A 46,259-nucleotide genomic window follows, 5' to 3' on the forward strand; every position below is an offset into this window, starting at 1 on the left:
CGTAAAGGCGATCATGCCGATAATGGCACCGACCGTGCCCAGAATGGTCTCCATCAGGGTCCAGGTTTTTAACGTTTCGCCTTCGGTGGCGCCGGTAAATCGGCCAAACAGCCAAAAACCGGCGTCGTTAACGTGGCTTAATACAATGGAACCGCCGCCAATGCAGATCGACAGCGCCGCCATCTGCGCGCCGTTGTAGTGCAAAGGCTCAATCACCGGCATCACTAAACCCACTGCGGTCAGACAGGCGACCGTGGCCGATCCCTGAATGACCCTGACCGCCGCCGACAGAATAAAGCAGGCCAGCGCGATGGGTAAGCCCGCACCGGTCAGCGCATGGCCGAGCACCGGACCGACGCCCGAATCCACCAGCACCTGCTTGAACACACCGCCCGCACCGATCACCAGCAAAATAATGCCTGCCGGTTGCAGCGCGCTGCCGCAGATTTCCATCACCTTCTCTTTTTCCATGCCCTGACGCCCGGCCAGGCCATAAATCGCCACCAGACAGGCGAGCAGAATGGCAATAAACGGATGCCCAATAAACTCCAGCCACTGATAGAGCTGCGAGCCTTCTGGGGTAAAGCGCGCGCCGATGGTTTTCAGGCCCACCAGCACCAGCGGGAAAAGGATCAGCGCGATGCTGAAGCCAAACGACGGCAGCTTGCTTTCATGCACATCGGGCTGATGATCTTCCGGCGGTGAGCTGAAGGTCACGTGCCGCGCAATCAGGTTGCCGAACAGCGGACCGGCGATCAGCATGCCGGGAATAGCCGCGCAGAGGCCGAGCAAAATCATCCAGCCAAAATCAGCGTGCATCTGTGATGCCAGCAGCATCGGCGCCGGACCCGGCAGCAGAAAGGCCGCTGAGGCCGCCACACCAGCAAACAGCGGAATCACCAGCTTTACCAGATTATCATGGGTGCGGCGCGCCACGGCGAAGGCGATGCTGATCAACAGTACCACCGCGACCTCAAAAAACAGCGGCAGTGCGCAGATCAGCCCGGCGATACCCATGGCGTAATGCGCGCGATTCTCGCCAAAGGCTTTCAGCATGCGAATCGCAATCTGATCCACGGCACCGGTTTCGTGCAGGATTTTGCCAAACATCGCGCCCAGCGCGACCACAATCGCCAGAAAGCCGAGCGTACCACCCATGCCTTTTTGCATGGTTTCCGCTATCTGATCCAGCGGCATACCCGAGAACAGGCCTGCGCCCACTGAGACGATCATCAGCGCCACGAAGGCGTGCAGGCGGGCTTTCATTACCAGAAACAGCAACAGCAGTACCGAACCGGCAGCGGTTAAAATTAACGTTGCCGTGCTCATGCCTGACCTTTGGCGATGGCATCCTTGATCGCGGTCACCGTATCGATCACCACGTTTCCCACGGTCTGATTGATATCGATAATCACCACGTCTGGCTCATCCGCACCCGGCTCTTCCAGCGTGGCGAACTGCGTTACCAGCATCTGTGGCTTGAAGAAGTGGCCTTTACGCGCGCGCAGACGCGATTCGATGGTGTCGAAATCGCCTTTCATATACAGAAAGGTCAGGTTTTGGTTGCCGTGGCGCAGGATATCGCGATACCGCTTTTTCAACGCCGAGCAGACAATAATCGAAATCGGCTGAGTACGCTGCATGGCAAACGCCGCATCGTTTAACGCCTGTAGCCATGGCTGGCGATCTTCATCGTTCAGCGGATGGCCATCGGCCATTTTCATGATGTTGGCGCGCGGATGCAGGAAATCACCGTCAAGAAAGGCGGTGCTGAGTTGATGCGACACGTCACTGGCCACGACGGATTTGCCGCTGCCTGAAACGCCCATCAGGATAAAGACGTGATGCGGCGGTAGATATGTAGACATAGAGGTTTTCTCCGACGAAGGTTTTATGCAATGTTACCGATAACAATATGAACAGCATTGTCAGGAGGTGCGCAAAGCGTAGCAACCGTTCAGCGGTGAAAAGTACGAAAGTGTGAGCCAGCTCGTAAAACTGGCAAATTCAGATGCTGCCACCTTCAAGGATAGAAAAACCGATATCGCAGGGCGGCGATTGACTGACATCGCCCGCAATGCGCGCCAGCAACATGCTGGCCGCCTGCTCGCCCATCTGCTCACGCGGCGTGAGTACCGTGGCCAGACGCGGATTGACCACCTGACAAATATCGTGGCCATGGAAACCGGCAATCGCCATATCCTGCGGCACCTGTAATCCCAGCCGCTGACATTCAAACATGGCGCCGACCGCCAGATCGTCGTTGGTGCAGAACAGGCTGTCGGTTTCAGGATGGCGAGAGCGCGCTTCATGCAGCAACATTGCGCCAGCTGAGAATGATGAGGCCTCCTCCATCATCACGCTGTGCGGCGTCAACCCCGCTTCCCGCATCGCCTGCTCATAGCCCTGCTGCTTTTGCAGCGTGCGTTCATCCAGACGGGCGCCGAGATAAACCGTGTGCCGGTAGCCTTTGCGCAGAATCGCCTGCGTCATTTGTCGCGCCGCCTCAATATTGTTGAAGCCTACGGCCATATCCAGACATGGCGACAGGCTGTCCATCATCTCAATCACCGGAATACCGGCGGTCTCCAGCATGCGCAGGCTGCCTGGCGTATGGCTACGTTCGGTGAGAATCACGCCGTCAATATTCCAGCCCAGCAAGGAGCGCAGCTGCCGCTCCTCTTTTTCCGCGTTATAGCCAAAATGCGCCACCAGTGTCTGATAGCCCGCCGCATCGGTTACCGTTTCAATGCCGCGCAGCACGTCAGCAAACACCTGGTTGGTCAGCGACGGCAGCAGCACGCCGATAGCGCGGCTGGTGGCATTGGAGAGCATATCGGGCGCGCGATTGGGAATGTATCCCAGCTCGTCCAGTGCCGCAGCGATCTTATCGCGCAGCGCAACAGAGACCTGCTCAGGATTACGCAGATAGCGACTAACCGTCATTTTGGTGATGCCAACGCGATCGGCGACATCCTGCAATACAGGTCTTTTTTTCTTCATCGGAATCAGGCAGCTAAAGAAGTGATGCGCTGAGTCTATCAAAAAAGCGCGAGAACGCCTGTAAGAGAAGGTGGTTATCGACGGCAAATGTAGGGCAAAAAAAAGCCAGCGCAAGGCTGGCAAGAAATACTGGAAGCAATGTGAGCAATGTCGTGCTTTCACAGACGGCCAGCAGACCGGCTGAGAACGCAGAGCAATAATAATCATTATCATTCGCGTCTGTAAAGTTCTTTATGCGAATAGTTTTCATTTCGCGTTTACCATCACACGCGAATGTAATGAAGTGTCGTTTTATGCCGCTTCGGGACGCTTCTTAGCGCAACGTGTCAGCGTTATGAACAAGGATGTACACCAGACATATCATCACCTGATGTGCACCATAAGGAACATACCATGCAAAGAAACACATTTAATCGCCCGGGTAATCGCTTTGAGCAGATGGCCGTTGCGGCGCCGGTCATCAGTACCATTTATGAAAGCTCTGGCGCTCCGTTAAACCCGGTCGGCGACGGTCTGACCTCCACCGATTCCACGCCCATTTTCGAAGGCACCGCAGCACCGGGCAGCCTGGTTTCTATCTGGGCCAACGGCGTTAAAGTCGGTGAAGGTTATGCTAACCAGTTCGGTATCTTTAATTTTGAAATCACCACGCCGCTGCTTGCCGGGCCGCAGCTGATCTCCGCCCGCGCCGAACTAAACAATGAATTCAGCCCATCTTCACCACTACAAACGGTGATTTTCTGGGACAATAACGTTGATCCTGTGCCGCCGGTTGACCCGGTTGACCCGGTTGACCTGGTTGACCCGGTTGACCCAGTCGATCCGGTTAATCCCGTTGACCCCGCTCTGCCGCCCGCGCCTTTTATGGCGCCTGGCATTTCCAGCGTCACGGATAACGACGGCCCGCGCCGTGGTGATTTGCGCAACGGCCAAACCACTGATGACGCCACACCGCTGCTGCGCGGATATGCCGACAGCAATGCAATAGTCTACCTGTTCGATCAGGGCAAAGAGATCGGCTCCGTACAGGCAAATATTTTTGGCAACTGGAGCTATGAGCTCACCACGGCACTGAGTAATGGACAGCATACGCTGACCGTTGGCGTGATTGACAGCACCGGCACCCTGCGTATCAGCGACGCCAGCTTTACGCTATCTGTGGCGGCACCGGTTCCCGCTGCCATCACTGGCGCACTGAACGATGCGGGCGAAAACGTCGGCTCACAGACTGACGACAACCGTCCAACGCTGATCGGCACGGGCGCAGCAAACGGCACCGTGTTTATCCTGGATAATGGCCGTATGCTCGGCTCCGCTACCATCAATGAAAAAGGCGAATGGGCCTTTACACCCGATGCCGCGCTGACCACTGGCAATCATATCTTCTATATCGAGGTTGCCGGTCCGGATGGCAGCTTTAGCGGTGCACAAGCGCCGCTGGAACTGGATATTGTGAATACCGCCCCGCCGGTTGACCCTGTTGACCCAATCGACCCTGTTGACCCTGTTGACCCTGTTGACCCAATCGACCCAATCGACCCGGTTGACCCAATCGATCCGGCGCCTGCACTTTCCACGCCGGTGATTGAAGGCGTTTATGACAACCGCAATGGTGATGAAGTTCGCATTGAAAACGGCCTGACTAAAGATGTGACGCCACTGCTTAAAGGCAGCGCCGATCCTTTTGCAGTAGTCGGTATTTTCGATGCGGTTAATAATTTGGTTGCCCGCGCAGAAGCCAATGCGCAGGGTGAATGGTCAACGGAGCTACCGGGCCTGGGCGGCAATGTTTTTTATGCCCTTGCCATGGATCCTGAAAATTACAGCAATGTTAGCGAGCGCAGTGAGCCGGTCGAAATCGCCTTTGATTTCTCACGCGCTTTTACTCCGTACTCTACTGAAACGCTGCTGCAGGAAGGTAACGAGCTGCTGTTCCCGCAGGAAGAGCAGGCTGTTGCTGCTACCCAGCCAGCCGAGCCGGTGGCCTGGGCCAATACGGATTCTGTTCAGCAGGATCTGAATGAAACGGTAACCTGGTAATTCTCTACTTAATCCCTGTCGATGGGGTCATCCGCCAGCACCAATAACGGCTTCCCTGGCGGTTCTTCAGGGCCATGTTAAACATGGCCCTTTTTTATGCCGGCTGATTAATATCCCCTGTGCCCGTTGCATTGACCACAACATAACCCTCTGATTATCTATCTTATTTATTAAAACCGGCATTCACTGGCGCTGTAAACATTCGTCAGCGTTATGCCTTCAAGACGCTTCTCAGTTTTTTTTAAAACGCACAGGTTGACTATGTCTCCTTGCTTTAACACCAAAAAACTTTAATAGGGAAGCTTATGAACGACGTAAACAACATCACTCGCCGTGCAGGCACGATACGCAGCGCCGATATCGGTGCCGTATTGCCTGCCAGCCATACAGCAGCAGATGCCACTATCACAACGGTGCTTTCGGTCAGCATCAACCATGCGGCAGATGATCTTGGCCCGGAGACCGCTGATTTGCTGTCGGGTCAATACACTGACGATAGCCAGCCAACGCTGCACGGCTCAGGCACACCAAACGGCATCGTCAAAATCTATACGGAAAATGGCCTGTTGGGTTCCGTTCAGGTAAATGAAAAAGGCGAATGGAGCTTTACGCCGGAACGCGCGCTGTCACCTGGTGTGCATCGTTTTCGCCCAGAAATCAGCCATCAGGATGTAGAACAGCCGCTTAGCGGCCAATGGTTTGAACTGGGAATCACTGAGCCGGTGTTACTGACGCCGGAAATCATGGATGTGCGCGATAATGAAGGCGCCAGCAGTTGGCTCAAAAGCGGCGCAACCACTGATGATGCGACGCCAACCTTTACCGGCTATGTTGATGCGCCGGGCATGACCATTGTGGTACGTGACAACAACAACATCATCGGTTATATCGAGGTGGAAGAGTATGGTGACTGGATATATACGCCAGAGCCTGCGCTGGCAACCGGCAGCCATAGCCTGACCTTTGAAATTATCGACAGCCAGGGCAACGTGCACGCCAGCGAGCCTTTTGTCCTGCACATTGCGCCATCAGCTATCGCTAAAATTCTCTACGCCGATGACAATGTAGGCAGCGTCACCGACAGCTTATTTTCCGGCGCACGTACCGATGACACCACGCCAACGTTGCATGGCACCGGCACGCCAGACACCATCATTCATATTTATTACCGCGGCACGAATTACCTTGGCTCGGCGAAAACCAACGCCAATGGCGAGTGGAGCTTCACGACCCCTGAGTTTTCAGAAGGAAGATATAGCTTTACCGCGCGCGAAGTCGGTGCCAATGGTCAGTTGCAGCCAGCAGGCCCAGGATTCACTCTGGATATTACGCCGCCGGTTCCCTACACCGCACCCACCATCAGCAACATTTACGATGACGTCGGCGTTCCTAAATCTCTGAGCAACAACAGTATCACCGATGACGCCACGCCGCGCTTTACCGGTCGTGGTATGCCGAACAGCATCATCGAAGTGCGCGACAACGATCAGAAAATCGCCGACGTACAGGTCGATCGCTTTGGTAACTGGAGCTGGACGCCGAACCCGGCGCTGCAGCCAGGCAACCACAGCTTCAACTTTGTCACCCTTGGTGAAAACGGCGACGAATATGCCAGCCAGGATACCAACCTGCAGATCATTACCCAGATTCCAGGCCGCATTATTTCTGCCGACGACAACGTGGGCGCGGTGACCGGTTCGCTGAGCCATGGCGCGCGCACCGATGACACTACGCCGACGTTAAAAGGCGTGGGTACACCGGGTGGCACGGTGATGATTTACACTGGCCGCTATACGCTGGGCTCAGTGAAGATCAATGAAAACGGCGAGTGGAGCTTCACGCCGCCGGGTGCGTTAGGCGCCGGTACGCACAGCTTCCAGGCGGTGGTTACCGGCCCGGATGGCACTACATTGCCTGCCAGCCCGCCATTTGTACTGGTGATTGCGCCGCCGTTAAGCTACACCGCGCCGACGGTTTCAACCATTTATGATGATGTTGGCGCTCACAAATATCTGAACAATAACAGTATCACCGATGACGCCACGCCGCGCTTTACCGGCCGTGGTATGCCAAACAGCATCATCGAAGTGCGCGACAACGGTCAGAAGATCGCCGATGTACAGGTCGATCGCAATGGCAACTGGACGTGGACGCCGAACCCGGCGCTGCAGCCAGGCAACCACAGCTTCAACTTTGTCACCCTTGGTGAAAACGGCGACGAATATGCCAGCCAGGATACCAACCTGCAGATCATTACCCAGATTCCAGGCCGCATTATTTCTGCCGACGACAACGTGGGCGCGGTGACCGGTTCGCTGAGCCATGGCGCGCGCACCGATGACACCACGCCAGCGTTAAAAGGCGTAGGTACACCGGGCGGTACGGTGATGATTTACACTGGCCGCTACACGCTGGGTTCAGTGAAGATCAATGAGAACGGCGAGTGGAGCTTCACGCCGTCGGGTGCGTTAGGCGCCGGTACGCACAGCTTCCAGGCGGTGGTAACCGGCCCGGATGGCACCACGTTACCTGCCAGCCCGCCATTCGTGCTGACCATTGTGCCGCCAATGACCTACACAGCCCCTACGCTGACCAACGTTTATGATGACGCTGGCATACAGGGTTATCTGAGTAATGGCAGCATTACTGACGACATGACGCCACGTTTCTCTGGTCGCGGTATGCCAAACAGCATCATCGAAGTGCGCGACAACGATCAGAAAATCGCCGACGTTCAGGTTGACCGTAATGGCAACTGGAGCTGGACGCCGAACGCGGCGCTACAGCCTGGTAACCATAGCTTCAACTTTGTCACGATTGGTGATAATGGCCAGGCGTTCAGCAGCCCGGACTTCAACCTACAGATAAGCAACCAGCTTCCGGGCCGCATTATTTCTGCCGACGATAACGTTGGCGCGGTGACCGACACATTGAGCAGCGGTGCCCGCACCGATGATTCAACCCCAACGCTGCAGGGTCTCGGCACGCCAGGCGGCATCGTTATGATTTATGATGCGCGCCAGCTTTTAGGCTCGACAACCATTAACGCAAACGGCGAGTGGAGTTTCACGCCGCACGCCCCATTATCCACCGGCTTTCATAGCTTTACCGCCCAGGTCACCAACCCGGATGGTTATAAACATCAGCCAGGCGCACCTTTTGACCTGACTATTGCTGCGCCAGTGCCGTTCCAGGCGCCGGTTATTGACAGCATTTATGATGGTGAAGGCCGTCGGGGCTTGGTTGCACCAGGCGGAACCAGCGACGATACCACGCCGACGGTGAGTGGACAGGGTGCACCAGGCAGCATGGTCATCATCCGCGATCTCGCTACCGGCACAGAGGTTACCGTACAGGTAGATGCTGAAGGCGCCTGGTCATGGACGCCGGTTGCTTCACTGAGTGAAGGTCAGCATACCTTTATCGCGATCGGCGTCGATGAAAATGGTCAGGAGCACGGCAATCAAGGGGCCGCGTACGCGGTCAATATTGTCTATCCTACTGATAATGTTATCACCGCGGCGACTGATGATGTGGGCATCAATGAAACCCTGCAGGCCGGTGCGCAAACCGACGATAACCGACCAACGCTGCATGGCTTTGGCTTACCGTATGGCGATATCTGGATCTACGATAATGGGCGCCTGCTGGGCACCGCCATCATCAGCCGCGACGGCAAATGGAGCTTTACGCCGGAGCAGCCGCTGGCAGAAGGCGTCCATCATTTCAGCGCGATGTCCACTGATGTCTCTTCCGGCGCCAGAACACCATCCAGCCCAACGTTTGAGCTGGAGATCGTGCCGGTGGTGGCTCCTGAGAATACAGGTAATCTGCGTTCACTGCTGCAGCATGCGGATGCTCCGCTGTTTGCAGAGCAGGAGCCTGAAATCAGCCTGACGCAGCCAGCGCAGCCAACCGCCTTTGTGCCTGCTTCGACGTCGCAGATCGAAGAGTGGGAGACGGTGCTTAACCACGGCTGATTTACGCCGTGACCGCAGTTTTCGGCACATCAGGTGCCGAATGATCTACCAGGAGCCATGACAATCATGGCTCCTTTTTATTGCCTGTTGTTGATAACCTTTCAACCACCAAATTGTTTACTCATTGTTTTTAAATATATTTAGTTATACTTATTTATAATTACTTTACGTAAGTAAATGTCAGCTACCTGCCTTCAAGACGCTTCTCAACGCATTTAAAAACCCCTTCCATCAGCATGGCGTTCAGTTCTACCCATCTAAAAAAATAATCCTAATAAGGAATTTTTATGCAAGATTCAAAAATTCATGCCAATACCGATGAGCGCAATGCGCGCTCGCTGTTAACCAACACCATTCCGGCTCCGGTAATCACGGAAGTCATTAGTGATTCCGGTTCCAAACGGGGTCCGATTGCTGAAAACACTTATACTGACGACCCAATGCCACTGATCAAAGGCACCGCGCTGCCGGGTAGCCTGATCACCTTTTATTCAATGGGCTTCAAAATAGGCGAAGGTTATGCAAACGAGAAGGGTGAATTCAGTATCGTCGCTTCTACGCCACTTCCGGCCGGCCATCAAATGCTCGTTGCCGTTGCCAGCGTGGGCGAGAACAGTAGCCCCGGATCAAATGTCTTCACTTTTGGCTATTCACCGATCGAGCATCCGGTAGATGGTAACCAGCCGGTCAATCCGCAGCCGGTGTTGACTACGCCAGTGATTGAAGGCGTGTATGACAACCGCGACGGTGAAAAATTAATTGAAGATGGCATCAGCGCAGATACTACGCCCGTGCTCAAGGGCAGCTCCGACCCCTTCACCCTTATCTATATTATGAATCGGGCAAATCTGCCGATTGCCAGCGTGATGACCAACAGTGAGGGCAAGTGGGAAGTTGAGCTGCCACCAATCCGTTATGGAGATTTCTATGCCGTTGCTGTCGATCCACAGGATCCTACCAGCATAAGCTATAAGAGCGAGTTCATAACATTCCAGGTAGAGGCCGATCCAATTACGCCTGAGCCACCGGAAGAGACCTTTGTTGCCCCTTACGCCGAGCGCGCTATCGCCGATGAATATGGCAACGTTTCGCTCTCTGATGGCGACGCCACGAAAGATTATACGCCGCGCCTGCAGGGCGTAGCGGGCAAAAATGCCACGGTGATTATTCGCCTTAACGGTGAAGTGATTGCGGAAGTTCAGGCTAATGCGCAGGGCAAATGGGAATACCCTTCTGCTCCCCTGTCGAAGCCGGGCGAAAATGTGTTTACCTTTGCCAGCACCGACAGCAACGGTCAGGAACAGATCAGCGCACAGAGCTTTACCTTACAGCTGACACTGTCATCACGTATTGATTATATGTTCGACGACGCAGGCTTCGAGACCGGTGCTCTGGCATCAGGTACCTACACTGACGACGACCGACCAACACTGCATGGCACCGGCACGCCTCTCGCTATCGTGACCATTTACTCTGAGCGCGGCCCAGTGGGTTCAGTGCAGATTAATGAGAACGGCGAATGGCAATTCACACCAGAGTCGGCGCTTCAGCCAGGCGTGCACCGTTTCCGTCCGGTGGTCAGCCATCCGGATGTAGAAGTTCCGGTCGGCGGTGCTTTCTTTGAGGTAGGCATTCTTACGCCTGCGTCGCTGATGCCTGAAATTAATTATGTTCGCGATGACGAAGGCTATAACAGCTGGCTGGATAATGGCGCCACCACCGACGACGCTACGCCAACCTTTACCGGTTTTGCTGATGCGCCTGGCATGCAGATGGTAGTTCGTGATAACGGCAACGTTGTTGGCTATGTCACGGTTGGCAGATATGGCGACTGGGAGTACACGCCACAACCTGCGCTGCAAACCGGCAGTCACAGCTTTACCTTTGAGATCGTCGACAGCGCGGGCAAAGTGCATGCGACCGCACCTTATGTCCTGCACGTCGTACCGCCGGTCAGCACCACCATTCTGTTTGCGGATGACGATGTCGGTGACGTTACCGATCGCCTGCAGTCCGGCGCACGCACCGATGATGCTCAGCCAACGTTCCACGGCACCGGCACGCCAAACGCTACCGTTAACATCTATTACAAAAATTACTATTACCTGGGATCGGCGAAGATTAATGCCGACGGCGAGTGGACCTTCACACCTCGCGAGCCGCTGCCAGCAGGCTCATACGATTTTTACGTGCGTGAACTGGATGCCTATGGATCGCTGCAGCCACCAAGTGCCAATTTCACGCTGGATATCGCGCCACCGGTGAACTACTTTGCGCCGACCGTTGGCAGCGTTATTGACAATGCTAACAACTTTACGTATCTGAACAGTGGTCAAATGACCGACGATGCAACGCCAGCCTTTAGCGGGCGCGGCATGCCAAACAGCAAAATTTTGGTACGCGATAATAATCAGCAGATCGCTGAAATTGAAGTTAATCAGGATGGCCGCTGGAGCTTTACGCCATCTTCCGATCTGCAGACCGGCCAGCACAGCTTCACGTTCGTGACGGTGGCTGAAAATGGACAGGAACACAGCAGCCAGCCCTTTACGCTGAACGTGATTACCCAGATTCATGGCCGTATTGAGTCCGCTGAAGATAATGTCGGCGACATCACCGGTTCGCTGACCAGCGGTGCGCGCACCGATGACGCGACGCCAACATTGAAAGGTGTCGGCTCGCCAAACGGCGTGGTAAATATCTATGATGGCAACCGCTATTTAGGTTCAGTAGAAATCAATGCCAACGGCGAGTGGAGCTTTACGCCGGATACGCCACTGTCGGCAGGAACTCATCGTTTTGTTGCTCAGGTGACCGGCCCGGATGGCTCCTATTTGCCTGCCAGCCCTGCTTTTGAACTGATTATTGCACCACCGGTTAACTACTTTGCACCGACCATCACCAGCGTTTACGATAATGAGTACCGTCAGGGCTATCTGATCAATGATGCCATCACCGATGATGCCACGCCACGCTTCAGCGGTCGCGGCATGCCGAACACCAAAATTGAGGTACGCCTCGACGGTGAGAAGATTGGCGAAGCGAACGTAAACGCATACGGCCAGTGGAACTTTACGCCGTCCAGCGCACTGTCGTCGGGCAAGCACAACTTCTCGTTCGTGACGGTTGGTGAAAAAGGCCAGGAGTTCGCCAGCGATGACTTTGCGCTGGAGATCATTACGCAAGTTAATGGCCGTATCGAAATGGCAGTGGACAACGTCGGCGACGAAACCGGTGCACTGGCCAGCGGCGCGCGCACCGACGACACCACGCCAACCCTGCATGGTGTCGGCACCCCGAACGGCACCGTGACGATCTACGATCGCTGGGTACCGGTTGGCAGCGCGAAAATCGGCGCCGATGGCAAATGGAGCTTTACGCCGGGATCGGCGTTATCCACCGGCTCTCACAGCTTCCATGCCACGGTTACCGGCCCGGATGGCACCAGCCTGGCAAACAGCCCTGCTTTCAACTTAACCATTGCACCACCGGTTAACTACTACGCGCCCACCATCACCAGCGTTTACGACGATCAGGGCCGTCAGGGTTCCCTGAACAGCGGTGCCATCACCGATGACGCCACGCCACGCTTCAGCGGTCGCGGCATGCCGAACACCAAAATTGAGGTGCGCGTCGACGGTGAGAAGATTGGCGAAGCGAACGTAAACATCCTGGGCCAGTGGAACTTTACACCGTCCAGCGCACTGCCGTCGGGCAACCACACCTTCACCTTCGTGACGGTGGATACTAAAGGTCAGGAGTTTGCCAGCGATGACTTTGCGCTGGAGATCATTACGCAAATTCCCGGCCGTATCGAAATGGCAGTGGACAACGTCGGCGACGAAACCGGTGCACTGGCCAGCGGCGCGCGCACCGACGACACCACGCCAACCCTGCATGGTGTCGGCACCCCGAACGGCACCGTGACGATCTACGATCGCTGGGTACCGGTTGGCAGCGCGAAAATCGGCGCCGATGGCAAATGGAGCTTTACGCCGGGATCGGCGTTATCCACCGGCTCTCACAGCTTCCATGCCACGGTTACCGGCCCGGATGGCACCAGCCTGGCAAACAGCCCTGCTTTCAACTTAACCATTGCACCACCGGTTAACTACTATGCGCCAACTATCACCAGCGTTTACGACGACCAGGGCAAGCACAGCTATCTGAACAGCGGTGCCCTCACCGATGACACCACGCCACGCTTCAGCGGCCGCGGCATGCCGAACACCAAAATTGAGGTGCGCGTCGACGGTGAGAAAGTGGGCGAAGTGAACGTAAACGCATACGGCCAGTGGAACTTTACGCCGTCCAGCGCACTGCCGTCAGGCAACCATACCTTCACCTTTGTGACGGTGGGCGCGAAAGGTCAGGAGTTCGCCAGCGATGACTTTGCGCTGGAGATCATTACGCAAGTTAATGGCCGTATCGAAATGGCAGTGGACAACGTCGGCGACGAAACCGGTGCACTGGCCAGCGGCGCGCGCACCGATGACACCACGCCAACGCTGCATGGCGTCGGCACCCCGAACGGCACCGTGACCATTTACGATCGCTGGATGCCGCTGGGCAGCGCGAAAATCGGCGCCGACGGCAAATGGAGCTTCACGCCGGGATCGGCACTGTCCCAGGGTTCTCACAGCTTCCATGTCATCGCTGTTGGTCCGGATGGCACCAGCCTGCCGAACAGCCCGAGCTTCAACTTAACCATTACACCACCGGTTAACTACTTCGCACCAACCGTCGCCAGCGTTGAAGATAATCAGGGCAACCAGGGTTACCTGGGTAACGGGGCTATTACCGATGACACCACGCCAGGCTTCAGCGGTCGTGGCATGCCGAACACCACGATTGAGGTGCGCCTCAACGGGGAAAAAATTGGCAACGCAAACGTCAACAGCATGGGACAGTGGAGCTTCACGCCATCCAGTGCGCTGCCGTCGGGCAACCACAGCTTCACGTTCGTGACGGTGGGCGCTAAAGGCCAGGAGTTCGTCAGTGAAGCATTCAACCTGCAGATTATTACCCACGTTGAAGGCGTTATTCAGTTTGCTGAAGATGACGTTGGTTCATCTACCGCTCCGCTGTTTAATGGTGACCTCACCGATGACACCATGCCAACGCTGCGCGGCGTCGGTACGCCAGGCGGCTCGGTAGAGATCTTCCTCGACGGCCTGACAATGATTACGTTGAATATCAACGACAAGGGCGAGTGGAGCTATCCGCTGACCTCGGCGCTGAGCAACGGCACCCATGAATTTTATGCGGTGGTCACCAGCCCGGATGGCACTAAATTGCCAGCTGGCCCAACCTTCAGCCTGAGCGTTGATACACCGGTTGAGTATTTTGCCCCGGTGATTGAAGGCGTGGTGGATAACGTCAAGGATACGGCACTTCTCGTTGACGGCGATACCACCGATGATGCTACGCCGGGTTTTGTTGGCAAGGCGATGGCAGACAGCTTGATTGCGGTCTACATCAATGATGAATTCGTCGAGTATGTGAAGGCCGACCCGTGGGGTGTATGGTCCTATACCCCGCTTGTGCCACTGGCTAAAGGTGAGTACACCTTCAGCTTTGGTATCACCGATAATAAAGGCGACGAGCTTCGCTCAGAGGCATTGACACTGCATATCGATCCGCCAATGGCGCAGACGATTCTGTTTGCAGAGGATGATGTTGGCCCGGAAACCGGTCTGGTGATGCATGGTGGTAACACAGATGACACGCAACCGACCTTTAGCGGAACCGGCACGCCGGGCAGCTTGCTGTTTCTGTTTAACCAGCATGCCATGGTAGGTTCAGTGGAAATTGGTCAGGACGGCAAATGGAGCCTTACGCCGGATTGGCCACTGGCACCCGGCCAGCACATCCTCACCGCGCTGGTTATGGATCAAGATGGCTATCAGCATCCGATTACCTCGCCATTCCATCTGACTATCCTCGGTGAAAATGCCTTCCAGACGCCGGTCATTGAGGGTATGTATAATGATGATACCAATGAAATGATCGCGCATGGCGGCAACAGTTCCGATACCACGCCACTGATGTTGGGCACTGGAGAAACCGGTTCAACGGTGCGGATTCACGACTCTGGCACCGGTGAGACCGTTGAAACCACGGTCAACCTGTCAGGCTACTGGACCTGGACGCCAGAGGCTCCACTCAACCCTGGCGAACATACCTTTACCGTAACCGGCATTGATGAAGAGGGTAACGAACACGCGGGAACCGAGCACGACGGCAGCAGCTATACGGTGAACATTCTGCGTTCAACCGACAACAGCATGCTGAGCTATGTCAGCGATGAACTGGATGCGTCTCAACTCGTCGCGGTTGACGAACTGCTGCAAGATGGCAACAGCCTGCTGTTCGCGGAACCTGAATCTGCGGTACGTGCATCGCAGCCGGAGGAGCCAACCGCGTTTGTGTCGGCGTCCGAGCCGCTGGTGAAAGAGTGGGAGACTACAACCAACCACTATTAATCGATCGGTAATACGCAGCGGCGCACAACGCGCCAGCTAATCCACAGGGCCATGTTAATCATGGCCCTTTTTTTACGTTTTTTTCGCCGGAAGTGAGTAAGTAAATGTCAACGTTAGCCGCTTCGGGACGCTTCTCAGGGACGATAAAAGCCAAATGAAATCACAATAAAAAAATCATAACAATGAGGAATCATCATGAACTCAACACCAGCCGCGCCTGTACAGCCTGAAGCCGATAATGCTCGCCGCACGGCACCCCGCCGTCCTGCCGCACCGGGAATGCCTGACTCTCCCTCTCTGCCGCCACAGATCATTTCACCACCGGAAACACGTCCGGTTGAGCGTGAAACCGTTGCGTTACCTGCAGGGCCTTCACGCCCGTCGCTGCCTGGCCTGCCAGACGAGCCGCCTGCGCCGGTTGAACCGATTAACCCGGTTGACCCAATTAATCCAGTTAACCCGATTGACCCAATTAATCGAGTTGACCCGGTTGACCCAGGAACCCCACCGGAGCCGCTGAAGCCAGTAATCAGCGGACTCTATGATCGTAACAGTGGCGAGCGGCCGATTGATAATCATGACGTATCTTTTGACAGCGAGGCAAAGCTCAAAGGCACCGGCGAGCCGTTCTCCTTTGTGGCTATTCTGGATGCGCGCCAGCAGCTGCTGGGCTATGCACGCGTTAATGCCGAAGGCAACTGGAGCCATACGCTGCGACAGGGACTCACCGGCGAGCAGAGCCTGTCAGTCAGTGCGGTGGATCCGAATACCATGCAGCCGATTGGCGAGCCGAGCAATGCCGTTGATTTCACGCTCTATCACATGAACATTGAGTTAATTTTCGCCAACGGCGTAGCGGATAGCGGCATGCTTCAGGATGGCGATCGCACCGAAGACAGCACGCCGCTGATCGCCGGTACCAGCACGCCAGGCGCGATTATAGTGATTCGTGACAACGGCAACCTGCTGCACTCTTTCCAGGTGAATGAGAACGGTCACTGGTCATTCACCCCGTCTACGCCGCTGGAGAATGGCGAACGTGAACTCACCTTCTCGGTGCTGGATAAACACGGCAATGAACACCAGAGCGACAGCACCTTTACGCTGATCATTGATGCCCCGGTGGAAGAAACGCCGGAGCCGGTGCTGCCAGAACCAGGCCCAACCATTGATGGTATCTATGACAACCGTGACGGCCTGAAGCCGATCGAAAAAGAGGGCGTGAGCTTTGATACCACGCCAGTGTTGAAAGGCACCGGCGAGCCGTCAAGCCTGGTGGCCATTTTTTATGGCGATCACCGTATGTCTGGCGTTGCCTGGGTCGATGCACAGGGCAACTGGAGTTACACACCGCAAGAGCCATTAACCGGCGAGCAACGTTTTTATGCTCAGGCGCTGGATATGCGCACCGGTGAGACGGTGGGCGCACCGGGTAATCCCGTTGACATCACCTTTTACGAAGTGAAAATTAATTTGGCTTACGATAATGTCGGCGCGGAGCGCGGCTTCCTTGAGAACGGCGCGCATACCGATGACACCACGCCGCAGATTTTTGGCTACGCGACGCCAGATACGGTGATTGTTGTCCGTGACAATGGCAACCTGCTGCACTCATTTAAGGTCAATGATTCCGGGAATTGGTCATTTACGCCAACATTGCCGCTGTCTGGCGGACAGCACGAGCTGACGTTTAACCTGAAAGAGAGCAACGGCGTTGAGCACAGCAGCGACGTACAGTTCACCCTGCACATCGATGCGCCATCCACGCGCGCGTTTGATGCCCTGCTGACCGAGGGCGAAACGCTGCTGTTTACCGAACCGCAGCCCGCGTTCGACGAGCGTCAACCGGATGCGCCAATGGCTTACGCACCGGCGCCTTCATCAGCGATCGACGACTGGCACAATCAGCCGCCTGGCTTTTAACAGCCGATAAAACGCTAAATAAAAGGGACGCCGAGGCGTCCCTTTTTGTTGATGTCTCGCGTTTACCACCAGGCGTTAATAACCTGCGGTGAGATCGTCAACGGTACGCGGATCGGAAGCACCATACAGCATGCCATCTGGCCCGATCATAATGCTCTGCGTGCTGCCCATCGCCGCTTGCACCTTCACATGCTGGCCTTTGGTTTCCAGCAGGCGCAGCGTATCCGGGCTAAAACCCTTCTCTACCCGCAGCTGATCCGGCAACCACTGATGATGGAAACGCGGCGCACTGGTGGCTTCCGCGACGTTCATCCCGAAGTCGATGCTGTTAACCACCATTTGCAGCACGGTGGTAATGATACGGCTGCCGCCGGGGCTGCCGGTCACCAGCCAGGTTTTGCCATCTTTCGCCACAATGGTTGGCGACATCGAAGAGAGCGGCCGTTTGGCAGGCTGCACCGCATTGGCTTCGCCGCCCACTAACCCGTAGACGTTGGGCGTGCCGGGCTTGGCAGAAAAATCATCCATTTCATTGTTCATCAGGATGCCGCTGTTGCCCGCCACTATGCCGCTGCCAAAGTTGGTGTTCAGCGTATAGGTCACCGCTACCGCATTGCCCTTGCTGTCTACCACCGAGAAATGGGTAGTTTGATTGCTTTCATACGGCGCCAGTTTACCCGGTTTGATCTCGCTGGAGGGCCGTGCTTTCGCCAGGTCGATCTGCTGCGCCAGCGACTTCGCATAGGCTTTGCTGGTCAGCGCCTGCACCGGCACCTTCACAAAATCGGGATCGCCAAGGTATTCAGAGCGATCGGCATAGGCATATTTCTCCGCCTCGGCGACCACCTGCATGGCATCGGCACTGCCGAAGCCCATTTTCGCCAGATCGAAATTTTCAAGGATATTCAGAATCTGCACGATATGAATGCCACCCGATGACGGTGGCGGCATGGAGAAGACTTCGTAGCCGCGATAGCTGCCGCTCACCGGCTTACGCTCCACTGCGCGATAGGCCGCCAGATCGGCTTTGCCAATCAGGCCGCCATTGGCTGCCATTTCGCTGGCGATCTGATCGGCAATCGCGCCTTTATAAAAGGCGTCCGGGCCCTGTTTGGCAATCAGCGACAGGCTGTGCGCGAGATTCTTCTGCACCAGCTTTTCACCTTTTTGCCAGGGTGCGCCGTCCGCCTTAAAGAAGATCGCTTTGCTGTTGGGATGGGCAAGCAGCACCTCTTTGCCGTAGGTGTTGAGATCGTCAGCCAGCGCATCGTTGACCACAAAGCCATCGCGCGCCAGTGCGATCGCCGGTGCCAGCAGGCTACTCAGCGGCAGCGTGCCATATTTCTGCGCCGCCAGCGCAAAGCCCGCTACCGAGCCGGGCGTGCCGGTGGCGAGATGTGAAGTCAGAGAACGTTTGCTGTCGGCATTGCCGTTGGCATCAAGAAACATGTCGCGGCTGGCGCGCGCAGGTGCCATCTCACGAAAGTCGATGGCGGTGGTGCGGCCTGACGCGGTACGCAGCATCATAAAGCCGCCGCCGCCAAGATTACCTGCCTGCGGATGCGTCACCGCCAGGGCAAATCCCACCGCTACCGCAGCATCTACCGCATTACCGCCCTGCTTCAAAATATCGACGCCGACCTGCGTAGCCAGCGCATCCACGCTCGCCACCATGCCGTGCTGCTCTTTTACCGGGTGAAAGGTGTCCGTTTCCACGCCGTATGAGACCGGCGCAGGCGCCGCACTTGCACCCTGCACCAGGCTAAAGCAAAGCATGACTGACCAGCTCAGCTGGCAAAACCGTGTTGTTATCATCCGCGACCATCCCTTTTATTTACATTTTGTTTACTGTTTTTATACGCCTACAAATACAGCAACAAATTGCACGCTAAGTCAAATTCGGTTAAGTCCTGGGGGCGCAGGCTGTGAGCTACACTAAGATAAACCAGACAGTCGCTGGCCTTTGTCAGGCCAGACGCACTGTCGCAGCAATGGAGGAAAGAGAATGAAGAAATGGCTAACGATGTGTGTTGCCCTGCTGCCGCTGGCGGCGTCGGCCAACATGCTGAACAACAATAATGATGCAAATCAACCGGGCTACAATCCGAGCCAACAGCGCATGCAGAATCAGATGCGCAATCAGTCGCAGCAGCAGAAACAGCAGCTCCAGCAGAGTCAGCAGCGCCAGAGCCAGGATATGCAGCGTAAATTACAGGAACAGCGCAACAGTACGCAGCAGCGCGTGTTGCAGTCGCAGCCGGGACAGAACCGCGTGCCGTCGGTGAATCAGAACAGCACGCAGTAACTCAGGCGAAGTCAGGCCCGATAGTGTCGATGCGGTCGGTACAGATCGCATCGACACCCCAACTTAGTAACTCTCTGGCCCGCTCAGGATCATTCACGGTATAGACCAACACGCGTAAGCCTGCGGCTTTCAGCTGTGCCGTGCGCTGCGCATCCAGCAGACGATGGTTGAGATGCAACGACACACAATCCAGCGACGCGGTGAGCGCCTGCCACTCATCATGCCATTCATCCAGCAGCAGACCGCGTGGTAAGGCGGGCACCGCCGCCATTGCGGCTTCCAGTGCTTCATATGAAAAAGAGGAGAGCAGCGGCGCGGCTTGCCCCTGCCACAGCTGTTCGGCGGCCAGCGCCACGGCGCGTCCGGTTTCGCGATCGGTGCCTGGTGAGGGTTTGATCTCAATGTTGGCAAACAGCGCATGCTGGCGACATTTCTCCGCTACGTCGCTGAGCAGCGCCAGCTTTTCACTGGCAAACTCACCGCTGAACCAGCCGCCAGCATCAAAGGTTTTAAGCGTTTGCCACGGCAGTTCGCCCGCCACGCCGTAACCGCTACTGGTGCGATCCAGCGTGTCGTCGTGCAGCAGAAACGGCAGGCCGTCCTGGCTGAGCTTCACGTCAAATTCGATCATCGTGTGGCCGAAGCGCACACCGGCGTCAATCGCCGCCAGGGTGTTTTCCGGTGCCAGTTTGCCGCCGCCGCGATGGGCCACCACCGCAGGATAAGGCCAGGGCTTGTTCATAATTATTCCATCCGCATACCGTTGTTAGCGTCGAAGAAGTGTAGCGTTTCTGGCGGCAGCTGTAGCCAGATTGGTGAACCGGCAACGGGCCTGATGGCGTGCGGCAGCCGCGCCACCACGCGATTGCTGCCCCATTTGCCGTGCGCCAGATTATCTGCGCCCAGCAGTTCCAGCGTCTCCAGCACCAGCGGCACGCCGCCGCTGTCGCGCGTTGCCAGCTGAATATGCTCTGGCCGGACGCCCAGCGTCAAGGCGCAATTGGCCCAGCGGGTGCGCGGCTTGCCCAGCGGAATAGCAATGTCCGGCGCGACGATAAAACTGCTGCCGTCGGCGCTGACCTGGCCTGCCAGCAGGTTCATCGCCGGTGAGCCGATAAAGCTGGCAACAAACCGCGTCGCCGGACGTTCGTACACCTCGACCGGCGTGCCCATCTGCTCGACCACGCCTTTGTTCATCACCATCACGCGCTGCGCCAGCGTCATCGCCTCAACCTGATCGTGCGTAACGTACAGGCTGGTGGTGTTCAGACGGCGATGGAGCTGCTGTAACTCCAGCCGCATCTGCACGCGCAGACGCGCATCCAGGTTAGAGAGCGGCTCATCAAACAGGAACACCGCCGGTTCGCGCACGATGGCACGGCCCATCGCCACCCGCTGACGCTGGCCGCCCGACAGCTCGCGCGGCTGGCGATCCAGCAGCTTATCCAGCTCCAGGCTGCGGGCGGTCTCCAGCACCCGCTGGCGCACCTGCGCTTTGCCCATACCGCGAATTTTCAGGCCGTACGCCATGTTCTGCTCCACCGTCATGTGCGGATAGAGCGCGTAATTCTGGAACACCATGGCGATGCCGCGATCTTTCGGCTCCAGCTCGGTAACGCGCTGGCGATCGATCCAGATATCGCCGGAAGAGACGCGCTCCAGCCCGGCCACCATGCGCAGCAGGGTCGATTTTCCGCAGCCCGACGGGCCGACCATCACCATAAATTCGCCATCGTTGACCGTGACGTTCAGCGGCTGGATGATCTGATTTTTACCGTCATAAGATTTGGTTACTGCCTGAAGTCGAACGCCTGCCATTATTTTTCACTCTCCACCAGCCCGCGCACAAAGGCGCGCTGCATTACCATCACCACCACCACCGGTGGAATTAACGTCAACAGCATCGCTGCCATCACCAGATTCCACTGCGTGGAACCGTCACCGGACGAAATCATGCTGCGAATGCCCGCCACCGCCGTGCCCATATGCGCATCGCTGGTGATCAGAATCGGCCAGAGATACTGGTTCCAGCCGTAGATAAAGATGATCACAAACAGCGCCGCCAGATTGGTGCGCGACAGCGGCAGCACAATATCCCAGAAGAAGCGCATCGGGCTGGCACCATCGATGCGTGCCGCCTCCATCAGCTCATCGGGCAACGACATAAAGAACTGGCGAAACAGGAAAGTGGCGGTGGCCGACGCCATCAGCGGCAGCGTTAAACCGCTGTAGCTGTCGAGCATATTCAGCCGCGCAATCACCTCGACGGTAGGAAAAATACGCACTTCCACCGGCAGCATCAGGGTGATAAAAATCATCCAGAAAAAGAGGTTACGCAGCGGAAAGCGGAACCACACCAGCGCAAAGGCCGAGAGCATAGAGACGCTGATTTTGCCGATGGTGATCGCCAGCGCCATCAGCGTGCTGTTGAGCAGCAGCACCGCCAGCGGCGGACTGTTGCTGTTCACGCCGTCGCGCCAGATAGTTTGCAGGTTCTGCCATAAATGGCCGCCGGGAATCAGCGTCATCGGCACCTGATAAATCTGCTGGTTATCCAGCGTCGCTGCAACAAAGGCGACATAAAGTGGAAACAGCACCGTCAACACGCCGAGCCAGAGCACGGCGTGGCTAAAAAAGGTCAATCCGGGACGGTTTTCAATCATTGGTAGCGCACCTTACGTTCGACATAGCGAAACTGAACGATAGTCAGCACGATCACCAGCAGCATCAGCACCACCGACTGCGCGGCCGACGAGGAGAGATCGAGCCCGGCAAAGCCTTCGCGGTAGATTTTATAAATCAGCGTGGTGGTCGCCTGCACCGGCCCGCCCTGCGTCGCCGCATCAATAACCGGGAAGGTATCGAAGAAGGCGTACACCAGATTGACCACCAGCAGAAAGAAGCTCACTGGCGTGATCAGCGGCAGCGACAGCTGAAAGAAACGCCGCACCGGTCCGGCGCCATCAATCGCCGCCGCTTCCACCAGCGAACGGGGAATGGATTGCAGCGCGGCGAAGAAAAACAGGAAGTTATAGCTGATCTGCTGCCATACCGAGGCCAGCACCACCAGAAACATCGCCTGGCCGCTGTTCTGCGCCACGCTCCATTGATAGCCAACCTGCTGCAAAACGTGAGTAATCAGGCCGAGACCGGGATTGAACAGAAACATCCACAGTACCGCGGCGATGGCGGGTGCCACCGCATAGGGCAGCAGCAGCAGCGTTTGATAAAAACGGCGCAGGCGCAAAACGTAGTCAACCAGCGCGGCAAACAGCAGCGAAATGCTCAGGCCAAAAAAGGTCACCAGCGCGCTGAATTTCAGCGTGGTCCAGAACGAGGCGAGATAGTAGTCATCGGCAAACAGGCGGCTAAAGTTCTCCATGCCCACAAAGGTGCTGGAGATGCCAAAAGGATCGACGTTTTGCAGCGAATACCAGAGCGCTTCGCCCGCTGGCCAGATAAAAAAGATGACGGTGATGCAGAGTTGCGGCAGCACCAGCAGATAAGGCAGCCAGCGGCTACGGAATACGGGGCGGGCTGAAGACATAGCAAACCTTACGCAGAACAGAAAACAGGGGCGGCGAATACCGCCCCGAAGGAGGATTACTTCGTTTGTTGTTCGAAGCGGCGCAGTAACAGGTTGCCACGTTCAACTGCGGCATCTAGCGCGGCCTGTGGTGTTTTCTTGCCGGTCCAGACGCTTTCCAGCTCTTCATCCACTGCGGTGCGGATCTGCTGCATGTTGCCAAGGCGCAGACCTTTGGTGAACGGCAGCGGCGCCTTGTTCAGCATCTGGCGAGTGGCGATATCCGCCCCGGGATTTTTGTCATAAAAGCCCTGCTTGCGCGTCAGCTCATAGGCAGCGGTGGTGATTGGCAGATAACCGGTTTTCTGGTGCCATTCGGCGGCGATCTCTGGCTGAGCAAGGAACTGCATAAACTGCGCGATGCCTTTGTAGGTCGCGTCATCTTTGCCTTTCATCGCCCACAGGCTGGCACCGCCGATGATGGCGTTTTGCGGCGCTTCTTTCACCGTATCGTCGTACGGCATCATGCCCACACCATAGTTAAATTTGGCGTAATGGCGGATGTCGGCCAGTGAACCGGATGATGCAGTGGTGATGGCGCAATCGCCGTTATAAAATTTTTCGGTGGATTCGTCTTTACGGCCAAAGTAGGTGAAGGTGCCCTTGTTATTCATCGCTTCCAGCAGTTGAATATGGCGCACCTGCACCGGGCCATTAAACACCAGCTTCGCATCAGCGCCGTCAAAACCGTTGTTTTCCGTGGCCACCGGCAGCGCATGCCAGGCGCTGAAGTTTTCGATCTGAATCCATCCCTGCCAGCCGCTGGCGTAACCGCAGCTCACGCCCGCTTTGCGCAGGGCATCGGTATCTTTTTCCAGCTGCTGCCAGGTTTTCGGCGGCTGCTCCGGATCGAGGCCCGCTTTTTTGAAGGCGTCTTTGTTGTAGTAGAGCACCGGCGTTGAGCTGTTAAACGGCTGCGACAGCAAATGCCCGCTTTTCGCATCGGTGTAGTAACCGGCCACCGTGGGCACAAACTGTTTCTCGTCAAACTGGATGCCCGCATCCCTGAACACCTGATACATCGGCTTGATCGCCTGCGACGCCATCATGGTTGCCGTACCGACTTCATACACCTGCAGCAGCGCAGGCGCTTTTCCGGTGCGCACGGCAGCAATGCCCGCCGCCAGGTTCTGCTCGTAGTTGCCTTTATAAACCGGCACCACTTTGTAATCGGGATGCGTCTGGTTAAAGCGCTGCGCCAGCGAATCCACCTCTTTCCCCAGCTCGCCGTCCATCGAATGCCAGAACGGTATCTCGGTCGCTGCCAGCGCGTGACCGCTCAGTGCCAAGCCCAGCGCCAGACTCAGCGCGCGATAACCCAGTTTGCAAGATGACATATCGGTTTCCTGTGTCATGGTAGGTGCGTGCAACAACACGCTTTTTTCCTGTTCGCGAAGTAACATGACACGGGAAAATGACAGAATAATAACCACGACATGACAACCCGGTGACAGCCAGATTGCAGAGATGACGGCAAGGTTTCACTACGCCAGCCATAAAAAAAGCGGCCGCAGCCGCTTCACGCTTACTTATGTTTCAACGCGCGTTAATCGCGCCCTTCGACGTGGCCCCTTGCCCTTCGACGTGGCCCTTTGCCCTTCGACGTGGCCCTTTGCCCTTGACCTTCCCGCTCGATCAAGGCCGTCGGCGTCGAAGAGAGATCGCGGGCGGACAGCGCACAGCAAGCGGAGCGTACTGAAGTACGTGAGCATTGCGCGCACTGCCCAACCGCGAGCTATCGAGCAAGCCAGGCCGTTACCCTTTCACCTACAAGCGGAGCGTACTAAAGTATGTGAGCATTGCGCGCACTGCCCAACCGCGAGCTATCGAGCAAGCCAGGCCGTTACCCTTTCACCTACGAGCAAGCCAGGCCGTTACGCCCCCAAATACGCGCTACGCACCGAATCATTGGATAGCAACGCTTCACCGCTATCTTCCAGCACGACGTGGCCGTTTTCGAGCACGTACCCTCGATCCGCCAGCTTCAGCGCCTGGTTAGCATTCTGCTCCACCAGGAAAATGGTCATGCCTTCAGCGCGCAGTTTCTCGATGGTGTCAAAAATCTGCTGGATGATAATTGGCGCCAAACCCAGCGACGGTTCATCGAGCAGCAACAACCGCGGCTGGCTCATCAGCGCCCGGCCAATCGCCAGCATTTGCTGCTCACCACCGGACATGGTGCCCGCGCGTTGCAGGCGGCGCTCCAGCAAGCGTGGGAAGAGATCGTAGACGCGCTCAATGCGCTCGTGATACTGCGGTCGGCTGGCAAAAAAACCGCCCATCGCAAGATTCTCTTCCACCGTCATGCGCGAGAAGACCCGGCGTCCTTCCGGCACGATAGCGATCGCCTCGCGCATAATGCGAGCGGTTTGCCAGTCGGTAATGATTTTGCCATCAAAGGTGATTTGCCCCTGGCTGGCACGCGGTTCGCCGCATAGTGTGCCGAGCAGCGTGGTTTTGCCCGCGCCGTTGGCGCCGATCAGGGTGACAATTTCGCCCTGATTGATATGCAGGCTTACCGAGTGCAGCGCCTGAATTTTTCCGTAATGGGCGCTGACATTCTCCAGCGTTAACATGGGATCGGTCATTTTACGCCTCACCTAAATAAGCACGGATCACATCCGGATTGTTACGTACCTGCTCTGGCGTACCGCTGGCCAGCGGCGTGCCTTGATTGACCACGTAGATCCGATCGGAGATGCCCATCACCAGTTTCATATCATGTTCAATCAACAGCACCGATACCTTGTGTTCATTGCGCAGTTCCGCAATCAGTTCATCTAACTCATGCGTCTCTTTGGGGTTGAGGCCCGCGGCGGGCTCATCCAGCATCAGCACTTCCGGCCGCGTCACCATGCAGCGCGCTATTTCCAGACGGCGTTGCTGGCCGTAAGCCAGGTTGCCCGCCTGACGATTGGCCAGCTCCAGCAGGCCGATGCGATCCAGCCAGCTGGCGGCGTGATCCAGCGCTTCGCCTTCCCGGCGGCGAAACGCTGGGGTTTTCAGCAGCCCGGCAAACACGCCGCTTTTCAGATGCTGATGCTGCGCCACCAGCAGGTTTTCAATCACCGTCATTTCACGAAACAGGCGCACATGTTGAAAAGTACGCACGATGCCCATGCGGGCGATTTTCTGTCCTGGCAAACCGGCCAGTTGACGGCCGCGCAACATGATGTTGCCGCCGGAGGGCTTGTAGAAGCCGGTGAGACAGTTAAACACCGTGGTTTTCCCGGCGCCGTTTGGGCCGATCAGCGAGACGATCTCCTGCGGATGCAGCTCCAGCGCCACGTTATTTACCGCCAGCAGGCCGCCAAAACGCATCATCAAACCATCCACTGCTAATAACGGCTGGCTCATGATGGCTCTCCTTTTTGCCGGGTTTTCAGCTTCAGATGCGGGCGCTGCATCGGCAATAGCCCCTGCGGCCGCCAGATCATCATCAGCACCATCAGGCCACCGAGCACCAGCATGCTGTACTCATTCAGGTCGCGCATCAATTCGCGGGAGACCACCAGCAGCACCGCCGCCAGAATCACCGCGAACTGCGACCCCATGCCGCCCAGCACCACAATCGCCAGCACAAAGGCGGATTCGGCGAAGGTAAAGGATTCCGGGCTGACAAAGCCCTGACGCGCGGCAAACAGGCAACCGGCAAAACCGGCGAAGGCAGCACTGATGGTAAACGCGGTCAGCTTGATGCGCGTCGGGCTGAGGCCCAGCGAACGACAGGCGATCTCATCTTCGCGCAGCGCTTCCCACGCGCGGCCCAACGGCATGCGCAGCAGGCGATTGATGACAAACAGCGTCAGCACCACCAGCAGCAAGGCGACCAGATAGAGAAAAATGATGCGGTCGCCGGGATCGTACTGCAGACCGAAAAAGTTATGGAAGGTGTCCCAGCCGCCGTCGCGCGCGCTGCGGTTAAACTCCAGGCCAAACAGGGTAGGTTTCGGGATCTGGCTGATGCCGTTCGGGCCGCCGGTGATCGCCGTGTTGTTCAACAGCAGAATACGAACGATTTCGCCAAAGCCGAGCGTCACGATAGCCAGGTAGTCACCGCGCAGGCGCAGTACCGGAAAGCCGAGCAGCAGGCCAAACATCGCCGTCATCAGGCCCGCCAGCGGCAGGCACTGCCAGAAGCCAAGGCCGTAATAGTGGTTCAGCAACGCGAAAGTGTAAGCACCGATGGCATAGAAACCACCGTAGCCAAGCACCAGCAGGCCCGACAGGCCAACCACCACGTTGAGGCCAAGGCCAAGCATCACATAAATCAGCGTCAGCGTGGCGATATCGACGGTACCGCGCGACACCATAAACGGCCAGGCAACCGCTACTACAATCAGCGCCAGCAGAAACAGTTTCTGCTTCGCGGTAGAGCCATCAATGCTCGGCAGGATAAACGTTGGGCCAGAGATTTTTTTCATGCCCTGCTGAAACAGCGGACGCGCCAGCTGGAAGCAGAACACCACAACACAGCCGATAGCAATCCAGTTCCAGCGCACGCTGCCAGCGTTGTTCACCACCAGCTGTGTGCCATCCAGACTCAGGCGCATGCCCATAAAGAACGACGCCAGCACCAACAGCATCAACGAGGAGATCAGAGCGTTAAGCAGCAGCTTCATACTTTCTCGACCTCCGGACGACCCAGAATGCCGGTTGGCATCACCAGCAGCACCACAATCAGCAATGCAAACGAGACCACGTCTTTATATTCCGTGCTGAGATAAGCAGAGGTTAAGGCTTCGGCAATACCCAACACCAGGCCACCGACCATCGCGCCAGGAATGCTACCGATGCCGCCCAGTACCGCCGCGGTAAAGGCTTTCATGCCCGCCATAAAGCCGATATAGGGGTTGATCACGCCGTAGAACTGACCCAGCAGCACGCCCGCTACCGCCGCCATCGCCGCGCCAATAATAAAGGTCAGCGAAATCACCCGATCGGTATTAATACCGAGCAGGCTGGCCATTTTCAGGTCTTCGGCACAGGCGCGACAGGCGCGGCCCATACGTGAATAACGGATAAACAGCGTCAGCGCCAGCATGGCAACAAAGGTCACGCCCCAGATCACCAGCTGCATAGTAGAAATGGTGGCAGCAAAACCGTTGCTTTCACCCAGCGTCCACTGGCCGGTGACCAGCGCGGGCAGCGCGATATCACGCGAACCCTGCGTCAGGCTGACATAGTTCTGCAGAAAAATTGACATGCCTATCGCCGAGATCAGGGCGATCAGGCGCTTGGAAGAGCGTACCGGCCGATAAGCAACGCGCTCAATGCTCCAGCCCCAGGCGCTGGCGATCACGATAGCCACAATAAAACCGGCGCCAATCAGCATCCAGCCGACATCGATGCCCATCATCATCAGAGCGGCGATGACGATAAACGACACGTAGCTGCCGATCATATAGACCTCGCCGTGGGCGAAGTTGATCATGCCGATAATGCCGTAAACCATGGTGTAGCCGATGGCGATCAGCGCATAAGTGCTGCCAAGCGTGACGCCGTTGAACATCTGCTGGATAAAATAGAGGAACTGCTCGGACATACCTGAACACCTTACACAACTGCTTGCGGGAAGAAGCAGCGAAACCGCAGGAACAGGCTGGCAGAATGGCTTCTGCCAGCGTTACGTTTTACATCATCAACGGATTGGCGGCTGGCTGACGGCGCAATGCATGCGCCGTTTGCACCCGATCAACCTTGCTGTTTATCGCTAACGCGTTCGGGGCGCATGTCAGTCGATGCGCCCCGCGCCTTATCGGACACCAGGAGCGGGTTATTTCACTGCGGTAGAAGAGCCGTCGGCATGCCATTTGAACACGCCAAACTCAAAGCCTTTCAGATCGCCTTTCTGATCCCAGCTCAGGTCACCCATCACTGTTGGCACCGGAGCGCCCTCTTTCAGATTTTTAACGATGTCAGCTGGCTCTTCGCTTTTGCTGCGCTCCATGCCGGTTACCAGCGATTGCAGCGCCGCATAGGTAGTCCAGACGAACGGGCCGGTTGGATCTTTCTTATCGGCTTTCAGCGCATCAACGATAGTTTTGTTGGTTGGCACCTGATCGTAACGTTTTGGCAGCGTAACCAACATGCCTTCTGACGCGGCCCCGGCAATGTTAGAGAGCGAAGAGTTGCCGACGCCTTCCGGACCCATAAACTGCGTTTTCAGACCGGCAGCGCGCGCCTGGCGCAGAATCTGCCCCATTTCCGGGTAGTAACCGCCGAAATAGACGAAGTCGACGTTCTCTTTCTTCAGGCGTGCCACCAGCGTGGAGAAATCTTTATCGCCCGCGGTAACACCTTCGAACATCACTACGTTAGCGCCCGCTTTTTTCAGGCTGTCCTGAACAGAACGCGCCAGACCTTCGCCATACTGCTGTTTGTCGTGAATCACGGCGATGCGCTGCGGCTTGAGGTTATCCATCACATACTTCGCCGCCGTTGGGCCCTGATCGGAATCGAGGCCGGTGGTGCGCATGATCATTTTGTAGCCGCGAGTGGTGAGATCGGCATTGGTCGCCGCCGGGGTAATCATGATGATGCCTTCATCTTCATAGATATCAGATGCTGGCTGTGTAGAAGACGAGCAGAGGTGGCCAATGACGTAACGAATATTGTCATTGATCACTTTGTTGGCAACGGCCACCGCCTGTTTTGGATCACAGGCGTCATCATATTGTACGCCGACCAGTTTGTTGCCATTGACGCCGCCTTTGGCATTAATGTCCGCGATAGCCTGCTTGGCCCCGGTGAATTCCATGTCGCCATACTGCGCAACAGGACCGGAAAGTGCGCCAACGATCGCCACTTTGATATCTTTTGCCAGTGCCGCATGGCTCATCGCCAGTGCTACGCAACCTGCCAGAAATGCATTACTTTTACCGATCTTCATCCACACTTCCCCATCTGTTGTGCTTGCCAGGTAGTCATACTTGCGCCGGTAAATTATTAAAAATCGTTGTTGTATAACGAGTTAGGGTAATTATCCGGCGGTTATAAGTAATAACACTTTATTTTTCAGATCATTAAACAGGAATTTTCTGCTGCAAATCAAATGACACATCCAGAAACTGTTGGGGCTCGCAGCATATTTATCTGGCGCTTTAATGACATTAATTGGTCATTTGCCAGCGCGTTATGCTGCCTCTCAGAAAGAAGTATGGGTGTTTGCTCGGAAATTGCGCGCTGTAAAAATCACTTTGCTCTGTTTTTGTACAAAAAAACTTACAGATGATTTTGTGCGCCGGTTCGCTACACTAGCCAGCTCTTTTCCAACTGATGGCGGCCGCATGAAACTGACTATTCTTCCTTTACAGCACTTCAGCGCACAGGACAGGATCGATCTGCAAAAGATCTGGCCGGATGAAGATATTTCCGCGCTGGCGGCCCGACTGAATGCCACGCATCGCGTCTACGCTGCGCGCTTCAACGATCGTTTACTGGCGGCTTTGCAGCTGGAGATTGCTGGCACGCAGGGAAAAATTCGGCGGCTTAACGTGCGCGATGTTACGCGCAGGCGCGGCGTGGGAGGCTATTTACTGGAAGAGACGCTGACGCAAAACCCGTCGGTGGATCACTGGTGGGTGGCAGATGATGGCTATGATGAACAGCAGGTGATTGCCGCCTTTATGCAGGCGTGTGATTTCAGAGCGCAGGCGGATGGCTGGGTGAAAAACGTCGAGCACGACTAAACCGCGCGCAAAAAAAAGCGGCCCGTTAAGGCCGCTCTCTTCATATCATTATCGTTGCCGTCAGGCTTCGATCGCCATACGCAGTTTTTTCATGGCATTTTTTTCCAGCTGGCGCACACGCTCTGCGGAAACGCCGTAGGTGTCGGCCAGTTCCTGCAGGGTGGTTTTATTGTCGTCATCCAGCCAGCGGGCGCGAATAATATGTTGGCTACGTTCATCCAGCCCCAGCATCGCATCGCTGAGTTTGTCCGCCGCATGGCTTTCCCAGTTATCCTCTTCAATGCCGTCGGCAAAGTCAGAGGTTTTATCCTGCAGGTAAAGCACCGGCGCCATGGACTTGCCTTCGCTGGCGTCGTCATCGGCTGACATATCAAACGTCATATCCTGCGCCGCCATGCGTGATTCCATCTCGCGGACATCTTTGCTGGAAACGCCCAGCTCGCGGGCGACCATTTCCACTTCATCCTGATTAAACCAGCCGAGACGCTGCTTGGTTTTGCGCAGGTTGAAGAACAGCTTACGCTGGGCCTTGGTGGTGGCAACCTTCACGATGCGCCAGTTACGCAGCACATACTCGTGAATTTCCGCTTTAATCCAGTGCACGGCGAAAGAAACCAGACGCACGCCCACTTCCGGATTAAAACGACGCACCGCTTTCATCAGGCCGATATTGCCTTCCTGAATCAGGTCCGCCTGCGGCAAGCCATAGCCCGAATAGTTACGAGCGATATGAACAACAAAGCGTAGGTGAGACAGGATCAGCGTCTTAGCCGCATCCAGATCGCCCTGGTAATGCAGCCGTTCAGCCAGCGCTTTTTCCTCTTCTGCCGTTAACATCGGCCAGACATTGGCAGCCCGAATATACGATTCCAGGTTACCAAGAGGAGCAATAGCTAAAGTTTGCATTTCTTTGGTCATTCAAACCCTCTCAATATAGTGATGTTGATGCACAATCCCTGTCAGGTCGATTACATTACGTCAATCGCCATCCCGTGCTGAAAGCTTTCTGTGCTACTTTGACCGCAAAGTTATCCACAAGTTCGCGTACTATTGTGGATATTTTAAACACAATTGCAAGTGGGGAAAAGTCTGAGTTGGAAGCTTCCTCTGCGGCCACTCTCGCGCAGCAGAGGAAGATTATAGCAAAAAAGATGACGATGGGTTACTGAGGTGTAAATCGGCGTAAATGTTGTACCGTTGCCAGCCATGCAGCAACCCAACCAATGATCGCGGCGATCAACAGCAGCAGCAGGCACTCATCCCACGACAGCCCTTTCAGTACGAAAGAGGTGCCAAATACGGAAGCCACCTGCAACACCACCGATTCCAGCCTGAACACCAGAATTTCTGACAGCAGCAGCGAGAACAGCGCGCCCGCAAAACCGAGCAGCGCGCCGCCATACAAAAACGGACGCAGGATAAAGCCGTCGGTGGCACCAATCAGCTTCTGCACGTTAATGGTATCGCGCCGTGAGAAAATGCTCAGTCGCACGCTGTTGCCGATCACCAGGAACACCGCCACGATCATCAGCACGCCAATCATCGCCGCAACCTGACCGACCAGACCGGTCAGCGCCGCCAGACGAGCAAACCAGCTGTCATCCATACGGACTTCATCAACGCCATCCACTTTTTCTACCCGCTCGCGCAGGCTCTGCATGGTGTTGTCATTCTGGAAGTTCAGCTTCGGCGTGATGATCGCCACCGCGGGCAGCGGGTTCTGCTCTAACATATCCAGCGATCCGCCAAAACCGGACCAGTTGCGGAACTCGCCCATCGCTTCATCGCGGGTTAAATAGTTAACTTTGTCGACGCCCTCTTCCTGCTTCAGCTGCGTCACTACTTTTTCCGCGGCGTCGTCATCCAGCGTCTTCGACAGATAAACAGTCAGCTGCGGCGCCGGATACCACTGCTCGGCTGCCTGGCTAACGTTTTTCCACACCATGTAGCAGACGCTGGGCAAGGTTAACGAAATGGCGATCACCATCACCGTCAGCAGCGTAGCCAGCGGCTGACGCCACATATCCGACAGCGTGCCGCGCCAGGCGTAGCGCCACTGTTCCTGCCAGCCACCTTTCAGCGCCTTGCTCTTTGACTGTACTTTCGCTTTGGGTGCTGGCGCACGCTTGTTGCGTTTATTGACCATCGTTGCCTCCGTGCAGCCGTCCCTGTTTCAGGTTCATCAGCCGATAGTTGCGGCGGGCAATCAGACCCAAATCGTGCGTTGCCATTAAGACCGTTACGCCCACGCGGTTAAATTCTTCAAACAGCCGCAGAATATCTTCTGACAGCGCATTATCGAGATTACCGGTAGGTTCATCGGCCAGCAGCACCGCCGGCTTGTTCACCACCGCACGCGCAATGCCTACGCGCTGCTGTTCACCGCCGGAGAGTTGAATAGGAAAACTTTTCGCTTTGTCGAGCAGGCCCACTTTATCCAGCGCGGCTGACACGCGACGGCGAATATCTTCTCCGCTGGCACCCGAAATAATCAGTGGAATCGCGACGTTGTCATACACGCTACGATCCATCAGCAGATGGTGATCCTGAAAAATCATGCCGATCTGACGACGCAGAAACGGCACTTCGCTGTTTTTCAGTCGGCTAATGTCATGACCACCGAACCAAATCTTGCCCGCGCTTGGCCGCTCAATGCCGCAAATCAGCTTAAGCAGCGTACTTTTACCGGCGCCGGAATGGCCGGTCAGAAACGCCATTTCTGCCGGGCGCAGATGAAAATCCACGCCCTGCAACGCTTGTCGGCCGCCGAGATAAGCCTTACTGACCTCTTCAAAGCGAATCATCCTAATTAGTCCTCTCGGGCAAACAGTGCCTCAATAAAATCCTCAGCCTTGAAAGGCCGTAAATCTTCGATGCCTTCACCGACGCCGATATAGCGGATCGGAATGTTGAACTGGTCAGCTACCGAGAAAATCACGCCGCCTTTGGCCGTGCCGTCCAGCTTGGTCAGCGTAATGCCGGTCAGGCCCACCGCCTCATGGAACAGTTTGGTCTGGCTGATGGCGTTCTGGCCGGTGCTGGCGTCAATAGTCAGCATCACCTCGTGCGGTGCATCGACATCGAGTTTTTTCATCACGCGCGTGATTTTTTTCAGCTCTTCCATCAGGTGCGCTTTGTTCTGCAAACGTCCGGCGGTATCAGCGATCAATACATCCACGCCGCGCGCTTTGGCCGCCTGAATGGCGTCAAAAATCACCGAAGCGGAATCTGCGCCGGTATGTTGAGCCACCACGGAAATATTATTGCGCTGGCCCCATACCTGTAACTGCTCAACTGCCGCGGCGCGGAAGGTATCGCCTGCCGCCAGCATCACCGATTTGCCTTCAGCCTGATACTGACGCGCCAGCTTACCGATGGTAGTGGTTTTACCCACGCCGTTCACGCCAACCATCAGGATCACAAACGGCGCTTTACCTGCGACATTCAGCGGCGCTTCTACCGTCGCCAGAATGCCTGCCATCTCGGTTTTCAGCAGACCATACAGCGCTTCAGCGTCGCGCAGCTGCTTGCGGTTCGCCTGCTGCGTTAAGTTGGTGATAATGCGGCGCGTGGTTTCTACGCCAACGTCGGCAATCAACAGCTGCTCTTCCAGCTCTTCAAACAGCTCGTCATCAATTTTCTTACCGCGGAACAGGCTGATAAAGCCCGACCCCAGATTTTGCCGGGTTTTGACCAGGCTGCGCTTGAGGCGGGCAAAGAAGCCCTCTTTGGTTGGACGATCCTGCTCAACAGGCAGCACAGCCGCTTCCACGTCATCTGCCGGTTCGATCTCTTCGACAATCGCGTCAGAATGTGCAGCAACCGGCTCAACGTTTGTGGCAATCACGTCAGGATGTGCGTCAACCGGCTCAACCTCTGCGACAATCGCTTCCGGATGAGCGGCAGCCGGTTCAGCCTCTACGGCAATCGCTTCCGGATGTTCATCGGCCAGCGCCAGCGCGGCCAGTTCGTCATCGCTGAGCGGCGCATCGGGTTCAATCTCCAGCTCGCCGATGGCCAGCGCGGTTAATTCTTCTTCTGAAATGGGTGCGGCCGTTGGCGGCGCCGCGATTTCGTCATCCGGTGCGCCGGTTTGCACAGAGAAGGCTTCAGCATTCACCGTCTCGTTATCCCGCGGCGGCGCTTCTTTTGCTACCGGCTCTGACTGGACTTTCTCCGCCTCGGCCACCTTTTCAGTGATAGCAACGATCTCTTCGGCCTGAACCTCTGCTGGAGTCTCAACGTGCTCGGGTGCGAGCTGTTCAGTTTCCTGCGTTTCTGCTGGCTGTTGCGGCGTCTCTTCCTTACCGAAACCCAGCCAGGAGAAAAAGCCACGTTTTTTATCTTTTGCCATGGTGCGACCAAACTCCTTGATGGCTAAAACCCGGACAACGGTGCGCCAGGCTGCGAAAACAAGCATATAATAAGCCTGTTAGTCTAACACTTTCCTGCCAACGCGACACAGCACCCTTTTTACGTTTCCTCCGCCGGTTTCGCCCGTTAAACTACGCAACAAATTATGACGAGTTGTGAGCAAGATGATTAAGAAAACACGCAGCACCGGACAAATTCGTATTATTGCCGGACAGTGGCGCGGCCGTAAGTTACCGGTGCCTGACAGCGCCGGTCTGCGCCCCACCACCGATCGCGTCCGCGAAACCCTGTTTAACTGGCTGTCAGCGGATATTCAGCAGGCGCGCTGTCTGGATTGCTTCGCTGGCAGCGGTGCGCTGGGGCTGGAAGCGCTGTCACGCTATGCCGCGTCGGTCACGCTGCTGGAACTGGAGAAGCCGGTGGCTCAGCAGCTGCAAAAAAACCTCAGCGCGCTGAATGCCGAGAATGGCCGCGTGGTGCAGGCCAATGCGCTGAGCTGGCTGGCACAGGCTGGCGAACCGCATGATGTGGTGTTTATCGATCCGCCTTTTCGCAAAGGCCTGCTGGAACAGACGCTCAGCCTGCTGGAGCAGCATGGCTGGCTGGCAGAGAACGCGCTGATTTACGTGGAAAGTGAAGTGGAAAATGGCATGCCGCCCGTGCCGGTAAACTGGAATCTGCACCGCGAGAAAATTGCCGGTCAGGTTGCGTATCGTCTTTATGCTCGTCAGGCATCACGTCAGGAGAAGACGCATGTGGCTTAATATCGGTCGGCTGTTAATGCTGTTTGTTTGGGCCTTTTTATTGTTAAACGTGGTTCATCCCTTTCCGAAACCGCTGACCTACTTCGTGAACGTGGCGCTGTTTTTCATGGTCATTATGCATGGCTTGCAACTGGTGCTGCTGCGCGCAACGCAGCCCAAAGATGCGCCAAAGCTCAGTGGCCTGACGCAGGCGAAGATCTTCTTCTTCGGCGTATTTGAACTGCTGGCGTGGCAGAAAAAGCACTATCCCAAACAGTAACAAGGGCGCCGCGGCGCCTTTTTTTAACGTGCGGAGTGCAGCTGGGGCGTAAAGCTGACGAAGCGCGACCCCTGTACCTTCAGCTCGCCTTTCACCCCTTTATCCATCTGATGATAATCACTGGCGCACAGCGGCAGCTTAAAATCGCCGGCGCCGTTCAGCGGATGGAACCAGGCTTCATAGCGCATGGTTTCACCGGCAATCACTTCGCGCTGCCGCGAATGGCGGTTGGGAGAGGGAAACTCCTGCTTGTTTTTCACTTCGACCGCCAGTGAACGCACCGGCGAAGCATTGTTGATCACCGCCTCGCGACGCTGCTTGATAAACTGCCGCGTAGCCAGAATCGCAATGCATGCCAGAACGATAAAAAAGAGGATCGGTGGCTTCATAATATCTCTCACGCTGTTCAGGAATCGGGTAATGGCTTTTTCGCCGGCCAAAAGGATACATCCAGAGTACGCCCATTGTCACATCGCGATCTCATCTCCTAAACTTGAGGCGACATTATGGGAATGTTATTTGACTCACCGGGCACACCGCCCTGTTTAAAAGGAAATGGTAATGCTGTGGTCTTTTCTTGCCGTACTTTTCTCCGGATGGCTCTACGTTGACGCCTCTTACCGCGGGCCACAATGGCAGCGCTGGGTTTTTAAACCGGTTACGCTGCTGCTGTTAGTGGCGCTGGCGTGGCAATCGCCGACGCTCACCACCACCGATTATTTAATCATCTTTGGCCTGGTGGCGACGCTGGCAGGCGATGCGCTGATGCTGCTGCCGCGCCAGCGTATGCTGTGGGCGCTGGGCGCGTTCTTCCTGTCGCACCTGTTTTACACCATCAGTTTTGCCGCCAACATGACCGTGACCTTCTTCTGGCCGATTCCGCTGGCGCTGCTGATCATCGGTGCGCTACTGATTGCCACCATCTGGACACGACTGGAAGATCTGCGCTGGCCAATCTGTACTTTTATCGGCATGACGCTGGTGATGGTCTGGATGGCGGCCGAGCAATATACCTTCCGGCCTACCGACTACACCTTCACGCTGGTTGCGGGCGCGTCACTGCTGCTGCTGGCCAATATCATCTGGTTCGGCACGCACTTTCGCCGTCGCTTTACCGCAGACAGCGCCATCGTTGCCGCCTGCTATTTTGCCGGCCACTTCCTGATCGTGCGTTCCCTCTACCTGCTGTAATCTCACCAGGCGGCCCTGCGCCGCCTTATAATCCCTTCTTCAGCAGATAACGATACGGCAGGCTGTCGGTATGCTGCGCAATCAGCTGGTGCTCCATAAACTGACAAAATCCGGGAATATCGCGCGTGGTAGCTGGATCGTCGGCGATAATCAGCAACGTTTCGCCGTCAGCCATCTGGCGCACGGTTTTTCTGACCATCATGACCGGCTCCGGGCAGCGCAGCCCAAGCGCGTCCAACGTCTTATCAGCATCGGCGAAAATATCGCTCATCATCTCTCTCTCGCAGGGGGAATGGCCGCACATTTTACCCCTGACGCCACCGGGCGCAAGCCGTGTGGTCAACGATATCGTTTGCGCTAAAATTAACCATTGCATTAACGCCCTGTCGCGGTAAGATGCGGCGCGTTTTATGAGCAATTGTGCTGTTATGCGCAGGCAGCAACCGCTGCGCTGGCTTATAGATCACGTTATCCATAGCTGGCGATGTCACGCCGCAGCAACGTCGTTGCCGCGCGATATCGCAGACAATGACCAATGGGTTCCCTAACCCCACTTAAAAAAGGCTTATCATGATTCGTTTCACCGAACGTCAGCGTATGCATGCGCTGATTGGGCTCTCCCTGTTCCATCTGTTAGTGATCATCTCCAGCAACTATCTGGTGCAACTGCCGATCGCTATTTTCGGCTTTCATACCACCTGGGGCGCGTTCAGCTTTCCGTTTATTTTTCTCGCCACCGACCTCACCGTGCGTATTTTTGGCGCGCCGCTGGCCCGTCGCATCATTCTGGCGGTGATGATTCCGGCGTTGCTGATCTCCTATTGTGTCTCCGCCGCCTTTTATGAAGGGCAGTGGCAGGGATTCGCCGCGCTGAAAGAGATGAACCTGTTTGTTGCGCGTATCGCCTGCGCCAGCTTTATGGCTTATGCGCTGGGGCAGATTCTGGATGTGCACGTCTTTAACCGTCTGCGCGCGCTGCCGCAGTGGTGGGTTGCTCCTGCCGCCGCCATGTTCCTCGGCAACATCAGCGATACGCTGGCGTTCTTCTTTATCGCCTTCTACAAAAGCACCGATGCGTTCATGGCGCAGAACTGGGTCGAGATCGCCCTGGTGGATTACAGCTTCAAGGTGCTTATCTGCATGGTGTTCTTCCTGCCGGCTTATGGCGTGCTGCTCAATGCGGCGCTGAAGCGTCTGGCTGAACGTTCCGAGCGGCGTGCGCTTAATTTCAGCTAGCGGAGCATGGTGAAGCCGCGCGTCAGCAGCTAAGATTCTGTCACTCATGGCGAGTTGCTTTTAGTGGCTGATTCAGATTCTATAGCTGCAGCAACACACCTGTTCGCAAACTGATAAAGGGATCCTGATGCGTAACGTAGCGAAATATATAGGAATTGGTTTACTGGTGGTCGGTCTGGCCGCCTGTGATCAAAAAACGGACAAGGCCGCCGCTGATGATAATGGCGCCAGCGCCAGTCAGACGTCGCAAAATGTCACGTTAATGGATGGCAAACTGAGCTTTACGCTGCCAGCAGGCATGTCTGACAAGAGCGGCAAACTGGGCACGCAGGCGAATAATATGCACGTTTACGCCAATGAAGGCGGCGAAAAGGCGATTATTGTCATTGAAGGCGATGCCACCAACGATGGCCTCGACGTGCTGGCGCAGCGACTGGAAGCGCAGCAGCGTAACCGCGATCCGCAGCTTCAGGTGGTCAGCAACAAGGCGATCACGCTGAAAGGCCAGCCAGCACAGCGTCTTGATTCTGTGGTGTCTGCCAAGAACCAGTCTTCCTGGTCATCGGTGATTTTAGCCAAAGTCGACGGCAAGCTGTTGACCATGCAGATCAGCCTGCCCGCTGACAACCAGCAGCAGGCGCAGACCGAAGCGGAAAATATCGTTAATACCGTGACGCTGAAGTAATAAAAAAGGGCGGCATTATGCCGCCCTTCCCACGTTTTATCTCCGCATCACCCGATTAGATCCCGGCGGTTTCACGAATATATTTTCGTGCTTTTACCGCATATTCAAACGGGTTGGCCAGCGCCGGATCCTGCTCAGCTTCCACCACCATCCAGCCAGTGTATCCACGCTCATCCAGCAGCGCGAACACCGGACGGAAATCGATCACGCCATCGCCAGGCACGGTAAACGTACCGGCGCGCACGCCATCCAGAAACGACTTCCTCTCGTTGCGAATCTGCGCCACCACGTCATCGCGTACGTCTTTCAGGTGCACGTGATTAATACGCGGCAGATAGCGATCCAGAATCGCTAACATCTCCTGCTGGCTGCCCTCAGAGTAATAGGCATGGCCGGTATCGTAGAGCAAAAAGACGTTGTCATTGGTTTCTGCCAGGAAACGATCGATCTCAGCGCGCGTCTGAATGCCGGTGCCCATATGATGATGCAACGCCACCTGCATGCCTTTTTCCGCCGCGATTTCAGCTAATTCGTTATAGCCTTCGGCGGTCAGCCGCCACTCTTCGTCGGTGAAATGCGGCTTGTCATCAAACACCGCCAGCGTAGTGCCCTGAATGCTTTTGCTCTGTTCAGAGCAGCCGATCACTTTGGCGCCCATGGCGTGCAGAAAGTTCATGTGATTGATGAACTCATCAATGGTTCTGGCCTTATCGCCATTGGCAAAGAAGGTGCTGAACCAGGCGTTGCAGATCTGTATGCCGCGGATTTCCAGCATCGGTTTTAACACCGCCGGATCGCGCGGATATTTGCTGCCCACTTCGCTGCCGGTGAATCCTGCCAGCGCCATTTCACTGACCGTTTGCTGGAAAGTATTTTCGCTACCCAGCTCCGGCATATCGTCGTTGGTCCAACCAATAGGCGCAATGGCCAGCTTTACCCGTTCACTGTTCATGATCGTTTCCTGAAGACGCGAGCGTCCAGAGAGAGAAATTAGCGGTTATAAAACTCAGGGCGCGGCGGCATTTCGACCGTCTCAATGATGCCGCTGTTCTGCGCTTTCAGGCAGGCATCAGCCGCTACCGAAGCCGCAAAACCGTCCCAGGCAGAAGGCCCGGTGAGCTGGCCAGCATGCACATCGTTGATAAAAGCCTGCAGCTCAACGTCGTAGGCATCGATGAAGCGATCTTTCCAGTCGGTCAGAATCGAAGTGGAGAGGCGCGCATCTTTGCGCAGCTGCACACTGGACGGCTCCGGCAAGCGAGCGATGCCGTTTTCACCCACGACTTCACATTGAATGTCATAGCCGTAGGCGCAGTTCACAAACACTTCAACATCAATGCGCACGCCTTTCTGCGTTTCAAACAGCACGATCTGCGGATCTTTCAGGCGAGCATGCGTTTTAGAGGTCACGCGTGGATAGACCACCTGCACCGATTTAAAATCGTCATCGGTCAGCCAGCGCAGCACGTCCAGCTCGTGAATCAACGTGCTGGTGATCGCCATATCGGTGGTATAGCTTTCCGGCACGGTTGGGTTACGGTGCGCGCAGTGCAGCATCAGCGGCTCGCCAATCTCGCCGTCGACGATCACTTTTTTCAGCGCGCGGTAACCGGCATCGTAAGGGCGCATAAAGCCGACCTGCACCAGACGTTTGCCGTGCTGAATCTCCGCGTCAACGATGCGGCGACAGCCTTCAGCGCTCAGCGCCAGCGGCTTTTCACAAAACACCGGCTTGCCTGCGGCCACAGCGGCCAGGGTAAAGGCTTCGTGGGTGGGATCCCATGAGGTCACCAGCACCGCATCGACATCCGGTGAATTGATCACCTCAAAGCCGTCGGCGTAAACTTCCGCCTGCAGATCAAGCCTGCGCAGCGTTTCGCGTGCACCATCAACGTTGATGTCGGATACCGCCACTACGGTGGCACCCTGCAGCACTTTGCTGCAGCGACGAATATGTTCCTGGCCGATTGCGCCAGTGCCGATTACGCCAAGTTTGAGCGTCATAATGACTCCAGATTACAGGGTTCAGAGGGTTATCCGGGGCCGTTGCCAGCCCCTGTCGGGAAAATCAGTATTTGCGCGCCTGGGCAAGGTGCTCATCGAGCATGGTCGCCACGGCATCAACACGTTCAGATTGTGAAACGCGCGCACCGCCGACGTTCCACCAGCTGAAATATTTGTGAATCATGGTTTTCGGCAGCACCTTGACGTCAATCAACGTGGAAACCGTCTGTTTTTGCGCATCTTCCAGCGCCTGTTGCAGCTGCTCCAGCGTGCTGACGCGGTAGGTTTTACAGCCGTAACCGGCGGCGATAGCGGCAAAATCCACCGGCACAAAACCGCCGTTCAGCGCCTGCGTTTCGCTGTCGCGGAAGCGGAATTCGGTGGTGAAGCTGTCCATGCCGTGCTCCATCTGCAAATTGTTAATGCAGCCGTTGGTCATGTTGTCGAACAGCACTACGTTGATTTTTGCCCGTTCCTGAATAGAGGTCACCAGCTCGGAGTGCAGCATCATGAAGGAGCCATCGCCTACCAGCGTAAACACCTCGCGCTGTGGCTCTGCCAGCTTGACGCCCAGCGAGGCGTTAACTTCGTAGCCCATGCAGGAGTAGCCATATTCCACGTGATAGCCGTTGTAATCCTGAGTACGCCACATGCGCTGAAGATCGCCCGGCAGGCTACCGGCTGCCGCAACGATGACCGCGTCCTTTGGCAACTGCTCGTTAAGCGTGCCGAGGACGCTGCTTTGCGTAAGAAAAGAGTTCGTCAGGCGATTAAACTCCGCCCACACCGCCTCGCGATCGAGATGATCATCAATTTCCGGCACAAAGCCTTCGCCGCTGTAGACCGCGGCGTAAACGCGCTGCGTCTCCTTCAACAGCTTGCTCTGCGCCTGCTCAATCTGTGCGCCCCAGCCGCTGTTGAAACCCTGAGCCGCCAGCCGTGCATCCAGTGCGCTCAGCCCTTCCCGCGCATCAGCCAGCAGCTGCACGCCATCCAGCTTGTAGCTGTCAAAATTACTGACGTTGATGTTGAGGAAGCTCACATCCGGATGTTGAAAAATCCATTTCGACGCGGTGGTGAAATCGGTGTAGCGCGTGCCTACGCCAATAACCAGATCGGCCTCTTTGGCCAGCAGGTTAGCCGCGAGACAACCGGTTTCGCCGACGCCGCCGACGTTAAGCGGGTGGTCAGACACCAGCGTACCCTTGCCTGCCTGCGTTTCTGCGAAGGGTATCTGATGGCGTTCGGCAAAGGCGCGTAGCGCGTCACCCGCACCGGAATATTTCACCCCGCCGCCGCAAATAATCAGCGGTTTGCGTTTTGTCGCCAGCAGCGCCAGCGCATCCTGTAGCTGCGCCTCAACCGGCAGGCGGCGATCCAGACGGTGCACCCGTTTCTGAAAGAAATAGTCCGGATAATCCCAGGCTTCGCCCTGCACGTCCTGCGGCAAGGAGAGCGTTACCGCGCCGGTTTCTGCCGGATCGGTCAGCACGCGCATAGCATTAATGCAGGCGGTCATCAGCTGCTCCGGACGGCTGACGCGATCCCAGTATTTGCTGACCGCACGAAAGGCGTCGTTGGTGCTGATGCTCAGATCGTGGCTCTGCTCAATCTGCTGCAATACCGGATCGGGCTGGCGGGTGGCAAACACGTCGCCCGGCAGCAGCAGCAGCGGAATACGGTTGGCGGTCGCGGTGGCCGCCGCGGTAATCATGTTGGCCGCGCCCGGTCCGACAGACGAGGAACAGGCGATAATCTGACGACGTAATTTCTGTTTGGCAAAACCGATCGCCGCGTGCGCCATTCCCTGCTCGTTACGGCCCTGGTAAACCATCAGCTCACCACGATCCTGTTCCAGCGCCTGTCCCAGTCCCAGCACGTTGCCATGACCGAAAATAGCGAAAATGCCGTGGACGAATTTGCTCTCCACGCCATCAACATTGATGAATTGGTTATCGAGGAATTTCACCAGCGCCTGTGCCGTGGTTAATCTGATGGTGCCCATGGGATTATCCTTTACGAGTAAGTCACCGCCTGCCAGCAGTGAGCGTCAGGCCGCCTGATGAGACGGCTTAAAAGTGAAACGTGAGGCGATTATAAACAAATATTTTTTTCATAAAATATGATTACAGAAGAAACATTTCATTTTGCGAGTGAGATCAAATATTGAAATGAAACGGTGATCTTCGTCAGTATCAGCGCGCTTCTGATGAAACAGACCATTCAATCATGGCGATTAGCTGAAAAGTATTTCATCCGCTCATGCCGCGCCTTGCCGCTGCTGTAACGGCAGATCAGGCTAATTTATTCTCTTCTGCTGCCTTTTATTGCAGGTAACAAACGGCTTGCTGCTGCGTGAAGAGTTTTAGCTTACTCACACTTTTGAGGTGAACATTTCATTCCATATTGTTTTTGGAATATTTATTCCTCATACTCCCTGAACATAATTACGCCTGGCCAGTCAGGCAACAGCTCTGGATGTCCGGGCTGGCGATGTCTGCTTATTACAGAAGGAAATCACAGGTATGAGTACACAACAGAAGCGGCTTGATGTGATCTGTATTGGCCGCATAGCCGTTGATCTTTATGGTCAGCAAATCGGTGCGCGGCTGGAAGATATGAGCACATTCGCGAAATATCTTGGCGGCTCGTCGGGCAACGTGGCCTATGGCACCGCGATTCAGGGGCTGAAATCCGCCATGCTGGCGCGGGTTGGCGATGAACATAACGGCCGCTTTCTGCGCGAATCGTTGCAGCGCGTCGGTTGTGATACCGAATACCTGATTACCGATCCGGCGCGGCTCACCGGGTTGGTGATGCTGGGCATCAAAGATGAAGAGACCTTTCCGCTGATTTTCTACCGCGATAACTGTGCCGATATGGCGCTGAAGCCGGATGATATCGATGAAGAGTACATTCGCTCAGCCCGTGCGGTGGCCGTGACCGGCACCCATCTTTCCCATCCGGACACCCGCGCGGCGGTGGTTAAAGCGCTGGATATTGCGCGCCGTCACGGCCTGCGCACCGCGCTGGATATTGACTATCGTCCGGTGCTGTGGGGATTAACCTCGTTGGGCGACGGCGAAACACGCTTTATCGAATCGCAACAGGTGACGCAGCAGCTCCAGGAAGTGATGCACTACTTCGATCTGATTGTCGGCACCGAAGAGGAGTTCCATATCGCGGGCGGCAGCACCGACACGCTCACCGCGCTTAAAAACATTCGTCAGTCGAGCAACGCCACGCTGGTCTGTAAACGCGGCCCGCTTGGCTGCGTGGTATTTGAAGCGGCAATTCCCGACAGCTGGGAAGCGACCACGCTACACAGCGGCGTGCGCGTTGAGGTGCTGAACGTGCTGGGTGCTGGCGATGCCTTTATGTCTGGTCTGCTGCGGGGTTGGTTGAATGATGAAGGCTGGACGCAGGCCTGTCGTTATGCCAACGCCTGCGGCGCATTAGTGGTCTCGCGCCACGGCTGTGCACCGGCCATGCCAACCAAAGAGGAGCTGGATGATTATCTCAGCCGCGATCGCGACGTACCGCGTCCCGACCGTGATGCACGGCTCAATCATCTGCACCGCGTGACCACTCGCCAGCGCCAATGGCCTGAACTGTGCGTATTTGCCTTCGACCATCGCAAACAGCTGGCGGACATGGCGCGTGAAGCGGGGGTGGATGAAACACGTATTCCGCAGCTGAAACTACTGCTGTTAAAAGGCGCCGAAGCCGCCGCCAGTGAAGCGGGTCTCGGCGATCGCAGCGGTATTCTGGCGGATACCACTTACGGCCAACCCGCGCTCAATGCCATCACCGGTAAAGGTTGGTGGATTGGTCGCCCGATTGAATTACCCAGTTCACGGCCGCTGCGCCTTGAGCATGGCAATATCGGCTCACAGCTGATCGACTGGCCGCAGGAGCACGTGGTGAAGTGCCTGGTGTTCTATCATCCACAGGATGTCGCCGCGATGCGTCAGGAGCAGGACGATCTGGTGCTCGACGTCTGGCGTGGCTGTAATAAATCGGGTCATGAACTGCTGCTGGAAGTGATTCTGCCGGAAGATAACGCCGATCGCGATGAAGCGCACTATGTTGAAATTATCCGCCACTTTTACCAGCTCGGCGTACAGCCCGACTGGTGGAAGCTGCCGCCAATGTCCGCGCCGCGTTGGCAGCAAATCAGCCAGCTTATTGAGCAGAACGATCCGCACTGCCGCGGTATCCTGCTGCTGGGCCTGGATGCGCCAGAAGCCCAGCTCAAAGCCGGTTTTGCCGCCGCCGCTCAGGCACCCTGGGTGAAAGGTTTTGCCGTCGGTCGCACCATTTTCGGCCAGCCCTCACGTCAGTGGCTGCAGGGTGAGCTCAGCGATGAGGCGCTGATTCAGCAGGTGAAAGAGAATTACCTGACGCTGATCGGCTACTGGCGGGAAGCCAGGGGAACGGTTTAGTGGTGCCCGGAGGCGGGCGGCCTTTTTAAGGCAACGGCCATTTTGTTCTGCCTTGCAGGCGGCTCGTTTAAAGGCCAGGTCAACGGCCATTTCGTTCTGCCTTGCTGGCGGCTCTTAAGGTCAACGTCTTTAAGGTCAACGGCCATTTCGTTCTGCCTTGCAGGCGGCTTTTAAGGTCAACGTCTTTAAGGTCAACGGCCATTTCGTTCTGCCTTGCAGGCAGCTCGCTTAAAGGCCAGGTCAACGGCCATTTCGTTCTGCCCTTCGGGCCGCCCGAGCAGGGGCGGC

At 56.2% G+C, this 46,259-nt stretch carries 36 protein-coding genes (1 of these 36 running past the window's edge); 12 read left to right on the forward strand and 24 right to left on the reverse strand.

Annotated elements, in window-relative coordinates; genetic code table 11:
* From gntU to ACJY2L_RS12890, 4 genes are all read right to left on the reverse strand, one after another.
* Positions 1–1,329, reverse strand: partial view of a gluconate transporter gene (gntU, locus tag ACJY2L_RS12875; RefSeq protein ID WP_439214156.1) — the 5' portion only. Its footprint begins 12 nt before the window's first position; the window shows 1,329 of its 1,341 coding nt (coding positions 1–1,329); the start codon lies at positions 1,327–1,329; its stop codon lies beyond the left edge, outside the window.
* Positions 1,326–1,868 (reverse strand): gluconokinase, encoded by a 543-nt coding sequence (gene gntK / locus ACJY2L_RS12880; RefSeq protein ID WP_439214157.1) that lies wholly within the window; start codon positions 1,866–1,868, stop codon positions 1,326–1,328. Before gntK ends, gntU begins: the two co-directional genes overlap by 4 nt.
* Before the next feature lie 139 nt (positions 1,869–2,007).
* Entirely contained in the window at positions 2,008–3,003 is a 996-nt protein-coding gene (gene gntR / locus ACJY2L_RS12885) for a gluconate operon transcriptional repressor GntR (protein WP_439214158.1), read from the reverse strand.
* A 13-nt stretch (positions 3,004–3,016) separates the two neighbouring features.
* Positions 3,017–3,253 (reverse strand): hypothetical protein, encoded by a 237-nt coding sequence (locus ACJY2L_RS12890; RefSeq protein ID WP_439214159.1) that lies wholly within the window; start codon positions 3,251–3,253, stop codon positions 3,017–3,019.
* A 143-nt stretch (positions 3,254–3,396) separates the two neighbouring features.
* Between ACJY2L_RS12890 and ACJY2L_RS12895 the strand changes: the two genes are divergently transcribed.
* The 4 genes from ACJY2L_RS12895 (at position 3,397) to ACJY2L_RS12910 (ending at position 17,431) form a co-directional block, all read left to right on the forward strand.
* Positions 3,397–5,043: an Ig-like domain-containing protein gene (locus ACJY2L_RS12895; protein ID WP_439214160.1), complete on the forward strand. Its 1,647-nt coding sequence runs from the start codon at positions 3,397–3,399 to the stop codon at positions 5,041–5,043.
* Between the two features lie 305 nt (positions 5,044–5,348).
* Positions 5,349–9,023 carry an Ig-like domain-containing protein gene (locus tag ACJY2L_RS12900; RefSeq protein WP_439351295.1) on the forward strand — a complete coding sequence of 1,225 codons (3,675 nt, stop codon included), beginning with the start codon at positions 5,349–5,351 and terminating at the stop codon, positions 9,021–9,023.
* A gap of 287 nt (positions 9,024–9,310) precedes the next feature.
* Complete coding sequence (locus ACJY2L_RS12905; protein ID WP_439351296.1) at positions 9,311–15,508, forward strand: Ig-like domain-containing protein; 6,198 nt, start codon at positions 9,311–9,313, stop codon at positions 15,506–15,508.
* Between the two features lie 195 nt (positions 15,509–15,703).
* Complete coding sequence (locus ACJY2L_RS12910; protein ID WP_439214163.1) at positions 15,704–17,431, forward strand: Ig-like domain-containing protein; 1,728 nt, start codon at positions 15,704–15,706, stop codon at positions 17,429–17,431.
* 75 nt (positions 17,432–17,506) lie between these two features.
* Here ACJY2L_RS12910 and ggt read toward each other — a convergent pair whose 3' ends face one another.
* Entirely contained in the window at positions 17,507–19,246 is a 1,740-nt protein-coding gene (gene ggt / locus ACJY2L_RS12915) for a gamma-glutamyltransferase (RefSeq protein WP_439214164.1), read from the reverse strand.
* Positions 19,247–19,436: 190 nt separating this feature from the next.
* On the opposite strand from ggt, the gene ACJY2L_RS12920 reads away from it, so the two are divergent.
* Positions 19,437–19,736 carry a DUF2756 domain-containing protein gene (locus ACJY2L_RS12920; RefSeq protein WP_187487128.1) on the forward strand — a complete coding sequence of 100 codons (300 nt, stop codon included), beginning with the start codon at positions 19,437–19,439 and terminating at the stop codon, positions 19,734–19,736.
* Position 19,737: 1 nt separating this feature from the next.
* Here ACJY2L_RS12920 and ugpQ read toward each other — a convergent pair whose 3' ends face one another.
* The 10 genes from ugpQ to ACJY2L_RS12970 form a co-directional block, all read right to left on the reverse strand.
* On the reverse strand, positions 19,738–20,478 hold the full coding sequence (ugpQ, locus tag ACJY2L_RS12925) for a glycerophosphodiester phosphodiesterase (protein WP_439214165.1): 741 nt from the start codon (positions 20,476–20,478) through the stop codon (positions 19,738–19,740).
* A 2-nt stretch (positions 20,479–20,480) separates the two neighbouring features.
* Positions 20,481–21,554 (reverse strand): sn-glycerol-3-phosphate import ATP-binding protein UgpC, encoded by a 1,074-nt coding sequence (locus tag ACJY2L_RS12930; protein WP_439214166.1) that lies wholly within the window; start codon positions 21,552–21,554, stop codon positions 20,481–20,483.
* Entirely contained in the window at positions 21,554–22,399 is an 846-nt protein-coding gene (ugpE, locus tag ACJY2L_RS12935) for a sn-glycerol-3-phosphate ABC transporter permease UgpE (protein ID WP_439214167.1), read from the reverse strand. The genes ACJY2L_RS12930 and ugpE overlap by 1 nt, the downstream gene beginning before the upstream one ends.
* Entirely contained in the window at positions 22,396–23,283 is an 888-nt protein-coding gene (ugpA, locus tag ACJY2L_RS12940) for a sn-glycerol-3-phosphate ABC transporter permease UgpA (RefSeq protein ID WP_439214168.1), read from the reverse strand. Before ugpA ends, ugpE begins: the two co-directional genes overlap by 4 nt.
* 56 nt (positions 23,284–23,339) lie before the next feature.
* The gene (gene ugpB / locus ACJY2L_RS12945; protein WP_439214181.1) at positions 23,340–24,677 is read right to left on the reverse strand and encodes a sn-glycerol-3-phosphate ABC transporter substrate-binding protein UgpB; all 1,338 of its coding nucleotides are present in this window, start codon (positions 24,675–24,677) and stop codon (positions 23,340–23,342) included.
* Positions 24,678–25,196: 519 nt separating this feature from the next.
* Entirely contained in the window at positions 25,197–25,910 is a 714-nt protein-coding gene (livF, locus tag ACJY2L_RS12950; RefSeq protein ID WP_067427120.1) for a high-affinity branched-chain amino acid ABC transporter ATP-binding protein LivF, read from the reverse strand.
* A gap of 1 nt (position 25,911) precedes the next feature.
* A complete protein-coding gene (livG, locus tag ACJY2L_RS12955) occupies positions 25,912–26,679 on the reverse strand; it encodes a high-affinity branched-chain amino acid ABC transporter ATP-binding protein LivG (protein ID WP_439214169.1) in 768 nt (255 codons plus the stop codon).
* Positions 26,676–27,944: a high-affinity branched-chain amino acid ABC transporter permease LivM gene (locus ACJY2L_RS12960; protein WP_067427114.1), complete on the reverse strand. Its 1,269-nt coding sequence runs from the start codon at positions 27,942–27,944 to the stop codon at positions 26,676–26,678. Before ACJY2L_RS12960 ends, livG begins: the two co-directional genes overlap by 4 nt.
* A complete protein-coding gene (livH, locus tag ACJY2L_RS12965) occupies positions 27,941–28,867 on the reverse strand; it encodes a high-affinity branched-chain amino acid ABC transporter permease LivH (RefSeq protein ID WP_067427111.1) in 927 nt (308 codons plus the stop codon). The genes ACJY2L_RS12960 and livH overlap by 4 nt, the downstream gene beginning before the upstream one ends.
* Before the next feature lie 231 nt (positions 28,868–29,098).
* Positions 29,099–30,214: a branched-chain amino acid ABC transporter substrate-binding protein gene (locus ACJY2L_RS12970; RefSeq protein WP_439214170.1), complete on the reverse strand. Its 1,116-nt coding sequence runs from the start codon at positions 30,212–30,214 to the stop codon at positions 29,099–29,101.
* Positions 30,215–30,611: 397 nt separating this feature from the next.
* Here ACJY2L_RS12970 and panM point away from each other — a divergent pair, with 397 nt between their 5' ends.
* Positions 30,612–31,013: an aspartate 1-decarboxylase autocleavage activator PanM gene (gene panM / locus ACJY2L_RS12975; protein ID WP_187488875.1), complete on the forward strand. Its 402-nt coding sequence runs from the start codon at positions 30,612–30,614 to the stop codon at positions 31,011–31,013.
* Between the two features lie 60 nt (positions 31,014–31,073).
* On the opposite strand, the gene rpoH is transcribed toward panM, so the two are convergent.
* The 4 genes from rpoH to ftsY form a co-directional block, all read right to left on the reverse strand.
* Entirely contained in the window at positions 31,074–31,931 is an 858-nt protein-coding gene (gene rpoH, locus ACJY2L_RS12980) for an RNA polymerase sigma factor RpoH (protein WP_067427102.1), read from the reverse strand.
* A gap of 244 nt (positions 31,932–32,175) precedes the next feature.
* The gene (ftsX, locus tag ACJY2L_RS12985) at positions 32,176–33,159 is read right to left on the reverse strand and encodes a permease-like cell division protein FtsX (RefSeq protein WP_067427099.1); all 984 of its coding nucleotides are present in this window, start codon (positions 33,157–33,159) and stop codon (positions 32,176–32,178) included.
* Complete coding sequence (gene ftsE / locus ACJY2L_RS12990; RefSeq protein ID WP_067427097.1) at positions 33,149–33,817, reverse strand: cell division ATP-binding protein FtsE; 669 nt, start codon at positions 33,815–33,817, stop codon at positions 33,149–33,151. Before ftsE ends, ftsX begins: the two co-directional genes overlap by 11 nt.
* Before the next feature lie 5 nt (positions 33,818–33,822).
* On the reverse strand, positions 33,823–35,367 hold the full coding sequence (gene ftsY, locus ACJY2L_RS12995) for a signal recognition particle-docking protein FtsY (RefSeq protein ID WP_439214182.1): 1,545 nt from the start codon (positions 35,365–35,367) through the stop codon (positions 33,823–33,825).
* Between the two features lie 184 nt (positions 35,368–35,551).
* Between ftsY and rsmD the strand changes: the two genes are divergently transcribed.
* Both rsmD and ACJY2L_RS13005 read left to right on the forward strand, forming a co-directional pair.
* Positions 35,552–36,151, forward strand: coding sequence for a 16S rRNA (guanine(966)-N(2))-methyltransferase (gene rsmD / locus ACJY2L_RS13000; RefSeq protein WP_439214171.1), 600 nt, complete (start codon positions 35,552–35,554; stop codon positions 36,149–36,151).
* Positions 36,141–36,410: a DUF1145 family protein gene (locus tag ACJY2L_RS13005; RefSeq protein ID WP_067427092.1), complete on the forward strand. Its 270-nt coding sequence runs from the start codon at positions 36,141–36,143 to the stop codon at positions 36,408–36,410. Before rsmD ends, ACJY2L_RS13005 begins: the two co-directional genes overlap by 11 nt.
* A gap of 23 nt (positions 36,411–36,433) precedes the next feature.
* Here the strand turns inward: ACJY2L_RS13005 and ACJY2L_RS13010 are convergent, their stop codons facing one another.
* The gene (locus ACJY2L_RS13010; protein WP_439214172.1) at positions 36,434–36,799 is read right to left on the reverse strand and encodes a DUF2500 domain-containing protein; all 366 of its coding nucleotides are present in this window, start codon (positions 36,797–36,799) and stop codon (positions 36,434–36,436) included.
* A gap of 172 nt (positions 36,800–36,971) precedes the next feature.
* Between ACJY2L_RS13010 and ACJY2L_RS13015 the strand changes: the two genes are divergently transcribed.
* Positions 36,972–37,601: a lysoplasmalogenase gene (locus ACJY2L_RS13015; protein ID WP_067427089.1), complete on the forward strand. Its 630-nt coding sequence runs from the start codon at positions 36,972–36,974 to the stop codon at positions 37,599–37,601.
* A 25-nt stretch (positions 37,602–37,626) separates the two neighbouring features.
* On the opposite strand, the gene tusA is transcribed toward ACJY2L_RS13015, so the two are convergent.
* Positions 37,627–37,872, reverse strand: coding sequence for a sulfurtransferase TusA (gene tusA / locus ACJY2L_RS13020; protein WP_067435052.1), 246 nt, complete (start codon positions 37,870–37,872; stop codon positions 37,627–37,629).
* Between the two features lie 299 nt (positions 37,873–38,171).
* On the opposite strand from tusA, the gene ACJY2L_RS13025 reads away from it, so the two are divergent.
* The gene (locus ACJY2L_RS13025) at positions 38,172–38,837 is read left to right on the forward strand and encodes a 7-cyano-7-deazaguanine/7-aminomethyl-7-deazaguanine transporter (protein ID WP_067427085.1); all 666 of its coding nucleotides are present in this window, start codon (positions 38,172–38,174) and stop codon (positions 38,835–38,837) included.
* A 127-nt stretch (positions 38,838–38,964) separates the two neighbouring features.
* Positions 38,965–39,522: a DcrB family lipoprotein gene (locus tag ACJY2L_RS13030; protein ID WP_439214173.1), complete on the forward strand. Its 558-nt coding sequence runs from the start codon at positions 38,965–38,967 to the stop codon at positions 39,520–39,522.
* A gap of 55 nt (positions 39,523–39,577) precedes the next feature.
* On the opposite strand, the gene iolE is transcribed toward ACJY2L_RS13030, so the two are convergent.
* The 3 genes from iolE to iolD form a co-directional block, all read right to left on the reverse strand.
* Positions 39,578–40,474 (reverse strand): myo-inosose-2 dehydratase, encoded by an 897-nt coding sequence (iolE, locus tag ACJY2L_RS13035; RefSeq protein ID WP_439214174.1) that lies wholly within the window; start codon positions 40,472–40,474, stop codon positions 39,578–39,580.
* Between the two features lie 38 nt (positions 40,475–40,512).
* Positions 40,513–41,526 (reverse strand): Gfo/Idh/MocA family oxidoreductase, encoded by a 1,014-nt coding sequence (locus ACJY2L_RS13040; protein ID WP_439214175.1) that lies wholly within the window; start codon positions 41,524–41,526, stop codon positions 40,513–40,515.
* A gap of 64 nt (positions 41,527–41,590) precedes the next feature.
* Positions 41,591–43,531, reverse strand: coding sequence for a 3D-(3,5/4)-trihydroxycyclohexane-1,2-dione acylhydrolase (decyclizing) (iolD, locus tag ACJY2L_RS13045; protein WP_439214176.1), 1,941 nt, complete (start codon positions 43,529–43,531; stop codon positions 41,591–41,593).
* A gap of 520 nt (positions 43,532–44,051) precedes the next feature.
* Here iolD and ACJY2L_RS13050 point away from each other — a divergent pair.
* On the forward strand, positions 44,052–45,971 hold the full coding sequence (locus tag ACJY2L_RS13050; protein ID WP_439214177.1) for a bifunctional 5-dehydro-2-deoxygluconokinase/5-dehydro-2-deoxyphosphogluconate aldolase: 1,920 nt from the start codon (positions 44,052–44,054) through the stop codon (positions 45,969–45,971).
* The last annotated feature ends 288 nt before the right edge of the window (positions 45,972–46,259 follow it).

It is taken from the genome of Duffyella sp. Ts4 (assembly GCF_051851875.1).
Taxonomy (GTDB): Bacteria; Pseudomonadota; Gammaproteobacteria; order Enterobacterales; family Enterobacteriaceae; genus Duffyella; species Duffyella gerundensis.

Bases quoted from the DNA above. Each gene is read 5' to 3' on its own strand.
- gntK (WP_439214157.1), bottom strand. From the start codon at position 1,868: ATGTCTACATATCTACCGCCGCATCACGTCTTTATCCTGATGGGCGTT.
- gntR (WP_439214158.1), bottom strand. From the start codon at position 3,003: ATGAAGAAAAAAAGACCTGTATTGCAGGATGTCGCCGATCGCGTTGGC.
- ACJY2L_RS12890 (WP_439214159.1), bottom strand. From the start codon at position 3,253: ATGAAAACTATTCGCATAAAGAACTTTACAGACGCGAATGATAATGAT.
- ACJY2L_RS12895 (WP_439214160.1), top strand. From the start codon at position 3,397: ATGCAAAGAAACACATTTAATCGCCCGGGTAATCGCTTTGAGCAGATG.
- ACJY2L_RS12900 (WP_439351295.1), top strand. From the start codon at position 5,349: ATGAACGACGTAAACAACATCACTCGCCGTGCAGGCACGATACGCAGC.
- ACJY2L_RS12905 (WP_439351296.1), top strand. From the start codon at position 9,311: ATGCAAGATTCAAAAATTCATGCCAATACCGATGAGCGCAATGCGCGC.
- ACJY2L_RS12910 (WP_439214163.1), top strand. From the start codon at position 15,704: ATGAACTCAACACCAGCCGCGCCTGTACAGCCTGAAGCCGATAATGCT.
- ggt (WP_439214164.1), bottom strand. From the start codon at position 19,246: ATGATAACAACACGGTTTTGCCAGCTGAGCTGGTCAGTCATGCTTTGC.
- ACJY2L_RS12920 (WP_187487128.1), top strand. From the start codon at position 19,437: ATGAAGAAATGGCTAACGATGTGTGTTGCCCTGCTGCCGCTGGCGGCG.
- ugpQ (WP_439214165.1), bottom strand. From the start codon at position 20,478: ATGAACAAGCCCTGGCCTTATCCTGCGGTGGTGGCCCATCGCGGCGGC.
- ACJY2L_RS12930 (WP_439214166.1), bottom strand. From the start codon at position 21,554: ATGGCAGGCGTTCGACTTCAGGCAGTAACCAAATCTTATGACGGTAAA.
- ugpE (WP_439214167.1), bottom strand. From the start codon at position 22,399: ATGATTGAAAACCGTCCCGGATTGACCTTTTTTAGCCACGCCGTGCTC.
- ugpA (WP_439214168.1), bottom strand. From the start codon at position 23,283: ATGTCTTCAGCCCGCCCCGTATTCCGTAGCCGCTGGCTGCCTTATCTG.
- ugpB (WP_439214181.1), bottom strand. From the start codon at position 24,677: ATGACACAGGAAACCGATATGTCATCTTGCAAACTGGGTTATCGCGCG.
- livF (WP_067427120.1), bottom strand. From the start codon at position 25,910: ATGACCGATCCCATGTTAACGCTGGAGAATGTCAGCGCCCATTACGGA.
- livG (WP_439214169.1), bottom strand. From the start codon at position 26,679: ATGAGCCAGCCGTTATTAGCAGTGGATGGTTTGATGATGCGTTTTGGC.
- ACJY2L_RS12960 (WP_067427114.1), bottom strand. From the start codon at position 27,944: ATGAAGCTGCTGCTTAACGCTCTGATCTCCTCGTTGATGCTGTTGGTG.
- livH (WP_067427111.1), bottom strand. From the start codon at position 28,867: ATGTCCGAGCAGTTCCTCTATTTTATCCAGCAGATGTTCAACGGCGTC.
- ACJY2L_RS12970 (WP_439214170.1), bottom strand. From the start codon at position 30,214: ATGAAGATCGGTAAAAGTAATGCATTTCTGGCAGGTTGCGTAGCACTG.
- panM (WP_187488875.1), top strand. From the start codon at position 30,612: ATGAAACTGACTATTCTTCCTTTACAGCACTTCAGCGCACAGGACAGG.
- rpoH (WP_067427102.1), bottom strand. From the start codon at position 31,931: ATGACCAAAGAAATGCAAACTTTAGCTATTGCTCCTCTTGGTAACCTG.
- ftsX (WP_067427099.1), bottom strand. From the start codon at position 33,159: ATGGTCAATAAACGCAACAAGCGTGCGCCAGCACCCAAAGCGAAAGTA.
- ftsE (WP_067427097.1), bottom strand. From the start codon at position 33,817: ATGATTCGCTTTGAAGAGGTCAGTAAGGCTTATCTCGGCGGCCGACAA.
- ftsY (WP_439214182.1), bottom strand. From the start codon at position 35,367: ATGGCAAAAGATAAAAAACGTGGCTTTTTCTCCTGGCTGGGTTTCGGT.
- rsmD (WP_439214171.1), top strand. From the start codon at position 35,552: ATGATTAAGAAAACACGCAGCACCGGACAAATTCGTATTATTGCCGGA.
- ACJY2L_RS13005 (WP_067427092.1), top strand. From the start codon at position 36,141: ATGTGGCTTAATATCGGTCGGCTGTTAATGCTGTTTGTTTGGGCCTTT.
- ACJY2L_RS13010 (WP_439214172.1), bottom strand. From the start codon at position 36,799: ATGAAGCCACCGATCCTCTTTTTTATCGTTCTGGCATGCATTGCGATT.
- ACJY2L_RS13015 (WP_067427089.1), top strand. From the start codon at position 36,972: ATGCTGTGGTCTTTTCTTGCCGTACTTTTCTCCGGATGGCTCTACGTT.
- tusA (WP_067435052.1), bottom strand. From the start codon at position 37,872: ATGAGCGATATTTTCGCCGATGCTGATAAGACGTTGGACGCGCTTGGG.
- ACJY2L_RS13025 (WP_067427085.1), top strand. From the start codon at position 38,172: ATGATTCGTTTCACCGAACGTCAGCGTATGCATGCGCTGATTGGGCTC.
- ACJY2L_RS13030 (WP_439214173.1), top strand. From the start codon at position 38,965: ATGCGTAACGTAGCGAAATATATAGGAATTGGTTTACTGGTGGTCGGT.
- iolE (WP_439214174.1), bottom strand. From the start codon at position 40,474: ATGAACAGTGAACGGGTAAAGCTGGCCATTGCGCCTATTGGTTGGACC.
- ACJY2L_RS13040 (WP_439214175.1), bottom strand. From the start codon at position 41,526: ATGACGCTCAAACTTGGCGTAATCGGCACTGGCGCAATCGGCCAGGAA.
- iolD (WP_439214176.1), bottom strand. From the start codon at position 43,531: ATGGGCACCATCAGATTAACCACGGCACAGGCGCTGGTGAAATTCCTC.
- ACJY2L_RS13050 (WP_439214177.1), top strand. From the start codon at position 44,052: ATGAGTACACAACAGAAGCGGCTTGATGTGATCTGTATTGGCCGCATA.